59 protein-coding genes (2 of these 59 only partly in view) are annotated in these 56,979 nt (G+C 45.2%); 44 read left to right on the top strand and 15 right to left on the bottom strand.

Annotated elements, in window-relative coordinates; genetic code table 11:
* Positions 1-107 carry the final stretch of an RICIN domain-containing protein gene (locus tag IEY13_RS22775; RefSeq protein ID WP_188956570.1) on the top strand. Its footprint begins 1,834 nt before the window's first position, so the window shows 107 of its 1,941 coding nt (coding positions 1,835-1,941); its start codon lies beyond the left edge, outside the window; the stop codon is at positions 105-107.
* A 76-nt stretch (positions 108-183) separates the two neighbouring features.
* On the opposite strand, the gene IEY13_RS22770 is transcribed toward IEY13_RS22775, so the two are convergent.
* A complete protein-coding gene (locus IEY13_RS22770) occupies positions 184-573 on the bottom strand; it encodes a winged helix-turn-helix transcriptional regulator (RefSeq protein WP_188956568.1) in 390 nt (129 codons plus the stop codon).
* A 94-nt stretch (positions 574-667) separates the two neighbouring features.
* On the opposite strand from IEY13_RS22770, the gene IEY13_RS22765 reads away from it, so the two are divergent.
* From IEY13_RS22765 to IEY13_RS22750, 4 genes are all read left to right on the top strand, one after another.
* Positions 668-1,426, top strand: coding sequence for an MBL fold metallo-hydrolase (locus IEY13_RS22765; RefSeq protein WP_188956566.1), 759 nt, complete (start codon positions 668-670; stop codon positions 1,424-1,426).
* Positions 1,427-1,652: 226 nt separating this feature from the next.
* The gene (locus tag IEY13_RS22760) at positions 1,653-4,901 is read left to right on the top strand and encodes a glycoside hydrolase family 2 TIM barrel-domain containing protein (protein ID WP_188956564.1); all 3,249 of its coding nucleotides are present in this window, start codon (positions 1,653-1,655) and stop codon (positions 4,899-4,901) included.
* Positions 4,902-5,107: 206 nt separating this feature from the next.
* Positions 5,108-5,887: a sialate O-acetylesterase gene (locus IEY13_RS22755; RefSeq protein ID WP_188956562.1), complete on the top strand. Its 780-nt coding sequence runs from the start codon at positions 5,108-5,110 to the stop codon at positions 5,885-5,887.
* A gap of 228 nt (positions 5,888-6,115) precedes the next feature.
* Complete coding sequence (locus tag IEY13_RS22750; protein WP_188956560.1) at positions 6,116-8,953, top strand: glycosyl hydrolase; 2,838 nt, start codon at positions 6,116-6,118, stop codon at positions 8,951-8,953.
* An 85-nt stretch (positions 8,954-9,038) separates the two neighbouring features.
* On the opposite strand, the gene IEY13_RS22745 is transcribed toward IEY13_RS22750, so the two are convergent.
* Entirely contained in the window at positions 9,039-9,797 is a 759-nt protein-coding gene (locus IEY13_RS22745; RefSeq protein WP_188956558.1) for a DUF2314 domain-containing protein, read from the bottom strand.
* Positions 9,798-9,923: 126 nt separating this feature from the next.
* Between IEY13_RS22745 and IEY13_RS22740 the strand changes: the two genes are divergently transcribed.
* Positions 9,924-10,976, top strand: a complete 1,053-nt coding sequence (locus tag IEY13_RS22740; protein ID WP_188956556.1) for an aldo/keto reductase — start codon at positions 9,924-9,926, stop codon at positions 10,974-10,976.
* 2 nt (positions 10,977-10,978) lie between these two features.
* On the opposite strand, the gene IEY13_RS22735 is transcribed toward IEY13_RS22740, so the two are convergent.
* Both IEY13_RS22735 and IEY13_RS22730 read right to left on the bottom strand, forming a co-directional pair.
* The gene (locus IEY13_RS22735) at positions 10,979-11,326 is read right to left on the bottom strand and encodes a VOC family protein (RefSeq protein ID WP_188956554.1); all 348 of its coding nucleotides are present in this window, start codon (positions 11,324-11,326) and stop codon (positions 10,979-10,981) included.
* Positions 11,327-11,451: 125 nt separating this feature from the next.
* Positions 11,452-12,387: a helix-turn-helix domain-containing protein gene (locus tag IEY13_RS22730; RefSeq protein WP_188956552.1), complete on the bottom strand. Its 936-nt coding sequence runs from the start codon at positions 12,385-12,387 to the stop codon at positions 11,452-11,454.
* 386 nt (positions 12,388-12,773) lie between these two features.
* On the opposite strand from IEY13_RS22730, the gene IEY13_RS22725 reads away from it, so the two are divergent.
* On the top strand, positions 12,774-13,394 hold the full coding sequence (locus IEY13_RS22725; RefSeq protein WP_188956550.1) for an HAD family hydrolase: 621 nt from the start codon (positions 12,774-12,776) through the stop codon (positions 13,392-13,394).
* 7 nt (positions 13,395-13,401) lie between these two features.
* Here IEY13_RS22725 and IEY13_RS22720 read toward each other — a convergent pair whose 3' ends face one another.
* Complete coding sequence (locus tag IEY13_RS22720) at positions 13,402-13,647, bottom strand: DUF4834 family protein (protein WP_188956548.1); 246 nt, start codon at positions 13,645-13,647, stop codon at positions 13,402-13,404.
* A gap of 201 nt (positions 13,648-13,848) precedes the next feature.
* Between IEY13_RS22720 and rimP the strand changes: the two genes are divergently transcribed.
* The 10 genes from rimP (at position 13,849) to IEY13_RS22670 (ending at position 25,778) form a co-directional block, all read left to right on the top strand.
* Positions 13,849-14,319 carry a ribosome assembly cofactor RimP gene (gene rimP / locus IEY13_RS22715; RefSeq protein WP_188956545.1) on the top strand — a complete coding sequence of 157 codons (471 nt, stop codon included), beginning with the start codon at positions 13,849-13,851 and terminating at the stop codon, positions 14,317-14,319.
* Between the two features lie 52 nt (positions 14,320-14,371).
* A complete protein-coding gene (gene nusA / locus IEY13_RS22710) occupies positions 14,372-15,619 on the top strand; it encodes a transcription termination factor NusA (protein WP_188956543.1) in 1,248 nt (415 codons plus the stop codon).
* 61 nt (positions 15,620-15,680) lie between these two features.
* A complete protein-coding gene (gene infB, locus IEY13_RS22705) occupies positions 15,681-19,049 on the top strand; it encodes a translation initiation factor IF-2 (protein WP_188956541.1) in 3,369 nt (1,122 codons plus the stop codon).
* A gap of 143 nt (positions 19,050-19,192) precedes the next feature.
* Positions 19,193-20,569, top strand: coding sequence for a peptidylprolyl isomerase (locus tag IEY13_RS22700; protein WP_188956540.1), 1,377 nt, complete (start codon positions 19,193-19,195; stop codon positions 20,567-20,569).
* Positions 20,570-20,748: 179 nt separating this feature from the next.
* Complete coding sequence (locus IEY13_RS22695) at positions 20,749-21,150, top strand: MarR family winged helix-turn-helix transcriptional regulator (RefSeq protein WP_188956538.1); 402 nt, start codon at positions 20,749-20,751, stop codon at positions 21,148-21,150.
* 284 nt (positions 21,151-21,434) lie between these two features.
* On the top strand, positions 21,435-21,962 hold the full coding sequence (locus IEY13_RS22690; RefSeq protein ID WP_188956536.1) for a YceI family protein: 528 nt from the start codon (positions 21,435-21,437) through the stop codon (positions 21,960-21,962).
* Between the two features lie 47 nt (positions 21,963-22,009).
* Positions 22,010-22,678 carry a YceI family protein gene (locus IEY13_RS22685; RefSeq protein WP_188956534.1) on the top strand — a complete coding sequence of 223 codons (669 nt, stop codon included), beginning with the start codon at positions 22,010-22,012 and terminating at the stop codon, positions 22,676-22,678.
* Positions 22,679-22,786: 108 nt separating this feature from the next.
* Complete coding sequence (locus IEY13_RS22680; RefSeq protein WP_188956532.1) at positions 22,787-23,350, top strand: NADPH-dependent FMN reductase; 564 nt, start codon at positions 22,787-22,789, stop codon at positions 23,348-23,350.
* 177 nt (positions 23,351-23,527) lie between these two features.
* The gene (locus IEY13_RS22675; protein ID WP_229687969.1) at positions 23,528-25,255 is read left to right on the top strand and encodes an amidophosphoribosyltransferase; all 1,728 of its coding nucleotides are present in this window, start codon (positions 23,528-23,530) and stop codon (positions 25,253-25,255) included.
* A gap of 28 nt (positions 25,256-25,283) precedes the next feature.
* A complete protein-coding gene (locus tag IEY13_RS22670) occupies positions 25,284-25,778 on the top strand; it encodes a SixA phosphatase family protein (protein WP_188956528.1) in 495 nt (164 codons plus the stop codon).
* On the opposite strand, the gene IEY13_RS22665 is transcribed toward IEY13_RS22670, so the two are convergent.
* Positions 25,773-26,366 (bottom strand): glycosyltransferase, encoded by a 594-nt coding sequence (locus IEY13_RS22665; RefSeq protein WP_188956526.1) that lies wholly within the window; start codon positions 26,364-26,366, stop codon positions 25,773-25,775. The two genes, IEY13_RS22670 and IEY13_RS22665, sit on opposite strands and share 6 nt — an antisense overlap.
* A 731-nt stretch (positions 26,367-27,097) precedes the next feature.
* Between IEY13_RS22665 and IEY13_RS22660 the strand changes: the two genes are divergently transcribed.
* Positions 27,098-27,349, top strand: coding sequence for a hypothetical protein (locus tag IEY13_RS22660; RefSeq protein ID WP_188956524.1), 252 nt, complete (start codon positions 27,098-27,100; stop codon positions 27,347-27,349).
* A gap of 10 nt (positions 27,350-27,359) precedes the next feature.
* On the opposite strand, the gene IEY13_RS22655 is transcribed toward IEY13_RS22660, so the two are convergent.
* Entirely contained in the window at positions 27,360-28,619 is a 1,260-nt protein-coding gene (locus tag IEY13_RS22655) for a pyridoxal phosphate-dependent aminotransferase (RefSeq protein WP_188956522.1), read from the bottom strand.
* Between the two features lie 190 nt (positions 28,620-28,809).
* Here IEY13_RS22655 and IEY13_RS22650 point away from each other — a divergent pair, with 190 nt between their 5' ends.
* The 4 genes from IEY13_RS22650 (at position 28,810) to IEY13_RS22635 (ending at position 31,343) form a co-directional block, all read left to right on the top strand.
* The gene (locus tag IEY13_RS22650; RefSeq protein WP_188956520.1) at positions 28,810-29,271 is read left to right on the top strand and encodes a hypothetical protein; all 462 of its coding nucleotides are present in this window, start codon (positions 28,810-28,812) and stop codon (positions 29,269-29,271) included.
* 13 nt (positions 29,272-29,284) lie between these two features.
* Positions 29,285-29,953, top strand: a complete 669-nt coding sequence (locus IEY13_RS22645) for a hypothetical protein (protein ID WP_188956518.1) — start codon at positions 29,285-29,287, stop codon at positions 29,951-29,953.
* Between the two features lie 71 nt (positions 29,954-30,024).
* Positions 30,025-30,708, top strand: coding sequence for a sensor histidine kinase (locus IEY13_RS22640; RefSeq protein ID WP_188956516.1), 684 nt, complete (start codon positions 30,025-30,027; stop codon positions 30,706-30,708).
* A complete protein-coding gene (locus IEY13_RS22635) occupies positions 30,705-31,343 on the top strand; it encodes a response regulator transcription factor (protein WP_188956514.1) in 639 nt (212 codons plus the stop codon). Before IEY13_RS22640 ends, IEY13_RS22635 begins: the two co-directional genes overlap by 4 nt.
* 1 nt (position 31,344) lies before the next feature.
* Here the strand turns inward: IEY13_RS22635 and IEY13_RS22630 are convergent, their stop codons facing one another.
* A complete protein-coding gene (locus IEY13_RS22630) occupies positions 31,345-31,734 on the bottom strand; it encodes a response regulator (RefSeq protein ID WP_188956512.1) in 390 nt (129 codons plus the stop codon).
* A gap of 210 nt (positions 31,735-31,944) precedes the next feature.
* Between IEY13_RS22630 and IEY13_RS22625 the strand changes: the two genes are divergently transcribed.
* The 13 genes from IEY13_RS22625 to mnmC2 all read left to right on the top strand — a co-directional run bounded on the left by IEY13_RS22625 (position 31,945) and on the right by mnmC2 (position 41,802).
* Positions 31,945-32,679: an outer membrane beta-barrel protein gene (locus IEY13_RS22625; protein ID WP_188956510.1), complete on the top strand. Its 735-nt coding sequence runs from the start codon at positions 31,945-31,947 to the stop codon at positions 32,677-32,679.
* 128 nt (positions 32,680-32,807) lie between these two features.
* A complete protein-coding gene (gene hflX, locus IEY13_RS22620; protein WP_188956508.1) occupies positions 32,808-33,995 on the top strand; it encodes a GTPase HflX in 1,188 nt (395 codons plus the stop codon).
* A 2-nt stretch (positions 33,996-33,997) separates the two neighbouring features.
* Positions 33,998-34,351: a Rieske (2Fe-2S) protein gene (locus tag IEY13_RS22615; protein WP_229687968.1), complete on the top strand. Its 354-nt coding sequence runs from the start codon at positions 33,998-34,000 to the stop codon at positions 34,349-34,351.
* A 117-nt stretch (positions 34,352-34,468) separates the two neighbouring features.
* Entirely contained in the window at positions 34,469-35,092 is a 624-nt protein-coding gene (locus IEY13_RS22610) for a porin family protein (protein WP_188956506.1), read from the top strand.
* Between the two features lie 142 nt (positions 35,093-35,234).
* Positions 35,235-36,188, top strand: coding sequence for a 1,2-phenylacetyl-CoA epoxidase subunit PaaA (gene paaA, locus IEY13_RS22605; RefSeq protein WP_188956504.1), 954 nt, complete (start codon positions 35,235-35,237; stop codon positions 36,186-36,188).
* A 16-nt stretch (positions 36,189-36,204) separates the two neighbouring features.
* Positions 36,205-36,504 (top strand): 1,2-phenylacetyl-CoA epoxidase subunit PaaB, encoded by a 300-nt coding sequence (gene paaB / locus IEY13_RS22600; RefSeq protein WP_188956502.1) that lies wholly within the window; start codon positions 36,205-36,207, stop codon positions 36,502-36,504.
* Entirely contained in the window at positions 36,505-37,311 is an 807-nt protein-coding gene (paaC, locus tag IEY13_RS22595) for a 1,2-phenylacetyl-CoA epoxidase subunit PaaC (RefSeq protein ID WP_229687967.1), read from the top strand. It abuts the gene before it with no gap.
* 13 nt (positions 37,312-37,324) lie between these two features.
* Positions 37,325-37,819, top strand: a complete 495-nt coding sequence (paaD, locus tag IEY13_RS22590; protein ID WP_188956500.1) for a 1,2-phenylacetyl-CoA epoxidase subunit PaaD — start codon at positions 37,325-37,327, stop codon at positions 37,817-37,819.
* Between the two features lie 34 nt (positions 37,820-37,853).
* A complete protein-coding gene (locus tag IEY13_RS22585) occupies positions 37,854-38,630 on the top strand; it encodes an enoyl-CoA hydratase-related protein (protein WP_188956498.1) in 777 nt (258 codons plus the stop codon).
* 1 nt (position 38,631) lies between these two features.
* Complete coding sequence (locus IEY13_RS22580) at positions 38,632-39,234, top strand: acyltransferase (RefSeq protein ID WP_188956496.1); 603 nt, start codon at positions 38,632-38,634, stop codon at positions 39,232-39,234.
* Between the two features lie 19 nt (positions 39,235-39,253).
* Positions 39,254-40,246, top strand: coding sequence for a GTPase ObgE (obgE, locus tag IEY13_RS22575; protein ID WP_188956494.1), 993 nt, complete (start codon positions 39,254-39,256; stop codon positions 40,244-40,246).
* Between the two features lie 282 nt (positions 40,247-40,528).
* Positions 40,529-40,966, top strand: a complete 438-nt coding sequence (locus IEY13_RS22570) for a carbohydrate-binding protein (protein ID WP_188956492.1) — start codon at positions 40,529-40,531, stop codon at positions 40,964-40,966.
* A gap of 92 nt (positions 40,967-41,058) precedes the next feature.
* A complete protein-coding gene (mnmC2, locus tag IEY13_RS22565; RefSeq protein ID WP_188956490.1) occupies positions 41,059-41,802 on the top strand; it encodes a tRNA (5-methylaminomethyl-2-thiouridine)(34)-methyltransferase MnmC2 in 744 nt (247 codons plus the stop codon).
* Here mnmC2 and IEY13_RS22560 read toward each other — a convergent pair.
* The 4 genes from IEY13_RS22560 to IEY13_RS22545 form a co-directional block, all read right to left on the bottom strand.
* Complete coding sequence (locus tag IEY13_RS22560) at positions 41,799-43,139, bottom strand: MATE family efflux transporter (RefSeq protein WP_188956488.1); 1,341 nt, start codon at positions 43,137-43,139, stop codon at positions 41,799-41,801. The two genes, mnmC2 and IEY13_RS22560, sit on opposite strands and share 4 nt — an antisense overlap.
* Before the next feature lie 75 nt (positions 43,140-43,214).
* A complete protein-coding gene (locus IEY13_RS22555) occupies positions 43,215-43,700 on the bottom strand; it encodes a hypothetical protein (RefSeq protein ID WP_188956487.1) in 486 nt (161 codons plus the stop codon).
* Positions 43,701-43,794: 94 nt separating this feature from the next.
* The gene (locus IEY13_RS22550; RefSeq protein WP_188956486.1) at positions 43,795-44,436 is read right to left on the bottom strand and encodes a hypothetical protein; all 642 of its coding nucleotides are present in this window, start codon (positions 44,434-44,436) and stop codon (positions 43,795-43,797) included.
* A gap of 45 nt (positions 44,437-44,481) precedes the next feature.
* Positions 44,482-45,096, bottom strand: a complete 615-nt coding sequence (locus IEY13_RS22545) for a phosphatase PAP2 family protein (RefSeq protein ID WP_188956485.1) — start codon at positions 45,094-45,096, stop codon at positions 44,482-44,484.
* A gap of 295 nt (positions 45,097-45,391) precedes the next feature.
* On the opposite strand from IEY13_RS22545, the gene IEY13_RS22540 reads away from it, so the two are divergent.
* Complete coding sequence (locus tag IEY13_RS22540; RefSeq protein ID WP_188956484.1) at positions 45,392-46,273, top strand: phosphatase PAP2 family protein; 882 nt, start codon at positions 45,392-45,394, stop codon at positions 46,271-46,273.
* A gap of 53 nt (positions 46,274-46,326) precedes the next feature.
* Here the strand turns inward: IEY13_RS22540 and IEY13_RS22535 are convergent, their stop codons facing one another.
* Both IEY13_RS22535 and IEY13_RS22530 read right to left on the bottom strand, forming a co-directional pair.
* Entirely contained in the window at positions 46,327-46,998 is a 672-nt protein-coding gene (locus IEY13_RS22535) for a hypothetical protein (protein ID WP_188956483.1), read from the bottom strand.
* Positions 46,998-47,483: a DUF4240 domain-containing protein gene (locus tag IEY13_RS22530; protein ID WP_188956482.1), complete on the bottom strand. Its 486-nt coding sequence runs from the start codon at positions 47,481-47,483 to the stop codon at positions 46,998-47,000. Before IEY13_RS22530 ends, IEY13_RS22535 begins: the two co-directional genes overlap by 1 nt.
* Before the next feature lie 145 nt (positions 47,484-47,628).
* Here IEY13_RS22530 and IEY13_RS22525 point away from each other — a divergent pair, with 145 nt between their 5' ends.
* From IEY13_RS22525 to IEY13_RS22510, 4 genes are all read left to right on the top strand, one after another.
* Positions 47,629-48,312 carry a class I SAM-dependent methyltransferase gene (locus IEY13_RS22525; protein WP_188956481.1) on the top strand — a complete coding sequence of 228 codons (684 nt, stop codon included), beginning with the start codon at positions 47,629-47,631 and terminating at the stop codon, positions 48,310-48,312.
* Between the two features lie 715 nt (positions 48,313-49,027).
* Positions 49,028-50,107, top strand: coding sequence for an AAA family ATPase (locus IEY13_RS22520; RefSeq protein ID WP_188956479.1), 1,080 nt, complete (start codon positions 49,028-49,030; stop codon positions 50,105-50,107).
* 10 nt (positions 50,108-50,117) lie between these two features.
* A complete protein-coding gene (locus IEY13_RS22515; protein WP_188956477.1) occupies positions 50,118-51,569 on the top strand; it encodes an RtcB family protein in 1,452 nt (483 codons plus the stop codon).
* Between the two features lie 64 nt (positions 51,570-51,633).
* On the top strand, positions 51,634-52,062 hold the full coding sequence (locus IEY13_RS22510; RefSeq protein WP_188956475.1) for a YybH family protein: 429 nt from the start codon (positions 51,634-51,636) through the stop codon (positions 52,060-52,062).
* Here the strand turns inward: IEY13_RS22510 and IEY13_RS22505 are convergent.
* Positions 52,059-52,835, bottom strand: coding sequence for a glycoside hydrolase family 25 protein (locus IEY13_RS22505; protein ID WP_188956473.1), 777 nt, complete (start codon positions 52,833-52,835; stop codon positions 52,059-52,061). The two genes, IEY13_RS22510 and IEY13_RS22505, sit on opposite strands and share 4 nt — an antisense overlap.
* A 17-nt stretch (positions 52,836-52,852) precedes the next feature.
* On the opposite strand from IEY13_RS22505, the gene IEY13_RS22500 reads away from it, so the two are divergent.
* The 4 genes in view from IEY13_RS22500 to IEY13_RS22485 are tightly spaced (at most 49 nt apart) and all read left to right on the top strand, a layout consistent with a single transcriptional unit that may run on beyond the window.
* Positions 52,853-53,884, top strand: a complete 1,032-nt coding sequence (locus IEY13_RS22500) for a radical SAM/SPASM domain-containing protein (RefSeq protein ID WP_188956471.1) — start codon at positions 52,853-52,855, stop codon at positions 53,882-53,884.
* A gap of 49 nt (positions 53,885-53,933) precedes the next feature.
* Complete coding sequence (locus IEY13_RS22495) at positions 53,934-54,395, top strand: MarR family winged helix-turn-helix transcriptional regulator (protein ID WP_188956469.1); 462 nt, start codon at positions 53,934-53,936, stop codon at positions 54,393-54,395.
* A gap of 26 nt (positions 54,396-54,421) precedes the next feature.
* The gene (locus IEY13_RS22490; RefSeq protein ID WP_188956467.1) at positions 54,422-55,981 is read left to right on the top strand and encodes a glycoside hydrolase family 10-like protein; all 1,560 of its coding nucleotides are present in this window, start codon (positions 54,422-54,424) and stop codon (positions 55,979-55,981) included.
* A 45-nt stretch (positions 55,982-56,026) separates the two neighbouring features.
* On the top strand, positions 56,027-56,979 hold the 5' portion of the coding sequence (locus IEY13_RS22485; RefSeq protein WP_188956465.1) for a DegT/DnrJ/EryC1/StrS family aminotransferase. The gene runs 265 nt beyond the window's last position; only the first 953 of its 1,218 coding nucleotides appear in the window; its start codon is at positions 56,027-56,029; its stop codon lies off the right edge, out of view.

Below are 56,979 nucleotides of genomic sequence, written 5' to 3'. Positions count from 1 at the left end.
AAGGAAACAAGCACGTTTTTAATCTGAATAGTATGGCTGCCGGTGTATACTGGATTTGTATACAGAACGGCAAACAGAAAGTAACGAAGGCTTTTGTAAAAGAGTAGCCCATACAGATAAACATCAGGTACCGGAACAAAACGATGGCGTATCGGACTTATGATACGCCATCCTTTTAGCGTGTTAATGTGCTTCTGTTGGTAACGTACCGGCCTGAATTAAAAGTCTTTTCTGCCCTTTCATTTTCTCTACCGCCCCGGTAGCATGCGTATTGGCCCATTGTTCCAACGCTTCCAGTGCCGGCCCCATGGCCCTGCCTTTTTCTGAAATACGGTAACGTACTTCCGGTGGAAACGCGGGTGTTTCTTCCCGTATTATCAGGGCATCATTCTCCAGTTGCTTTAACTGTTCCAGCAGTACCTTCTTGGTTACTTTGGGAATGGAGCGCCACAGCTCGGTAAAACGGATAGCATCGTTACGGAACAGGTGATAGAGGATGATCGGTTTCCACTTGCCGGATAAAACCTCCAGGGCTACATCCAGTCCGCAATATTGAAAAGTATTGGTAGGCATGGTTACAAAAAAGTGAACAGGTTACCTGCCGGTAACCTTCGTACCCCCGGCGTTTGTTTTGTTCAACTTCGTTATCAAAATTAAATGATTTGATATGAAGGTGCAATTACTGCGTAACGCTACCCTAGTAATAACGGTAAACAACAAGGTGCTGCTGGTTGATCCGATGCTGGCCCCCAGATACGCGTACGACCCCATTATGATGACTGCCGGAAATGAACGTAACCCTACTACAGAATTACCTGTTACCGGTGAAGCACTGGATGCGCTGATAAAAAGGGTGGATGCAGTACTGGTAACCCATACACACCCCGACCATTGGGATGTTACCGCAAAAGAATTGCTGCCTAAAGGTATACCCTTGTTTACCCAGCCCGCCAGCCTGGCAGAGATACAGACTGCCGGCTTTACCCAGGCACAGGCAATAGAAACGCATATGCACTGGCAGGGTATAGATATTTACCGTACATGTGGCAGGCATGGCACCGGTGAAATTGAAGAGAAGATGGGCATTGTATCTGGTTTTGTAATAAAGCATGGCCACCATGTGGTATATATAGCGGGAGATACCATCTGGTGCGAAGCAGTGCAGCAGGCGTTGGATACGTATAAACCCACACACATAATAGTAAACGGTGGAGGCGCCCGTTTTGTAGTGGGTGATAGCATTGTAATGAACGTGGGTGATGTAATTACCGTAGTAAAGTATTTGCCACAGGCAAAAGTGTACGTAGTACATATGGAAGCGGTGAACCATTGCCAGGAAAGCAGGGAAGACGTGCGAAAGGCGATACACGAAAACGGTTTCGCAGAACGTTGTTTTGTACCGGAAGATGGGGAAGTGTTTATGTAAGCTTGTGCAGATGCGGGTTGCGGACTGTTCTGGTGTTGTTGATGCGAGTGATTGCAGGAAGTTGCACAGGTAGTGAGCCACATTTTTATGGCGGCGGTTAGTAAATTATAGTTACTTTGGTACCTCTTGAACGAACGCTATACAGGCAGGCGCTGTATCAGTGCTGTTAAATTGATTGCTGCTTCTGCCCTATACATACTCAACCAACTTATAAACACAGGACTGAATGAAACTGAGCGTATTTTGTTCTATGGCAGCGGTGTTATTATCCGTATCCGGCCGGGCGCAGACAGGTGAAGCCCCTGAACGTATTCCGCGCGAAATTGAAAACCCCGAATGTATTGGTATCAACAAGGAGGCCTCGCATGCTACGTTAATGCCCTATGCCAGCTTGCAACAGGCGCTAACGGGGAAAAGAGATCAATCGCCGTATACCCGCAGCCTTAATGGTAAATGGAAGTTTAACTGGGTAAAGCGCCCGGAAGAGCGGCCGCTGGACTTTTACAAACCCAGCTATGATGTAGCTGCGTGGAAAGACATAGACGTGCCTGCTAACTGGCAGATAAAAGGATATGGTACGCCCTTTTACAGAAACATTGGCTATACTTTTAAAAAGGACTTTCCGCATGTAATGAGTGAGCCGCCCACCAATTATACTGCCTACGTTGATCGTAACCCGGTAGGCAGCTACCGCCGGGAGTTTACGGTGCCGGCTGACTGGAATGGTGGCCGCGTTTTTATGAAGTTTGACGGGGTGGATGCCGGTTTTTTTCTGTGGGTGAATGGTAAAAAAGTGGGCTACAGCACCAATAGCCGTAACGTGGCAGAGTTTGATATTACCAGCTTTATACAGCCCGGTAAAAACCTGGTAGCGGTAGAGGTGTATCAGTATGTAAGCGGCAGCTACCTGGAAGATCAGGATATGTGGCGCCTGAGCGGTATTTTTCGTGACGTGAGTATCTGGCGTGCGCCTCTGCTGCATATACGCGACTTTAGCATACAAACCGATCTGGATGCGCAGTATGTAAATGCAACAGAAAAGATAGCAGTGAAGGTGAAAAACTATGGTGCGGCTACCAATGGCAAACAGATACTTACTGCTACTTTATACGATGGTGCCAATGTGGTGGCTACTACCAAACAACTGGTAGGCCCGATAGCAAACGGCGGTGAAGCGGTAATTAACTTTACCCTGCCGGTAAAAGCGCCTGCTAAGTGGACTGCTGAAACACCTAAGCTGTATATCACGGTATTGCAGTTGCAGGAGACGAATCAGCCTGCTGAGTTTGTTTCTGCCAGAACGGGCTTCCGCAAAATAGAGATTAAAGGCCGGGTGTTTACGCTGAACGGTGTACCTGTTAAACTGAAAGGTGTGAACCGCCACGAAAACTCGCCGGACAATGGGCATGCAGTTACAGAGGCGCAGATGATACGGGATATTGAAGTAATAAAACAGGGCAACTGTAACCACGTACGCACCAGCCATTATTCTGATGCGCCCCGCTGGTACGAGCTGTGTGATGAATATGGCTTGTATCTGGTAGCGGAAGCCAATGTGGAGTGTCATGGCCTGCGCGATACTTTTAACGAACGCCATGATATTAAAGCGGCTATTGTGGACAGGAACGTAGCCAATGTGGAATCTTTTAAAAACCACGCAAGCATTATCATCTGGTCGCTCGGTAACGAATGTGGCGATGGTGGTTCTAACTTCCGTTCGGCGCTGAGTACTATTAAAGCTATAGACAGTACCCGCCCCACGCATTATGAAGGCTTTGGAGTAGGCGCGAATAATCCGGCTGATGTGGACAGTAAAATGTACTCGCCCATACTGCCGTATGAAAATGCTACCCCTAAACAAAAGAAGCTGTCAACCGTAGAACTGACAGCTACCGACCCTACGTTAACCAAGCCGTTTTATATGTGCGAGTTTGCGCATGCGATGTTTAACTCCATGGGCTCTTTAAAAGAATATGTAGAGTTGTTTGATAAATATCCCAGCATACTGGGTGGCGCTATATGGGAGTTTCAGGATCAGGGTATCTGGAACCGCAGAGATCCCGCACACCCTATTCTGGCTTTTGGTGGCGGCTTTGGCGAGTTTCCCAACGATCATTACTTTATTCATAAAGGCGTGGTAGCATCTGACCGCAGCCCCAAACCCCATTTCCCTGAAATGAAGAGATTGTTTCAGTGGGTAGGGTTTGACTTTGATGCCACTACGGGTATGTTAACCGTTACCAACAAGTATCAGTTTATTCCGCTGAATGGGTTAGATGCCAGCTACACCATCAGCAAAAATGGTACGGTAGTGAGTACTGGTAAGCTGGATATAAGCGGCATTGCTCCGTTTGGAAAGAAGCAACTGAAGGTGCAGGTGCCTGCATTGGATAAAGGCGGCGTTTATCTGCTGAATGTGTCAGTTAAATTATTAAATGATGCATCCTGGGCGAAGAAAGGATATGAAATTGCTGCTGCGCAGTTTGAGTTAAACCGTCCGGCTGCTATGCTGCCTGTATATACCAAAGACGCTTTTGATCCGCTGATTGAAATGACCAACGGAGGCAATGAGATAACCGTGCAGTGTGGTGAAGTGAGATATATGTTTTCTAAAGCCGCTGGTGGTATGGAGAATATTTATGTAAATGGCAAGCCGTTGATGCAGAAGGGTGGAGGTCCCCGTTTACACCTGTGGCGTGCACCGCACCAGCAGGATGATATGTATGCCTACGCACGCTGGGATACACTGGGTTTGAAAGAACTGAACTGGAACTGCGATAACTTTCTGGTAAGTGGCGTTACTGATACAGGTGTGGTGGTAACTGCTGTGTTAACCGGTACGGGTAAAAACGGATTTACCGTTACGCATAAAGCGGATTATATATTTAACCGCAAGGGCGCTGTAACAGTGCAGAACCAGGTAAGCGCCAGTGACACAACAGTGGTGGTGGCGCGTATGGGCGTACGTATGTTACTGGATACTGCTTTTAATGGATTCAGCTATTTCGGACGTGGCCCCATGGAAAATTACTCTGATCGTAAAACAGGTTCTGATATAGGTTTATACCAAAGTACCGTATGGCAGCAACAGACGCCCTATGAAAAGCCAATGGAATGCGGCAACCATGAGGATGTGTATTGGGCTGAGGTAACAGCAACTGCCCTGGCACGTATACAGGTAAGTGGTGTTACTGCACCTGTGCAGGTAGCTGCCCTGCCTTATAAAGATGAGGAGATGGACAAGGTAGAGTATAAAATAGATTTACCCCAACGTTCGGCTACTGTGTTGAGTGTGGGGTATAAAACACTGGGTGTAGGCACTAACTCCTGCGGGCCTAAGCCGATGCCGGAGTATACTGTAACATTGGCCCCGGCAACTTTTTGTTACCGGTTAGATGTAACGGGTGCTACTGTGGATAAACCTGCTAAGTCAGTTAAGCCAGGCAAAGCCGGAAAATCTGGTAAGAAAAAATAAAGAATACAAGAAGGGGTATCAAGGTTGAACTGCCCCGAAGTTGAACGGTTATAACAGTTGCTTAAGAGGCTTGATTTCGGTATTGTACCGGATTCAAGCCTTTTAGTTTAGCACCTGGTTCCGTTAAACCCTGCCCGCTTTATTACATCTATACATGCCCATGCCTGTTGCGTGGGATATTGTATAAGTAAACCGATGTAAGTTGTATGAAAATCCTTCCTTTAATGGCAGTGTTGCTGTTTTTTGTTGCTACGCATGCCCAGCAACCTAAGCCTGACAGCAATTTTCACGTATATCTTTTAATAGGCCAGTCTAATATGGCGGGACGTGGTCCACTGGATTCGCTTAGTAAACAGGTGCATCCGCAGGTTGTAATGCTGGACTCCTTCAATAAATGGATACCGGCTACAGACCCCGTACATTTTGACAAACCCGCGGCGGTGGGTGTTGGCCCGGCCCGCAGTTTTGCAGAAAGTATGCTGACAGAAACTACGGGCAAGGCAGTTAAGATAGGGCTGGTTCCCTGCGCCTGGGGCGGATCGCCTGTTAAAGTGTGGGAGCCGGGTGCTGTTTATCTGAAGCAGTTTTATCCGTACGATTTTGCGATAGAACGTTTACGTATTGCTATGCAGCATGGCGTTATAAAAGGTATTCTCTGGCATCAGGGCGAATCGGACAACGACTCTGCGCACGCCGCTGTATATCTGAATAAGCTGGCGATACTTATCGGTCGCCTGCGCGCTGAAACACAACAGGCAGATTTACCATTTGTGGCTGGTGAAATTGGTTATTTTAATAAGAAGGAGTTGGTAATTAACAGCGTAATTAATCAACTGCCGCAACAGTTGCGGGGTACAGCAGTAATATCAGCAAAGGGGCTTACTGATAAAGGAGACCGGCTGCACTTTGATGCGGCCAGCGCGCGTGAACTGGGAAAACGTTATGCAGCAGCCATGAAGGCTTTGCAGGCAAAAAGAGGTAGCTGAGCAATATGTCGGGTATAAAATAGGAATATGCAAGACGCCTGCTCCAAAAACGTGACAGAGGTATTCACGGATAATACCGTATAAGTGACCGAAACCAGGTTTTTCGGCAGGATGGGGCAGGATGAAGAAGGAAAACCCTTCCATTAATTTGAACCTGTTTCGTTTACAGAGAGAAACGGATTTGCTTTGCCGGTGCTACACCACAAATTTATTCAACAGGTTTTACACATGAACACATTTAAAGTAGTTACGATTGCTGCCTTCCTGTTTGGAAGCATGCAGGCCTCTGCCCAGTTGGAATGGCCTGCTATTACGCAACAAAACAAACCCTGGACACGCTGGTGGTGGCAGGGGAGTGCGGTGAATAAGAGCGACCTTACCTGGAACATGGAAAGCTACCGTGATGCGGGTTTAGGTGGTTTGGAAATTACGCCTGTTTATGGAGTGAAAGGCGCGGAAAGTCAGTTCATTCCTTTTCTGACCCCGAAGTGGATGGATATGTTGCAGCACACCTTGCAGGAAGGAAAACGCCTGAACCTGGGTATTGATGTTGCCAATGCTACAGGCTGGCCTTTTGGTGGCCCGTGGATAACAGATGCCGATGCCAGTAAAGAAATGTTCTGGAAGAAATACGAACTGAAGGGCGGCGAACAGCTGAAAGAAGCAGTAGTGTTTATACAGGAGCCGATGGTGCGTGCTGAAGGCAAAGCGCCTGCTATAGGTAGTATTAAACAACCATTGAGTAGCAATGCCAATTTGCAACAACTGGCGTTGGATCAGATACGTTTTGAGAAACGTTTACCGCTTACTATACTAATGGCTTATAATAGCCAGGGCCAGGCTTTAAATATTACGGATAAAGTTAAAGCGGATGGCAGGCTGCAATGGACGGCGCCTGCGGGCAGCCAGTGGCGCTTATATGCGCTTTTTCTGGGCGACCATGGTAAGATGGTAGAGCGTGCTGCCCCCGGTGGTGAAGGCCTGGTAATAGATCACTTTTCCAAAACAGCCCTTTCGCATTACCTGGGCAAATTTGATGAGGCTTTTAACGGACGAAGTGTGAATGGTATCCGTGCCTTTTTTAATGATTCTTACGAGGTGGATGATGCACGCGGACAAAGTAATTTTACCCCGCAGTTTTTTACCGCGTTTCAGCAACGCAGGGGGTACGATTTACGCAATTATCTGCCGGCCTTGTTTGGCGAAGGGGATAAAGAAACTGCGAGCCGTGTGCTGACAGATTACCGGGAAACCATAGGCGATTTACTACTGGAGAATTTTACCCGCCCCTGGCATGAATGGGGCAAGGGCAAAGGCGCATTGATCCGCAACCAGAGCCATGGTTCGCCTGCAAATATCTTAGACTTGTATGCGGCGATAGACATACCGGAAACGGAAGGGGATGATATATTGCGTTTTAAGTTTGCCTCCTCTACTGCACACGTAACCGGTAAGCCGCTGACTTCTTCTGAATCTGCCACCTGGTTGAATGATCATTTCCTGTCCTCATTGGGTAATGTAAAGCAGGTGCTGGATAAGTTTTTTCTGGGTGGGGTGAATCATGTGTTTTATCATGGTGTAAACTACTCTCCTAAAGACGCAGCATGGCCGGGATGGATGTTTTATGCGGCGGTTCATTTTCAGCAGACCAACCCGTTCTGGAAACATTTTGCTGCGTTGAATGAATATGTAGCACGCTGCCAGAGCTTTTTACAAAGTGGTAAACCTGCAAATGATGTATTGGTATATTATCCGTTGTTTGACAGTTATGCCGATGCGGGCCGCGCGTTATTAAAGCACTATCATGGCATGAAGCCGGAGTTTACCGGTACCGGTTTTGAGCGTGCCTCGGAAGAGATGTTGAGAAAAGGCTTTACGTTCGACTTTATATCAGACAAACAAATCAGTGCTATACAGGCATCCGGCGCCCGGTTGTTTACCGGCGGCGTTGGTTATAAAACCTTGCTGCTGCCCGATTGCAGACTGGTATCGCTGGCAACTTTTCAGAAGCTGATAAACATGGCCAAAGGTGGTGCTACCATAGCCGTATATAAAAATATGCCTGCTGGTGTGCCGGGCCTGGGGCAGCTGGAAGCGCGTAAAAACGCTTTTGCTGGTTTGATAGGAAGCCTGCATTTTACTACAGGAGCCCGGGGCGTGCAGACTGCACAGGTAGGCAAGGGCAGGTTTGTGCTGGCGGATGACATTGCTGCGTTGTTAGAAACGGCAGGTATCAGCCGTGAGAAAATGACCGATAACGGGTTGCAGTTTATCCGTCGTGCAGAGAAAGATGGATACACTTATTTCGTCAGTAACCTGAGTGATAAAACCGTAAGCGGCCAGATTCCGCTGGCTGTGAAAGCGGCTTCTGTAGTTGTGTATGATGCGATGCGGAAACAAAACGGCTTACTAGCTGTACAGCGCAATCAGGATGGAGCCAGCCAGGTATACCTGCAATTGAACCCTGGTGAAAGCTATATACTAAAAACCTCAGAAAGCGTAGTAAAGGGTGAAGGGTGGAAATGGTATAAGCCTGCCGCTGCACCGGTGGAACTAAAAGGTGAATGGACCATCAGCTTTGCGGAAGGTGGCCCCGCATTGCCTGCTGCTATAAAAACCGACAAACCGGGTTTATGGACAGATCTGGGTGGTGAAGATGCCAAAGCCTTTTCGGGTATAGCTTCTTACACAACCACTTTTGCCAGGCCGGCAGGTTCGTGTGCTATGTGGCAGCTTTGTATAGGTAAAGTGCATGAAAGTGCAGAAGTGTATCTGAATGGCAAATTATCAGGTACGCTGCTGGGGCCTGATTATTCTCTACGTATACCTGCCACTGAATTTAAAGTGGAGAACCGGCTGGAGATTAAAGTGGCCAACCTGATGGCTAACCGGTTAATGGATATGGAGAAGAAAGGAGAGCCTTATAAGATATTTTATAACATCAACTTTCCGGCACATGACAAAGAAAACCGCGGTGCAGACGGATTGTTTACTACGCTGAACTGGAAAACCAAACCATCGGGTATAGCGGGAAAGGTGGAGTTGTTGCCGTTACTGGAATTTTAGAATTCATATACGCTGCCTCAGGGGCAAAAAACAAAAAGGTGCCCTGCTCTTGATACGAAGGCGGGGCACCTTTTTATAGGTTTTGTTATTTCTTTTCAAGAACCGGAATAAGGTGCTCCCAGTTCAGTTGCCGCGCAAAATCCAATGCTGTTTTGCCACCATGGGTTTTAAGGGAGGTGTCAGCCTGATTTTGCAGGAGTATTTCTACGGAGGTTTTATTGCCGGCTATGGTTTCTTTGTGAAGCAGGGTATATCCGTTTTCATCAGCAATCGTAATTTCCTGAGGATATTGTTGCAGAAATTCTGTAAAACTTTTTTGCATGTTAATGCTCATCGGGTGTTCAATCAGATTTTCTGGTTGTGTGTACTGATCACGCACAACTTCTATCTGATTAAAGTCGCCAAAATCAAGGCCCCAGGCTTCGTCATGCTCTTCTCTTTCTTCGTCAGTCATATTGGAGCGGAGTTGATGAATGGTGAATCCCCCATAGGTTTTGTCCATACTGGCGAATAACCAGTCGCTCACCTGATCTAAAGAAACACGTACTGCATCGCCATTGCTGATATTTGTAAGAATGTCAGGATCGTTAATGAGCGTTCCACTTACATAGTCGCCGTCAAAATACACATCATTGATCCACATGTGCTCTACTGCAGGTTCATCAGTTCCGTTCTCCTGTACAAAGGCAATTTTTACGCAGGCCAGGTCCAGTGCTGGTACAATACGGCGGGATTCCCAGTTAAGCTCGCGCCAGAAGTATTTAAATGTGTTTCTGGCTTTTTCAAATGCGGCAATCATTTCGGGTGCATCACCTTTGGCGTAGTAAATTTTTTTGTCTGTCATAGTGCTGAATTAATGTTTCAAATGTAAGGATGTTCCGATTGTTAACAGGCGGGTTCTTGTACTTCTGCTGCTTGTACGGTGTGCTTACTTCGTATCTTTAGGAAGATATAACCTAAATGAATCATTATGGAGTACAGACAATTGGGTAATGGCGGATTACGTGTACCGGTACTGAGCTTTGGTACGGCAACGTTTGGCGGAGGCAATGAGTTTTTTAAAGCATGGGGCAGTACGCAGGTAGAAGAGGCAACGCGGTTGGTGAACCTTTGCCTGGATGCAGGTGTGAATTTGTTTGATACGGCAAATGTGTACTCGGCAGGTATGTCGGAAGAAATACTGGGAAAAGCGATAGCAGGTAACCGTAACAGGTTACTGATTTCAACCAAAGCTACCTTTCCGATGTCGGATGCGATAAACGATTTTGGATCATCGCGCCTGAACCTGATTAAAAGCTGCGAGGAGAGCCTGAAGCGGCTGAATGTAGACCATATTGATATTTATCATATGCACGGCTTTGATGCCAACACGCCGGTGGAAGAAACGCTGAAGGCTTTGGATGGTCTGGTGCAAAGTGGTAAGGTGCGGTATATAGCCTGTTCTAATTTCTCGGGCTGGCATCTGATGAAATCCCTTTCCGTATCTGAGCGGTATGGCTGGAGCCGGTATGTGGCCCATCAGGCTTACTACTCTTTGCTGAACCGTGATTTTGAGTGGGAGCTGATGCCATTGGGTATAGACCAGCAGGTGGGTACTATTGTATGGAGTCCGCTTGCTGCGGGCAAGCTTTCGGGCAAATACAGAAGAAATGCCCCTGCGCCCAAAGATGCGCGCGTGGCACAGGGTGGTAGCCCGGTAATTAATACTGCAGAAGACGAAGCCAGATTGTATAACATTGTAGATGTGTTAGATGTGGTGGCAGCTGAAACCGGCAAGTCTGTGGCGCAGGTATCACTTAACTGGTTGTTGCAACGCCCTACGGTAGCCAATATTATCATTGGTGCGCGTAACGAGCAGCAGTTGAAGGAAAACCTGGAAGCAGTAGGCTGGAACCTGACCGTGGACCAGGTAAAACGTCTGGATGAAGCAAGCGCAGCTGTGCCTGCTTATCCTTACTGGCACCAGCGTCAGTTTCCGATGCTGAATGCGCATCCGGATTTATACCGCGAGCGGATAAGATAAACCTATTTCTGATAAAGTTCCACTTTGCGGCCGTCGGGATCTGCTATAACAGCCATATAGCCGTAGTCGGTTTGTGCAGGCTCGCTGAAGAAGGGCACATGATGCTGTTTTAATGTAGCGATGGTTGTTTCAAAATGATCTAGTCCAAAACCAATACGGAGGTGTTTATCGGCTTGTGTTTGTTCTTTGGCAAGCGGGTAAATTTCCAGAACAGTAGCGCCTGTTGTTGTTGAATAATGAAATGGCGATTGGCCATGCCGGTGGTATTCAAAAGAAAGACCGAGCAGACTGTAAAACGCTGCCAGTTGCTGAGGGTTTGCAGTGCGGATGACCAGTAAGCGTATATCCATTTGCTAATATACTATTCGTTGAGGCAGAAGTGGGAAGGGAACTGTTATTATATAGAACAGCCCCATAGACATGGGGCATCGTATCTATTTCAAAGTACATGAGAAATTTATCTGCCTTCAGTTGTTCAGGCGGTCTTTTTGCTATATTGATTTTCGGCTTGTATGCTTTTGGTATAGCCTGAGGGGGTGAGCCCCGTAATTGATTTGAATTTTTTAGAGAAGTGAGACCGGTCGTAAAATCCGGTAGCACAGGCAATTTCTTCTATACTAAGCTGCCCTTTTAACAATAGCTCTCTTGCGCTGTCGATACGTTGCAGGATTACAAAATTGTGTATACTGGTTCCAAACACAGATTTGAAATCTTTTTTCAACTGGTACTCATTGATGGTAAACAGCAGCGATAGTTGCCGGATAGAAATGCTATCTGTGATATGGTCGAGCAGATATTCTTTAATACGATGCACTTTAAGCCGGTTTGGTACCGGAGTCTGCTGTATTGCCGGTGTATACTGCGTGGTGCTGTGCGAAAGGAGTTGTTGTACCAGAAGTGGCAGCAGCTGAGTGAATGACGTTGGCTGCTGCTTTTGCAAAAGTTGCCGCAACAGTTGTTTTACGACGAGCGGCACGCGTCGGGGAATAGAAGAAATATCTGCAGCAGGTAGTTGGGGCATAGAAACCGTGCAAAACACATGATTGCCTTTGGGAACAAAAATGGGATATGCTGTTCCATGATTCTGTGGCAGCCATTGATAGCTGCCTGTGGCAAGCGTGTGAACTGGTGTTGTGCCGGATTCTGTTTGCAGCATGCCACGCATGATGCACAAGGCGGATGGCAGGCTGATGTGTGGAAATACTAAAAAGCGGCTGCCTGTTTGCAGAAAGAAATGGTGTAATGTAAACTCACAACCGGCTTCTTCTGCGTACTGGGTAAAGATGTGCCCTTCTTTACAGGTTGTTAAAGAAGGCCTGGTACCCGCTACCGCATAGCGCTGATAAGACGGAGGTATCCCGTCTATAGTAATAGGGGTGCCAGGCAAAGGCTCCTGTGGCATAAAATGCATACAAAGGAGATTTCGTTTCTAATGTGCATTATAAATAGTCAAAACATGGCCCGCTGCTTCCGGAGAAGCAGTAAGGTACATTGCGTGTTTGCTCCCCGCCGGGATGAAATTATTTTATTCTACCCTGGGCTCAGACAATTTTATATTGGGTGAACAGATAGCGAACTTTTTTCTCATATGCTTATATTAATGTGCTAAAACAGTTGTATCACAGGCGCGAATCGCAGTTTGCTCAATATCATTAACAATTTAATGTAATCTGTGTAAAATCGGGAGTATATTTTAAGCATGGGCCGCTGCCAGCCTGTGTTCTACCTGAGTGTGTGTAAACAGATCAGTACGTAAAAGACTGTTTTAAAGCGGTTTTACGTCTTATCTTAGCTGCTATGCAACAACCCGTACAGAATATCATATTTGATTTGGGAGGGGTATTCCTGAATATTGACTATGGAGCTACCCGCCAGGCGTTTATTGACCTGGGCGTAACAGATTTTGACGCCCTGTTTACTCAAAGCCATGCCAACCATTTGTTTGAAGATCTGGAAACCGGAAAGGTATCTCCGGAGGAATTTTACCAGCAGTTCAGGCAGCAAACGGGGCTTGCCGTTTCTGATGAACAGATAAGGGGTGCATGGAACGCCATGTTACTGGATTTTCCACCGGAAAGACTGGAGTGGTTGGATAAGGTGAAAGACAAATACCGTATTTACCTGTTTTCCAATACCAATCAGATTCATCATGAGGCGTTTAGTGCAGACTTCAGCAGGCTGAACAATGGCCGGAATTTCGATGATTATTTTATCCGTGCCTATTATTCGCACACGCTGGGGCTGAGAAAGCCTTATCCTGCCTCTTTTCTGGAATTGTGCAGCAGAGAGGGGCTGGCTGTTGCTGAAACATTATTTATTGATGATACCAGCAAAAATATTCAGGGAGCGCAGGAAGCGGGCTTGCAGACGGTTTACCTGCAACACCCGGCAACGGTTTTAGATCTGGGGCTGCTGTAGCAACCTCCTATTTAATTTCTTCAAAATCGAGATAATCGTCTTTGGATGGTTTAGGCGCAGTTGGTTCTGACCGCTGGCGGTCAGCCGTATGGGCCTGTGCCTGCTGTTGTTGCTGAAACTGCTGTTGCTGTGCTTCCTGCATCTGACGCATCTGCGAGCGAACCTGAGAGGTAGCACGTGATACCGGGATGATGAGATCGAACACCAGCTTGTAAAGAATGTAGAGTGCGGCGGCTATAAATACATATCGCATAGTGGTAAAGGTAGTACCTGCGCGTTTTCCATGGGAGCCAAAGCCTGCTTTTTTTGCAATCCGTTAACGCTGCCGGGGGCTAAAAAGCGGATACAGGCAATAAAAGTTTGGAATACACCACCTGATTATCTTACCTTTGCCCCGGAAATATGAAACTATGAAGGGAACGGAGGACGTTCCCTTCTCTTTTTTACAACAGGTATGACAACGGAAGAGCAGATACAGAAAATTGAAGCATTGTTGCTGGAGTTATTGGCTCCGGAACCGGAATATTTTCTGATTCAGGTAAGAATTAAGCCCACCAATAACATAAAAGTGTTTATTGACGGGGACAACGGCGTAACCATTGATAAATGTGTGCGTATTAACAGACAACTGTACAAAAAAATTGAAGAGGCAGGTTTTTACCCTGAGGGTGAATTTTCTCTGGAAGTATCCAGCGCCGGTGTAGGTGAGCCGCTGAAAATGTTAAGGCAGTATACGCGTAATATTGACCGCTTTGTGGAAGTATCTTTTAATGATGGTACTGTAAAAGAGGGCAAACTGATTCAGGTGGCCGACAGTGATATTATTATTGAAGAAACTACCGGTAAGGGTAAAAAAGCAGTTACCCAGCAGGTGGTAATTCCTTTTGAGAATATTAAAACAACAACCGTTCAAATAAAATTCTAAAAAATTATACGGCGCCGCAAGGCCCTGTGTAATAAGTGAAAATTGTAATTATATGGCAAGTATCAACCTCATCGAAGCATTCCAGGACTTCAAAGATGCTGAAAATATAGACCGCCCAACCATGATGAAAGTGGTGGAGGATGTATTTAAAACCTTGCTTCGTAAAAAATACGGTGATGACAATAACTTTGATGTAATTGTTAACGCCGAGAAGGGTGACCTTGAAATTATACGCCGCCGGGTAATTGTGGAAGATGGGGAGGTGATGGACCCACTGGCAGAGATTGGTTATAGCGATGCGGTAAAAATTGAGCCTGACTTTGAGGTAGGCGAAGAATTATATGAAGAAGTGGACATGCTGGATTTTGGCCGTCGTGCCATTCTGGCTGCCAAACAAACCCTGGCCAGCCGTATCAGCGATCTGAAGAAAAACGTGCTGGTGAAAAAGTACAGCGACCGTATTGGTGATATCATCAGTGCGGAAGTTTATCAGGTTTGGAAGAAGGAAGTGCTGTTACTGGATGAAGAAGGAAGTGAGTTGATTTTGCCTAAAAGCGAGCAGATTCCGCAGGATTATTTCAAAAAAGGAGAGAATATCCGTGCTGTTGTAAGACGCGTGGATATGAAAAATAATACGCCTGTAATCATTCTTAGCCGTACTAGTCCGGAATTTCTGGCTAAATTGCTTGAAATTGAGGTTCCGGAGATATTTGACGGCCTGATTACTATCCGCAAAATTGTTCGTGAGCCAGGCGAAAGAGCCAAAGTTGCCGTAGAAAGTTTCGACGACCGCATTGACCCTGTAGGCGCCTGCGTTGGTATGAAAGGTAGCCGTATTCATGGAATTGTACGGGAATTAAAGAATGAGAACATTGATGTTATTAACTATACCAGCAATACTCAGTTACTGATTCAACGTTCGTTAACTCCTGCCAAGATCAGCTACATGGAGTTAGACAATGAAAAGAAACACGCAGAAGTTTATCTGAAAGCCGATCAGGTTTCGCTGGCAATTGGCCGTCGTGGCGTAAACATAAAATTGGCCTGTGAATTGACGGGTTATGAGTTGGATGTTTATCGTGACAATGAAGGTGAAGTGGAAGAGTTTGATATTGATATGGATGAATTCACCGACGAAATTGAACCATGGATTATTGAGGCACTGAAAAAAGTAGGTTGCGATACTGCCCGCAGTGTGTTAAATTTAACAGTGGAAGAGCTGGAGCGCAGAACCGATTTGGAAAAAGAAACGATTACAGATGTGAGAAGGATACTGAAGGAAGAGTTTGAGAAAGAATAAGTAAAGTCAAAAAAATTCTCCGGTACTGCAGCGTTGCAAAGGCCGGGGAAGTGAAATTAATATGTCAGAATTGAAATTACCAAGGTTGTTGGCTGCCGCCAAGGAATTCAACATCGGTCAGGATACACTGGTGGAGTTCCTTGTTGGCAAAGGATTTATGAGGGATGATCTGAAAGCGACTGCTAAGCTGTCAGAGCCCATGTACCATGCTTTGCAGCGCGAGTTTCAGAGTGATAAGGTAGCAAAGAACAAAGCTGACCAGATTGAAATTCCGAAAGGAATGCAGGCGGAGAAGAAGAAGAAAGAAGAAGAGGATGCCGCTGCCGCCGCCGCTTTAGCTGCCGCAAGAAAAGCAGCAGCTCCTAAAGAAGAGCCTAAAGCGGTAACACCACCACCTCCGCCACCGCCCGTGGCAGAGCCGGTAAAAGAAAAAGAACCGGAAAAACCAAAAGAAGAACCTAAGCCACCGGTAGTGGAAGCACCTCCGGTAGCCGAACCTAAAGAAGTAAAACCTGTGGTAGTGGAAACTCCGCCACCGCCAGCTGTAGAAGAGAAACCGCAGGCTCCTGCGCCACCTCCCGCTGCGGAACCGGAAATTACCAAGGTTGCAACAGGTATTGGACCTAAGATTATTGATAAGATTGACTTATCAGCTATTGACTCCTCTACCCGGCCTAAAAAGGTTGTACCTAATACCAATAATACACCGGCAAACAAACCTAAAACGGAAGCACCGGCTGCACAGCCTGCTCCGAAGAAGGAAGATGTTACACAACCTAAACAGGAAGTTGCAGAGCCTGCGAAGGAAGAGCCGAAGGCCCAGCCTCAGCCGCAACAGCCAACTGCGGTTAAAGCGCCGGAGCCTGTAAAAGAAACTGAAAATAAAACAACTCCTGTAGCAGAGCAGCAGACGGCACAAGCAGCCCCTGAAGAAAGGCAGCAGGACGCAGCAGCAACTGACAACGGAGCACCTGTGATAGAAAATATTAAGGCCGATAAAATTGAAGGGCCTAAGATTCTGGGTAAAATTAACTTACCTGTAGATAGCGATACAAGACCCAAAGCTGGTGGTCAGCGGGATGAAAAACGCAAGCGGAAACGTATTCCGCTGGATAAAAACGTTCCGGGTGGCGGTCAGGGCCAGCAAGGTCAGGGCGGCGGACAGGGCCAGCAAGGACAGCGTCCTCCATACCAGGGTGGACAGCAGGGCCAGGGTGGTCAGCGTCCTCCTTATCAGGGCGGTCAGGGCCAGGGTGGCCAGCGCCAGGGTGGTTATCAGGGTCAGGGACAAGGCCAGGGCGGTCAGCGCCAGGGTGGTTACCAGGGCCAGGGTGGTCAGCAAGGCGGCGGCTACAACAGAGGCGGCCAGCAGGGACAAGGCGGTAACCGCGGTCCTCAGCAAGGCGGCCAGGGTGGCCAGAACCGTGGTGGTCAGGGCGGTCCTAACAGAGGTGGCAACCGTAATGACCGTAACAGCAACACTGGTGGTGGCTTCCGCAGAGAAGACAAAGAAATAGATCAGAAAGAAATTCAGGAGAAAATCCGGCAAACGCAGGCCAAACTGGCGGGTGCGGGTGGCCGCGGTAAGAGCCTGAAAGCAAAATATCGTCGTGCCAAGCGCGAAGAAGCTGCAGAATCAATGGGCAGTGGCATAGAGGACAACAAACTGCAGGTAACTGAGTTTGTAACCGTAAGCGAACTGGCCAGTCTGATGGATGTAAACTTTACAGAGGTTATCAGCAAGTGTATGGGACTGGGTATCATGGTATCCATTAACCAGCGCCTGGATGCCGAGGTAATTGAACTGGTTGCCAGCGAATTTGGCTATGAGGTAGAATTTATTGGTATTGATGACGTTGAGGAAGAAGACGAAGACGATATCATTGAAGATGGTGAGAACCAGGTATCACGTGCACCGATTGTGACTATCATGGGTCACGTTGACCACGGTAAAACCTCGTTACTTGACTATATCCGTAGTGCAAACGTAGTGGCAGGTGAAGCAGGTGGTATTACCCAGCACATTGGTGCTTACCAGGTAACTACTGCCGGCGGTAAAAAAATCACCTTCCTGGATACACCTGGTCACGAAGCGTTTACTGCGATGCGTGCCCGTGGTGCCAAAGCGGCTGACGTGGCGGTTATTGTGGTAGCAGCGGACGATGCGGTGATGCCACAGACCAAGGAAGCTATTTCTCACGCACAGGCAGCACAGTTGCCGATGGTATTTGCCATCAACAAAATTGATAAAGACGGAGCGAATCCTAAGAAGATATACGAGCAGTTATCACAACAGAACATTCTGGTAGAAGAATGGGGCGGTAAGTTCCAGAGCCAGGAGTTGAGTGCGAAAAAAGGACTGAACGTAGATCTGTTACTGGAGAAAATATTACTGGAAGCAGAATTACTGGATCTGAAAGCCAATCCTGAAAGGGAAGCCAGCGGTAGTGTAATTGAAGCTTCTCTGGATAAAGGGCGTGGTTATGTAGCAACGATTCTGGTACAAAACGGTACTTTACGTCAGGGTGACCTGGTGGTGTCCGGACAATACTATGGTCGTGTGAAAGCGATGTTCAACGAACGTAACCAGCGCGTGCAGGAAGTGCCACCAAGTTCACCGGTAGTAATACTGGGCCTGAACGGTGCCCCTCAGGCGGGTGAAAAAATCAGAGTATTTACAGACGAAGCAGAAGCGAAAGATGTAGCTACCAAACGTGCGCAGATATTACGTGAACAAGGTTTACGTGCACGTAAGCATATTACGCTGGATGAAATTGGCCGTCGTTTGGCACTGGGTAACTTTAAAGAACTGAATATTATCATCAAAGGTGACGTGGATGGTTCTGTAGAAGCCCTGAGTGACAGCTTGCAGAAACTGAGTACGCAGGAGATTGCGGTACGCGTGGTACATAAAGCGGTAGGTCAGATTTCTGAAAGTGACGTATTGCTGGCAACAGCTTCTGACGCGGTAATCGTAGGCTTTAACGTACGTCCGTCTATGCAGGCGAACAAGCTGGCAGAAAACGAAGGTGTACAGATTAAAACCTACTCTATCATCTACAACGCTATTGAAGAAGTGAAGAGCGCGATGGAAGGGATGCTGGAGCCGAAGATTCAGGAGAAAATTGTGGCCAACGTGGAAGTACGCGAGGTGTACAAATTCGACAAAGCTACGGTGGCAGGTTGTTACGTACTGGATGGCAAAATCAGCCGCAACAACAAAATCCGTATCATCCGCGATGGTATTGTGGAATATCCCAAAGGCGAAGGCGCACACGCCGAGCTGGGCAGCCTGAAACGTTACAAAGACGACGTGAAGGATGTGGCTACCGGTTACGAGTGTGGTTTGACCATCAAAAACTTCAGCGATCTGAAAGTAGGGGATATTGTAGAAGCCTTCGAAGAAGAAGAAGTAAAACGTACGCTGTAAATTCAGTAAAATATATCAGTAAATCCCGGTGTACTGAACATCGGGATTTTTTTGTTAAAACCCTTTCACACTGCGTGATGGATGGGGGGAATAGCTATTTTTGACAGCACTAACAGGTTGTTGAAGCCTGGCACTAAAAGTTTATGAAAAAAGTATTCATTTGCTCACTGCTGGTATTTGGAGCCATGATAATGGCAAAGGCCCAGTCGAAGAAGTTTCTGATTGACAATATTGCCGCTCAGGTGGGTGATAAAATTATTTTGCGATCAGATATTCTTAACGCAATTGCTGACTATAAAAGGCAGGGCGCACCGGTAATTCCGGATCAGTGTGACATACTGGAGTCTGAATTAATCCGGAAAGCACTGGTATTACAGGCACAACGGGACTCACTGGTAGTAACAGATGATGAGATTGAAGCTTTGCTGGACAACCAGGTGCGTGGCTTTATTCAGATGTACGGTACACAGCAGATTCTGGAGGAGATTGCCGGTAAAACGGTATATCAGATTAAAGATGATTTCCGTCCTATTTTCCGTGAAAGAAAGCTGGCAGACCAGATGCGCGGTAAAATTCTGGATGGGGTGCGGGTAACTCCGGTAGAAGTAAAAGCCTTCTACGATAAAATTCCGAAAGACAGTCTTGCTTTCTATGAAAGCGAACTGGAGATAAGCCAGATTATTGTGTATCCCAAGCCCAACCGTGATGTGGAGGAATATGTAACCAACCAGCTGAATGATATGAAAAAGCAGGTGGAGAATGGCACTAAAACCTTTGAATTGCTGGCTAAATTATATTCTCAGGACCCTGGTGTAAAAGAGAATGGCGGGCAGTATAATCTGAACCGTAATGATAAAGGCATGTGGGACCCTACGTTTCTTTCCACTGCTTTCCGTTTAAAGGAAGGGCAGATTTCTAACGTATTCCGCTCCAAATTTGGTTTACACATTTTACAGCTGGTAAGCCGCTCTGGTGATGACGCTGTGGTAAGACATATTCTTCGTATACCTACTGTTACAGAAGATGAGATTAAGGATGCCAAGAACAAGCTGGATAGTATTCGTGGTAAAATTCAAGCTGGCGCTTTTACATTCAATGAAGCCGTAAATAAGCATAGCGATGATGAAAATAGTAAGTTTAATGGTGGTGCCATCAGCAACAAACAGGACGGCAGCAACTATCTGACTATTGACGGTTTAGATAAAGACATGGTAACATTGCTGAAAGGCATGAAGGTGGGTGATATTTCTGCACCACAATCATTTACAGACGAAAGAGGTAGAAATGCAGTGCGTATGATTTTATTAAAGAGCCGCACAGAACCACACCGCGAAAACCTGAAAGATGATTACGACCGTGTGGCCAAGCGCGTAATGGAAGAAAAGAAAGAGCATGTAATGAGAAAATGGTTTGCGGAGCATATTCCCGGCTATTACATAAATATTGATAAAGACTTTGCAGGCTGTAAAAATCTGGAACAATGGAGGCATAGTGTTAACAACGCCACTGCTGCGCAATAACAGCTTTAGGTACTGATAATCAAAGTATAAGCGAATAAGGTGAAGGTAATGTTTAATAGACATTACCTTCTTTTTTGTTAAATAGTGACAGAGTAGTTGTTTAGATAGATGTATGTACATACATTTGTATTGTGAAAATCGAAAAGGCGATACAAACACAAGGTTTTAAAAACCAGCAAATGAAAGCAGCAATCAACATTATGTATACTGCTTATCATGTGAAGTGTTCTGTAAGCGATGCATTGAAAGCATATGGCCTTACGCCGGAGCAATACAATGTGCTGCGAATACTGAAAGGTAAGTATCCCGATCAGATGTGTGTGAGAGATATAGCCGGACGCATGATTGAGCGTAGTTCAAACGTACCAAGAATTATAGACAGGCTTGAGTTAAAGAAACTGGTGAAGAGAAGCACCTCTTCGGAGGACAAGCGGGAAACAGTAATTACGCTTACTCAACCCGGCATTAATATGCTGGCTACGGTAAACGATATTATGGAGGCGACCAACAGTCAGGTGTGCCATTTGAGTGATATTGAGTTAGAACAGCTTAATGATTTATTGGACAAATACAGAGGATAGGCTTTTTTTAACGTTCGATACGTGTATGTACATGTAATGGGCGCGGGACGGGTAATGGATTGGATGAAACAGGAGCACGGAGGGTGTGAGTGAATATGTGCTTAATGTAAAGAGTGAGAACGGGAACGGTGCAGATGGATACCCTTCGTGTTTTTTGTAAATTCTGGAAGAAACCCGGGCCTGATTGAACAATTGGAACGTATTTGGCGTATACGCCCCTGTACTTGAGTCAATTGCATGGGGTTTGCAACAGAATTTAAATAATAACCATAAAAAATTCAACAATGGCAACGTACAAAATTGATGCAGCACACTCAGAAATTACTTTTAAGGTAAAGCACCTGATGATAAGTTCTGTTACTGGCAAGTTTGATAAGTTTGATGCAACAGTAACTGCTGAAAATGAAGACTTTACTGATGCAGCTATTTCTTTTGAAGCAGATGTAAACAGCATTAATACCGGCAATGAGCAACGTGACGGTCACTTGAAAGGAGAAGACTTTTTTGCTGCTGACCAGTTTCCTAAACTCTCTTTTGTTTCCACCAGAATAGATAAAAAAGGGGAAGGAGAGTATGCAGTAACCGGCGATTTTACCGTTCGTGGTGTAACCAGACCTATTACGTTGAATGTTGAACATGCAGGTACGGTGGTAGACCCTTACGGACAGACCAAAGCTGGTTTTGAAGCTACAGGTAAAATTAACCGTAAAGATTTTGGTTTAAACTGGAGTGCCGTTACCGAAGCAGGTGGCATAGTAGTTAGCGATGAAGTAAAACTGATACTGAATGTTCAGTTGATTAAACAAGCGTAGTTCCACAATCAATTTATCATATAACAAACACTCAAAAACAATTACCCATGCTTAAACAAGCACTTTCTCTGGCAGTAATAGGCGCAGTTGTATTTGCGTCATGCCAAAGTTCTCCTAAAACTGATAGCGCTGAAACCGGTGAAAAACAAGAAGCGGCAGCTGCTACCGGTAATACTTTAAACATTGATACTGTAGCTACTACTTTGGAATGGCATACTGCCCACAAAGGTGGTGTTGATCCGCATACCGGTTCACTGGCTATCAGCAGCGGTACCCTGTCTGTAGATAATGGTGCGCTCACCGGTGGTTCTTTTGTAGTAAGCACTGCTTCTATCAAAGACAAAGACATTACCGATACTGCTAAACGCGCTATGCTGGAAGGGCACCTGAAAAGTCCTGACTTCTTTGATGTGGCTAAATATCCTACCGCTAAATTTGAGATTACTAAAGTAGAAGCTTACGACAGCACTAAGCAGGCAAGCTTACTGCCAGGCGCTACACACCTGATCAGCGGTAACCTTACACTGAAAGACAGCACTAAAAACGTAACCTTCCCTGCTAAAGTAACTGTAAGTGCAGAAGCGGTTGAAGCACAGGCCAACTTCAACATTGACCGTACTTTATGGGGTATGAACTATAAAGGACCTAACAATCCTCAGGATTGGATGATCCAGAAAGAAGTGAATCTGAAGTTAGACCTGAAAGCGAAAAAGTAAGGGTTAGTATACTGGTTCTCAGTTGAAATGTGGAGGAACGTACTTACACATTGGTACGTTTCTTCCATTTTCGACAACAGGTATGAGCAATTCTGTATAAGTTGCGGTATGAATATTGAAATTATTGCCGGCAGCCCGCGCCAGGGTAGTGTTACTTACCGGGTAGCGCTGTATCTGCAAAAACTGCTTCAACATACTACCAGCCACAACGTTCAGATTATAGATGTTAGGGAATGGGAGTTCCCGCTGATGCAGCAGGAGGTGTTTTCTTCACCTGAAAAGGCGCCGGAAAGTCTGCAGCCATTGGTAAAAAGGGTTTTTAACGCCAATGCCTTCATTATTATTACCCCCGAGTACAATGGCAGCTACACCCCCGCGGTAAAAGTACTGTTTGACCATTTTCCCAAGCAAAATCATAAAGCATTCGGTATTGTAACTACATCTACAGGCGCTTTGGGCGGTATTCGCGCCAGCCAGCAGTTGCAGTTACTCATCAATGCCTTATTCGGTATAGGGTCGCCCTATATGCTTATTACCCCTTACGTAGACCAGAGGTTTGATGAAACCGGTGCGTTAACCGAGGCCGCTTTTCAAAAGAATGTAGATGTTTTTGTAAAGGAGTTCTTATGGCTGGCGGAAAGCCTGTCGCCTTTATTAGAAATCAGTGAATAATTCACTTTTCTAAAACAAGAACAATCGTACCTTTGCGGCTTCTTTTCAAGATCTACCATGAGCGACGAAATAAAACATGAATGTGGCCTTGCCTACATTCGCCTCAGAAAACCGTTCTCCTACTATTTAGAGAAGTATGGCACAGTGATGTACGGATTAAACAAACTGTACCTGCTCATGGAAAAGCAGCACAACCGCGGCCAGGATGGTGCCGGTATCGCTGCTGTAAAACTGAACGTTGAAAACGGATCACCTTTCCTGCATCGTATGCGGAGTAATGCCCAGCAGCCTATTGCTGATCTGTTCTTTAAAGTAGGACAGGAAGTAGCTGAACTGGAAAGGTATCAGCCCGATATTAAAAAGCATCCTGCGTTAATGAAAGGCCACCTGCCTTTTATGGGTGAGTTGTTACTGGGCCATCTTCGCTATGGCACACAGGGTAAAAACAATGTTGAGTTTTGCCACCCCTTTATCAAGCGTAATGTTACCCCTGCTCAAAACCTGGCGCTGGCGGGTAACTTTAACCTGGTAAATACAGAAGAATTATTTGATCTGGTTAATATAGACCCTGGAGAGTTTCAGAAACAAAGTGATCTGGCGGCTATGATGGAGGTAGTACATCATTTTCTGACTAAAGAAGATGAGAAAGCCCCCAACAATCCGGATGTAGCCGCCGTGCTGAAAAAAGCTACTCCGCTGTTTGACGGTGGTTACACCATCGGTGCTTTGCTGGGTAACGGCCATAGCTTTGTAACCCGTGATGCACACGGCATTCGCCCGGCTTATTATTACTGTAACGACGAGGTGATTGTGGCAGCCAGCGAAAGAGCGGCTATCAGAACCACGTTTAACGTAGGTGAGAATGAGGTGTTGGAATTGATGCCTGGTTCTGCGTTGATTGTAGACAATGAAGGTGGTTACAAAGTAGAACAGGTACAGCCTGCGAAAGAAAGAAGGGCCTGTAGCTTTGAGCGTATTTACTTCAGCCGTGGCAGTGATGAGAAAATTTACCGTGAGCGTATTGCTTTAGGTTATCATTTGAGCCATCGCGTACTGGAAAGTATTGATCACGACCTGAAGCATACTATTTTCTCTTATATACCCAACACCGCAGAAGTTGCTTTCTATGGCCTGGTGAAAGGTATGGAGGATTATCTGAATCAGATTAAGATTCAACGTATCATGAGCTGGGGTAACGACTTTGATGAAGAGAAACTCCAGGAGATGGTAACCCGCAAAATCCGTCAGGAGAAAATAGCCATCAAAGATGTTAAGCTGCGCACTTTTATTACAGAAGATGCCAGCAGAAACGAAATGGTGCAGCACGTTTACGATATTACTTACGGTACAGTGCAGAAAGGATTAGATACACTGGTAGTGATAGATGACTCTATTGTGCGTGGTACTACTTTAAAAGAAAGTATAATCCGTATGCTGGCCCGCTTGCAGCCTAAGAAAGTGATTGTTGTTTCTTCTGCGCCCCAGATACGTTATCCGGATTGCTATGGTATTGATATGAGCAAGCTGGGTGATTTTATTGCTTTCCGTGCAGCTACAGAATTGCTGAAGGAAAGAGGTCAGGAAAACGTGCTTACCGACGTATACAATGAAATTAAAGAGTTACAACGTACCAATCAGTTGCATACGGAAAATGTGGTAAAGAAGATTTACAGTTCTTTTACGCCAGACGAGATTTCTGCAAAGATTGCCCAGTTGATTACGCCTTCTGATCTGGATATTCCTGTAGAAGTAATCTATCAGACCATTGAAGATTTACATGACAGCTGCCCAACCAATACCGGTGACTGGTATTTTACCGGCAACTATCCTACTCCGGGAGGTAACAGGGTGGTGAATAAGGCCTTTATTAACTATGTAGATGGGAAAAATGTACGCGGTTACTAACCCGTAATCTATTAGTATATTTATCCTTATGAGAAAGCTAATATTGGTTCGTCATGCTAAAAGCAGCTGGCAAAATCTGGAGCAGTCGGATTTTGACAGGCCTTTAAATGATCGTGGTAAGAAGAATGCCCCTGTTATGGCTAAGCGATTGCATGACAGGGAGCCTGATATAAATGCTTTTGTATCAAGCCCTGCACGCAGGGCTTTTTCTACAGCTATCTATTTTGCTGATGTATATCAGATAAAACAAGCGGGTATTCACCAGATACCTGAATTGTATCATGCTTCTCCCTCCACTTTTTCTCAGGTGGTTGCAGAGCTGAATAATGACTGGAAAACAGTGGCTTTGTTCTCTCACAACCCCGGTATCACCGATTTTATTAATTCCCTTACTGCTGTGCGGATAGATAACATGCCTACCTGTGGCGTGTTTGCAATTTCTGCCAAAATAGACAGCTGGCAAGAGTTTGCAGATGCGGAGAAACATTTTGACTTTTTTGATTATCCCAAACTGGATTTATAGTGCTTCTATGGCGCCTGTTAGCTGATGAGGCTGAATCTGAGGTAACTGGTAGTTGAATGCTTCTGCCAGCAGCAGATGTGACAACAGATCATCGTGCTGAAAGCAGCTATAACACCAATGCTGGCTGGTGAGGCGTTGTGCCAGATACTCCTGTTCTGTTTGCCCGGGAGTAGGTATGAGTAAAGCTTTCTTTTGCAGGGCCAGCATTTCCATTACCGTGGTATAGCCTGAACGGCTGAGCACAAATTCACATTGTGCTATTAATTGCTGCATTTCGCCGGTGGGTAAATGGTTTATTATTGTACAGTTATCAGGTGCGGCAGGCAGGCTGGTTGCTCCCGGCCTGCCTCTGAGCAATATTACGGCTCCAGAGAGTTGTGATGCTATTGCTAATAGCTTGTTTTCCAGTAATGTACGTTGAGGTTCCGGACCAGATAGCAGAAACAGCCATTTATAGGTAAAGCGTTTTTCCGGAGATAGGAAGGCAGACTGAAAGCGTGAAAGTGGGCCTATATAATGCACCGGAACTTTGGGCAGACGGTGGGGATGGGACAGCGCGCCGGCAATATTAAATTGATTGTCAGCCATATCTGGTATCCAGCACGCTTTATACCGGTTAATATATGCGTAGTTGATGCGTTGTACGCTTTTGGTCAACCACCTGAAAGGTGTTTGAATATTAAGCTGGTGCGTTACAAATACAGAGGTTGTTTTTGTGTTCCAGAGACCAAATCTGTTATCTGAGATAACTAACTGTATATTATGTTGATATACCTGTTTTTTCAGCCACTGATGTTCGCGCACAATGGCTTTTAAAATTTTAGGCAGTTGCTGTATAATTTTAAAGGCCAGCCAACGTTTATGATGCGAGTATTGTATACAGTAACCAGAAAGGTGCAAGCATTCTATTTCCGGAAATTCACGCTTTAGCAAATGCTCCTGAGCGCCTTCACAGGCAACAAGTACTTTGTAACCGCTTTGCTGTAACTGTTGAATAATCGGGATGCAGCGTGTTGTATGCCCGAGCCCCCAATCAAGTGGGGCTACTAATGCAACTGGTATAGTAGAATTTTCGCTCAAAATGTGTTTGCTACCGGAATTGTAGGTAATTTTCCGTAATTTAGAAACAGACAATAATTATGGGGCGTAAGATAAACCAAAGTATTTTTTTGCTGTTAATATTAAGCATGTTAATGGCTTCGTGCGGATTATTTGGGAAGTCATATAAAAGTAAATGTGGCTGTCCACCCCGAAGAGGTATTGTGGGGTAAAGGAGAATGAATTTAATCCAATATTTAGTGTAAACCAGGTTGTGAGATATGTTTAGTCAGAACAGAGATTTGCTGGTACTTACAAGAAAGGACGAGTCCGATCCTGAAGCATTAGAGCAAGAAGTAGAATTGCTTAATGAACTATTATTTCATGTAGAAAATATGGATACATTTTGTGCCGTTAACGAGGTGATTGACGTTAACAGGCACAAAATCATCGTTAAACCCGCTGCTATTCTTAAAGTGCTTCAAGCCAGAAGGGATATAAAGCCCTTTGTGTTTATCAACAACAAAAACTAGCCTTTATTTTTTATTGCAGCGTTGCCAAAGCTGCTTCCAGACCTGCCAGCATTGCGGTAATCTCTTCTTTTTTACAGGTGCCTACGCTGAGGCGATACCAGGGTGATTGTTTGTCTGCTCCAAAAGCATAGAAAGGAACCACTGCCAGCTTGGCTTTATCCAGTATATAGCTGGTAACGGCGCTTTGATCTGCAATTAGCTGATTGCCGGCAGTCTTTTTACCAGCAAGATCCAATTTAATAGTCAGGTAGATAGCTGCCTGTGGTACAATGGCGTCCACCGCATAGCCTTTTTCTTTTAACTGAATAAAGCCATTGTATATGGTATTAAGACGTTCTTCCAGTTCCTTTTTATAGTGTGCCAGGTATTTCTCTATGGCTTCTCTCTGCTTCAGGTAAGAGGCAGCGGCTTTTTGCTCTGCCATCGGGCTCCAGGCACCCAGATGGCTTAACAGCGCTTTCATTTTGCCAATAACATGGGTTGGGCCTAATGCCCAGCCTACTCTTACGCCGGTTGCAGCAAATGCTTTTGACATACCATCCACAAAGATGGTATAAGGCTTCATGGCTGGGTTTACCGAAATAGGGTTGGCATGTTGGGTGTTTACATAAGTAAGTGTCCAGTACATCTGGTCGTACATTACATACAGTTTTTTCTCGTCAGTACCACGCCGTGCATTTTCTTCCAGCACCAACTCACATATCTTTTTCAACTCTGCCTCTGGCAGCGTAGTACCGGTTGGATTTTGAGGTGTACAGAGGCAGATGAGTGCCGCGCCCTTTATATGTGGAGCAATGTCTGAAGCCAGCGGCATAAAGTTATTTTCCGGAGTAGCTTCAATAACACAATGCACGGCATTTGTCAGGTGGGTATAATGGTTGTTGTTCCATGAAGGAACGGCGTAGATTACTTTATCACCTGCGTCTACAATGGTTTTGAAAATTGTATAAATCAGGGGTCTGCCACCGGCAGCAATCAGTACTTCATTAGGTGTATACTCTATACCCTCCCAATCCTTAATGAAATCAGCCACAGCTGAGCGCAGTTCACCTAAACCATCTCCAGGAGGATAATTTGTATACCCCTGCTGATAGCTTTCTATAATCAGCTGTTCCAGCTCTTTAGGAATAGGGAAAATAGCAGGGTCAAAATCTCCTATGGTGTAATTATAGATTTTTTCACCTTGTCTGATGCGGTCATTGATTTCGTTGCCTAAACGAACAATTTCTGAGCCTATCAGTGTTTCGGCAAGCGTGCTAAGTTTACTCATACCGGTAAAGTTAGGGAAGGTGTAATACACATAGGTGAATTTGTGTAAATAAGGGCGTGAAAAATCACGCTCATTGTAGGGAAATGTACCCTTGTTTCTTCCCTGAAGAGACTGATATTTGCCCCGTACTCTGAATAAATAATCCAGATACCCTTGACCCCTTTACCCCTAAAACAAACATTTATTATATATGTCAGAACAAAAGTGGAATGATGCCAAAAATGAGGTAGCTGCTTTCAGAAGTTTTTTGTCTGCTAACCATTTGCCGGCTGACACTCCAAGAGCATTTTTGCTTACGAGGGAAGAGATTGAGCGTATTCTGAATCAGAGAGGTACAGATGGAACTTCATTAGATGGCATCCGTATTTATCTGGGAATGAAAACGGTAAATAATGTACAGGTTCCTAGTGTAGTTATTGTGGGTGCTGAAAAAGACGCACAAGGGGGGTATAACGACTATATCACTCCCACAACATTGAAAGCATTTAGAGCTGGTGCTTCTAATTTGAAGGCTACCTCTGAAATACCCGGAGATGATTCTTCTTCAGGAGATGATGATGGTTCTTCCGGCACTATTGGGGGCGAAGTTGTTATCGGAAATCCTATGCCTTGTCCGGTAAGTTGCGGAAAGAAAAATGAGTTGAATCCATAAGTGAGCTAAACCTATGTATGACTGGCTATTTTATAGCGATACCTATATGCCGTTGCTAGCCCTGGTTACGTACCTGCTATTATGGAATAAGGTCAGTAAAAAAGAACTGATCTTATTCTATTACCTGGCATTGAACGTTGCCTTGTTTTTTATCACCAATGTAATGGCCCGTAGAGGGATACATAATGTATTTTTGTATCATTTTTATAGCCTTACAGAAATGGGGCTTATTTCATTTTACATTCTCAGGGAACTGTTGGGGAAGTCGTTAAAGCCGGTTATTATTTTGGTAACGGGTTATTTTGTTCTATGGTTATTAAATATTCTCTTTCTTGAGCCGCTTACCGAGTTCAACAGTAACAGCCTTACCCTGACTAACTTTTTGCTGTTGCTGCTTGCCATGTATTATATGTTGGAATTATCTAAAAAGGATGAGATTTTGTATTTCCAGCGTTTACCTACTTTCTGGATCGTAAGTGGCTTTTTAGTGGGCTGTGCCATCAGCACATTGTCAATTGTGGTTTACAGATTTTTTTCGCTGGAAGGAAGGAATGTAGAAGCTGAATTGGCATGGGTGATTGTGGCGGTAGCTATTATCATTAAATTTGCGCTCATTACCATTGGTTTGTTATGTTACAAACGCCCGCGCCAATATACCCGACATTCGCATTTATTATTGTAGCAAGTGCTATATTTCTCTTCTTTACCATATTTTTTTACCTGCTGATTGCTCAGTTACACCGTAGACGGATTATGCACCAAACGGACTTACATAACCTGAAAAATCAGTATGAGCATACACTGCTACAATCTCAGCTGGAAATTCAGGAACAAACTTTCCGGAATATCAGCCAGGAAATCCACGATAACATCGGGCAGGTGCTTAGTCTTGCCAAACTAAACCTGAACACCATTAACGAAGCCAACTTCAGAGAAAAGCTGGAGGTGACTGATGAATTGGTAGGAAAAGCCATTGCCGACCTTCGGGATTTAAGCAGAAGCCTGAACGGAGAAAAAATTACGGATTTGGGTTTATATATGGCACTGGAGCATGAACTGGCAATTATAGAGAAAACTGTAGCGGTTAAAACTATTCTGTCCGGTGACGATATAGATGAGTTGCTGAATGAGGAACAGGTAATCATTTTATTCCGGATGATGCAGGAGTTGCTCAATAACATTCTGAAACATGCAAATGCCGGTTGTATTGAAGTGGCCTTACAGGTGGAGGAAAAGTGCGTTAGAATTTCTATAAAAGACGACGGTAAAGGATTTGATCTTTCGCAACTTGACCCTTCTAAAACAGGAATAGGGCTGAAAAATCTGGAGCAACGGGCCCGGCTGATAAATGGTCAGCTGGATATTAAAACTGCTCCCGGGGCAGGTACAGAAGTTACTATTAGTTTACAACCCTTAAAGGATATTTTTGCTGTATGATTAAAATTGCACTGATTGACGATCACGCTTTGCTGCGAAGCGGTCTTGCATCGGTAATTACCGGCTTTGGTGATTATGAAATAGTATTCGAAGCTGATAATGGAAAGCATTTTATACAACAATTAAGTACCTATCCGTGTCCGGATGTGGTATTGCTGGATATTACCATGCCAGAGATGGATGGATTTGAAACGGCCGGCTGGATTAAAGAAAACCGCCCTGATATTAAAATACTGGTCCTTTCCATGCTGGACAATGATGCGGCTATCATCCGCATGTTGCGCAATGGTGCCAGAGGCTATATTTTAAAAGATAGTAAGCCGGAAGTGCTGCGTTCTTCTCTGCACAGTATTGTTCATAAAGGATTTTGCACGAACGAATTGGTATCTGGTAAAATGGTGCACTTCATTAACAAGGGGGGAGATACTAAAGAAGTTCACACATTGAGCGACAAGGAAATTGCTTTTCTCAAACTGTGTTGTTCTGAGAAGTCCTATAAAGAAATGGCGGATGAACTGGGTATTGCACCCCGTACAGTCGAAAGCTTAAGGAGTAGTCTGTTTGATAAGCTGGAAACTACCTCACGGGTAGGGCTGGTATTATACGCCATCAGGAATGGCTTGTTCAAGGTGTAAATCAGGAAACAGCCCTTTGGTGGGTGCGCGGGCTTATCAGAAGTAGCCTTTTTACTCGCAATAAAAGCTCAGGTGCATTAAAGGGTTTAGTAATAAAGTCGTCCGCTCCCAGCCGGAAAGCCTCAATTACGGTTGCTTCTTCATCTATGGCAGAAAGAACAATAATGGGGATATCACTTTTTTCGGAAGAGCGGGTAATGCCTATCAGTTCCAGACCTGAGGTATAAGGCATCATGATATCGGTCAAAATAAGGTCAGGCCGGCTGTTTTCCAACGCATTTAAGGCATCCCTGCCATCCTGAGCAGTAACCACCTCATATCCATTGGATTTTAAACATTCTTCCAGCATCAGTAACGTAACACTTTCGTCTTCTACTATTAATACTTTCATAGTTTAGTTTCAAAAAAGCTTCTGTTTTCTGGATACTGGCGGGCTTCTTTAGCAAAGAATGCTTTGAAATTAACACACTTTTTTTAAAAAGGGAAATTTCAAACTGGAAATGAACGGGTTATTTTTATAAAACTAATATTTGATTTGGCTAATTTTTAACCTATGGTGAACTCAATTCTGTTATTTTTGCCCGGTTAACACATAAACTGCATGATGAAAAGAGTATTTGCAGCTTTCATAGCGTTTGCTGCGTTGGGATCGTTAAAAGCACAGGATTCCACTAAGGCTGGTAAAAAACTGATCGACTTAAGTAATCGTGCAAACGATCATTTAATGATACAGTACGGCGTTGCCGGATGGTCGTCTGTTCCTGATAGTGCCAAACCGGGTGGATTTTCTCGGTTTTTCAATTTTTATTTCATGCTCGACCGGCCGTTTAAAAACAGCCCCAACTTTAGTCTGGGCTTTGGCGCTGGTATTGGCAGTGATAACATCTTTTTTAAAGACAAGTATGTAAACCTGAAAGCAACAGGTCCTACTTTGCCTTTTGCAGATGTTTCTAACTCATCTTCTAACCGTTACAAGAAATTCAAGTTAACAACAATATACCTGGATGTTCCTGTAGAAATCAGGTATGCAGCTAATCCGGAAACCGGAAAAGGGCTGAAAGGGGCGATTGGATTGAAACTGGGACTTTTACTGAAAGCATATACCAAAGGTAAAAATGCTATCAGCAGTTCTGGTGCAATCCTGTACAGCGGTTCTTATATTATGAAAGAGAGCGATAAGCATTTTATCAACAGTACCCGTTTGGCCGTTACCGGTCGTCTGGGGCTGGGGCATGTTTCTCTGGTGGGTTCTTATTCCATCACTTCTTTCCTGAAATCAGGAGCGGGGCCGGAAATTCGCCCTTACAACATAGGTATCGCTATCAGCGGCCTATAGTAGCGTGATTATAGCATCGTATTTAATATAGCTGGCTGACAGGTTAAAATGGAGCTTTTCCTTTTTTGCCTGTCAGCCTGTTTTTATTCCCCGGAACCCATCACGTAAATTTGCAAAAACAGTAGTCATTGATAGAGAAACAACAAATAAAAAGTGAGGAAAAGGCAGTGCTTGTTGGTCTGGTTCAAAAAGAACAAACCAATGAGCAGGTAGAAGAATACCTGGACGAACTGGCATTCCTGGCTGAAACTGCGGGCGCTATTGCCATTAAACAATTTACTCAAAAGCTACCCCATCCTGATAGCCGCACTTTTGTGGGCAAGGGTAAACTGGAGCAGATAAAACTGTTTGTACAGGCTAAAGGAGTAGATCTGGTAATATTCGACGATGAACTGACAGGTTCTCAGATTATTAATATTGAAAAAGAGCTGGGTGTTAAAACCATAGACAGGAGCGACCTTATTCTTGACATATTTGCCCGCCGTGCCCGTACCGCGCAGGCAAAAGTACAGGTAGAGCTGGCACAATACCAGTACCTGCTTCCGCGCCTGAAAGGGATGTGGAAACACCTGGAACGTCAGGGGGGAGGTATTGGAACCAGAGGCCCGGGGGAAACTGAGATTGAAACTGACCGTCGTATCGTTAAGGATAAGATTTCTTTGTTGCGTAAACGACTGAGTGAATTTGACAAGCAGGCTTTTACCCAACGGAAAGAACGTGGGGAATTTATTCGTGTTGCGCTGGTGGGGTATACTAACGTAGGTAAGAGTACGCTGATGAACCTGCTTAGTAAAAGTGAAGTGTTTGCAGAGAACAAATTATTTGCAACGCTGGATACCACCACCCGTAAAGTGGTGTTTGAAAACACGCCTTTTCTGTTAAGCGATACCGTAGGGTTTATACGTAAACTGCCGCACCACCTGGTGGAGAGCTTTAAAAGCACGCTGGATGAAGTACGCGAGGCAGACATTCTGTTGCATGTGGTGGATGTCTCTCACCCGCAGCATGAAGAGCATATTGGCGTAGTGAACAAAACCCTTCAGGAACTGAAAGCTTTTGATAAGCCTATATTAACCATCTTTAATAAGATGGATTTATATGAAGAGAAGAACTTTGATTCCTGGCTGGAGCCCGAAGTAAAGCTGGAAATTTTACGTGAGCTGCGTGAAAAGTGGGAACATGCAACAGACAATAACTGCATATTCGTTTCTGCTAAGGAAAGGCTGAACCTCGATAACCTGCGTGACTTTGTGCTTACCCGCGTAAGGGATATGTATAAAATCAGGTATCCATACAAAACGGCTTTCTTCTATTAATCATGGCAAAAAAAATAAACTGGCATAAGCTGGCCGATGCAGCAACTGAGCTTCCCTGGCAATCTAACAACATGCTGATAACAGAGGTAGCTGGAAAAAAGGTTACGCTGGCGCAGTCTGGTGGCCGGGTTTATGCATTTGCGTATAAGTGTCCGCACGCCAGTGGCATAATGGCCGATGGTTTTATTGATGCAACAGGTAATGTGGTTTGCCCTTTACATCGCTATAAGTTTAATATGCAAAACGGCCGCAATACTACAGGAGAAGGTTATTATTTAAAAACCTATGCAGTAGAAGAGCGCGACGGTGGCATTTTTCTGGGTATGGAAGAATCGGGTTTGTTTGGATGGCTGTAAAAGAGCAAGCTGTTATGTTTGCAGATATAAAAAACGCAATGGTCTATAATAACAAATCTCTGATTAGGCTATCGTTTAGTATTGTGTATATTCATCAACCTTTAAAATAATTGATTCATGAAAAGGGTTTTATTAATGCTTGCCATTGTACTGGTTGCTGCCGGAGCCAATGCGCAACAAAAGGCACAGGCAAAGGAAAAACGTGTTCATTTCGGTTTAAAAGCGGGCATGAATTTCTCGGGACTGGATGGAGAAGGCATTCAATCTTCTATGCAGCAAGGAATTGATGCAGGTGCATTTGCTGAAGTAAGGTTGAGTAAGAAATGGGAATTTGCTCCTGAGCTATATTATTCTATGCATTCTTTAAAGCGTACCAGCGATTTTCAGTCCCGTTATTATGAGTTACAGGCTTTACCAAGCTCTGATGAAAAAATAAAGCTGCATTATATTAGTTTACCATTATTAATGCGCTACCATATCAGCAATGTAATTGCTATTGAAGCAGGCCCGCAATACAACCTCCTGGCTTATGAAGATGATAATTTGCTGAAAGAAAGCAAGCCGGCTTTCAAAAAGTCAGAAATAGCTGTTGCAGCTGGTGCTACTTTAACACTGGAAAAGTTTCGTATTTATGGTCGTTACATGCTGGGTCTTTCTGATATCAATGGCATTGAAAGCACTAAAGGTTATACCTGGAAATCCCGTCAGTTACAAATAGGTATCGGCGTACAGATTTTCTAGTACCATTTTTATATCTGTTGCAGAGGGCGAATGTTTATAAAACATTCGCCCTCTGCTATTTGGGAAGGTGGTGATATATTTTAAACTAACATTCGTTAGTGGTCGTTGGGAAAATCGTATATTTACACAAATGTGATTGCTGATGGCTAACTTAACCAACGAAGAGGTGTTTCAGGACAAGGTTGATCAGGAAATAAGGATTGAGCCGAAAGACTGGATGCCGGAAGCCTACCGACAGACGTTAATAAGGCAGATAAGCCAGCATGCCCATAGTGAAATAATTGGCATGTTACCGGAAGGAAACTGGATAACCCGTGCCCCCTCTCTTAAAAGAAAGGCCATTTTATTAGCCAAAGTACAGGATGAAGCCGGTCATGGTTTATATCTGTATTCCGCTGCAGAAACACTGGGCATTACCCGCGATCAGATGTATGAGCAATTGCATAGCGGTCAGGCTAAATATTCGTCCATATTCAATTATCCTACTCTTACCTGGGCCGATGTAGGGGCTATTGGCTGGTTGGTGGATGGTGCTGCTATTATGAATCAGGTACCCTTATGCCGCAACAGTTATGGTCCTTATGCAAGAGCAATGGTGCGTGTATGTAAGGAAGAGAGTTTTCATCAGCGGCAGGGGTTTGAAATACTACTCACGCTTTCCAGAGGAACTGAAGCGCAGCGAAATATGGCACAGGATGCTATTAACCGCTGGTGGTGGCCGAGTATCATGATGTTTGGCCCCGGCGATGAGGCTTCGCCACATACCGCACAAAGCATGCGATGGAAAATTAAGCGTTTCACCAATGATGAACTGCGGCAAAAGTTTGTGGATATCTGTGCTGAGCAGGTGAAGATTCTTGGTTTTACCCTGCCAGACGAGGAGTTAAAATGGAATGATGCAAGCGGGCATTATGACTTTGGGGCTATTGACTGGACGGAGTTCAACAATGTAATACGCGGGAACGGCCCTTGCAATAAACAAAGGCTGGATGCACGCAGGAAAGCCTGGAACGATGGCGCCTGGGTGCGCGAAGCGGCTATGGCGCATACCGAAAAACGTAAAAACCGGATGGCTGCGGCAGAAGCAGCGGCCTGATATAAGCAGAAACAGGATGAATACACGTGATATAGAACAATCGTGGCCTTTGTGGGAGGTGTTTATCAGAAGCAAACAAGGGCTGGATCATAAGCATGTAGGTAGTTTGCATGCAGCTGATGCGCACATGGCTATTGAAAATGCCCGGGATGTGTATACCCGGCGTATGGAAGGAGTAAGCATTTGGGTGGTCGAAAGCCAACATATTCATGCCAGCAATCCGGATGATGCCGGAAGTCTCTATGATCCTGCTAATGATAAAGTATACCGGCATCCCACGTTTTACAATCTACCGGATGAACTTACACATATGTAAATGATGCAGACCGATAACAATACCCAACATACAAATCCTATACACCGTCCGCTGGTTCAGTACATTTTACATCTTGCAGATACTGCATTGATTCTGGGGCATCGTAACAGCGAGTGGTGCGGGCATGGGCCGGTGCTGGAGCAGGATATTGCTATTTCTAACATTGCTTTAGATATGGTTGGGCAGGCAAGAATGCTATATCAATATGCTGCTGAAATAGTAAATACAACAAACGTTGGTACCGCTGCTACTGAAGATACGCTTGCCTATTTACGTGATGCAACAGCCTTTAAAAACCTGCTGCTGGCTGAACAACAGAACGGAGATTGGGCGGTAACTATTCTGCGCCAGTTCTTTTGCAGCACCTGGCAGTATTATGTGTACACGCAACTTGCAGAATGTAAAGATGCCAGGTTAACTGAAATTGCCGCCAAAGCACTTAAGGAGGTAACTTATCACATAAAGTGGAGTGCCGAGTGGGTAATACGCCTGGGTGATGGAACGGAAGAAAGCCATCAGCGTCTTGTTCAGGCGCTGGAACTACTCTGGCCTTTTACGGGTGAAATGTTTATACCGGTTGCTTATGAAAAAGAAGGTATTGCAGAGGGCTGGGCCGCCCATATACAGTCGTTACAACAGCCATGGCTACAAAAAATAACAGAGATATTTCAGGAGGCATGTATAACTGTTCCGGAACGCCAATGGCAACAGACTGGTGGCAAAACCGGTATTCATACAGAACTCCTGGGCTTTCTGCTGGCAGAAATGCAGTTTTTACAGCGGGCCTACCCCGATAGTGAGTGGTAACAAAATTTTTACAATGACAGTGCTTTCATCACCGGACGTGCAGGCAGTATGGCAATTGCTGGAGAATGTTTATGATCCGGAGGTGCCGGTTTTATCCGTATCTGATTTAGGTATTGTGCGTAAGGTGGAACTGGAAGGAGATATCGTAACTGTTATCATTACGCCTACTTACAGTGGTTGCCCGGCTATGGATGTAATTGCCATGCAAATACGAATGTTGTTATTGCAGAGTGGATATAAGGAGGTGATTGTTGAAAGAGTACTGTCGCCGGCATGGACCACAGACTGGATAACCGAGCGTGGCAAAAGCCGCCTGCGGGCATACGGTATCGCGCCCCCTCAATACAAAGTACAAACTGCACTTTTTGAGGAGGAAGGTGGTGTAAAATGCCCCAATTGCCAGTCTGTTCATACCAGGGGGATCAGTCGCTTTGGTTCCACTGCCTGCAAGGCTTTATACCAATGTTCTGATTGTAACGAACCATTTGACTATTTCAAGTGTCATTAAATAGTATTATTTCATCACCTCTAACTATTGCACTTTGAGCGATCCGGTACTGTTTTCGGTGGATAAAGAAGTGGCGGTTATTACATTAAACCGCCCTGACAAACTCAATGCTTTTAATCGTCAGATGGCAATGGCGTTACAGTCCTGCCTGGACGACTGTGCAGATAAATCTATACGATGCATTTACATTACCGGTGCAGGTAAAGGCTTTTCTGCGGGTCAGGATCTGGCAGAGGTTACAGAACCTGATGGTCCGGGAATGGCCAAAATATTAGCGGAGCATTATAATCCCATTATTACACGTTTGCGCAATTTGCCCAAGCCTGTAGTGGCAGCAGTTAACGGTGTTGCGGCTGGTGCGGGGGCCAATATTGCGCTGGCTTGTGATATTGTTGTGGCTTCCTCCGGTGCCTCATTTATGCAGGCATTTTCTAAAATCGGCCTTATTCCCGATAGTGGAGGCACTTATTTCCTACCCAGGCTGGTAGGTCATCAGAAAGCAATAGCGCTGATGATGCTGGGAGATAAAATCAGTGCTACAGAGGCGGAGCGGTTGGGAATGATTTATAAGGTATTTGACGAGGAGGAGTTTGCTGAAAAATCGCTTCAGCTGGCGCATCAGCTCGGCGCTATGGCTACTTTAGGCCTTGCCTATACCAAACTGGCTTTAAACGCATCTGCTGAAAATACACTTGAGCAACAGCTTCAATTGGAAGATGAGTTACAGCAAAAAGCGGCCGCCTCTAACGATTTTGCGGAAGGCGTTCAGGCTTTTCTTGAAAAACGTGCTGCCATATTTAAAGGAAACTAACATGATTTATTCTTTCAAAGGGTTTATTCCTGTAATTGATAAAACGGCGTTTATTCATCCGCAGGCAGTGGTAACGGGTAATGTTACCATTGGTAAACATGTATATATAGGCCCGGGTGCGGCATTACGTGGCGATTGGGGCGCGGTAGTTATTGAGGATGGATGTAATGTGCAGGAAAACTGTACGTTACATATGTTTCCGGGCGCTACCGTGTTACTGCGGGAGGCGGCGCATATTGGCCATGGAGCCGTGATACACGGAGCAGAAATAGGGAAGAACTGCCTGGTGGGAATGAATAGTGTAGTAATGGATGAGGTTGTGCTGGAAGAGGAATGCATTGTGGGAGCGCTTAGTTTTATTAAAGCGGGAGAGCATCATACCCGTCGCAGCCTCATTGCGGGCAATCCTGCTAAAAAAATAAAAGAAGTAAGTGATGAAATGATTGCCTGGAAAACACGCGGAACAGAACTGTATCAGATGCTTCCGGCAGACATGCTGCAACACTGGAAACCATGCGAACCATTACGCCAGCCCGATGGAAACCGGCCGCCTCAGGAGCGGTTGTATGAAACATGGCAGGAGCTTAGCCGCCAAATCCATTGATTACCCCGATATTTGCGCGATGGAAAGGACGAATTTCATTGATTATATAAGGATTTTTGCCCGTAGTGGTCATGGCGGCGCTGGTAGCAGGCACTTTATGCGCAACAAGCTAACAGCAATGGGAGGCCCCGATGGTGGGGATGGCGGACGCGGCGGACACATTATTCTGCGTGGTAATGCGCAGTTATGGACGCTGCTGCACTTACGCTACTACAAAAACGTACTGGCTGAAAACGGCGAAGGCGGCAGTAAAAACAACTGTACCGGCCGTGATGGTAACGATATTATTATAGAAGTGCCTTTAGGCACTATAGCCCGGGATGAAGAAACCGGCGAGGAAGAAGTAGAGATTCTGGAAGATGGGCAGGAAGTGGTTTGGTTGCGCGGAGGCAGAGGCGGCCTGGGTAACTCCAACTTCGCCACACCTACCAATCAGGCACCCGATCACGCCCAACCCGGTGAAGAAGGTGTGGAAGGCTGGAAAACACTGGAACTGAAAGTGCTGGCAGATGTGGGCCTGGTGGGTTTCCCCAACGCCGGAAAATCCACTTTATTGTCTGTAATTACAGCTGCGCGCCCTAAAATTGCAGATTATGCCTTTACCACCCTTACCCCGCAGTTAGGTATGGTTGAATATCGTGAAGGGCGATCTTTTTGTATTGCCGATTTACCAGGTATTATTGAAGGCGCAGCCGAAGGTAAAGGACTGGGGCATCGCTTTTTACGCCACATTGAACGTAACTCCGCCCTGCTGTTTCTGATACCGGCCGATAGTGCAGATCACCGCAAGGAATTCGAAATATTACTGAGCGAACTGGAACAATACAACGAGGAGTTACTGCAAAAAGACTTTCTGATTGCCATCAGCAAAAGCGATATGCTGGATGATGAACTGAAGCAGGCTATTGCAGCTGAACTACCTCAGGAAATTCCACACCTGTTTATTTCCTCTGTTTCCAACCAGGGGCTGATAACACTTAAAGATGAGTTGTGGAAGATATTGAATAAATAACTATGTCTCTTTTGCCGGCATGTAATACTAAAAACAGATAGTGAACAACCGTTTGTTTATTAAATTAGTGTAACATGCCGGCTATTTGTTTATATTAAGTACTTTTGTGTCGTAAATATTTCGCCGGTCAATTACATAAGCTGGCATTTTCCGGAGTCCTTCCGGCTAACTTATCAAAACATTTGCTTGTTACCATTGCAGTAACGTTCGTTTGCCCCGATTGTCTTTGTTGTTAACAATGGTTGTTTTTGCCGCTATTCTAAAACCAACAATTTTTTCGTTATGAAAAAACAATCTATGAACGGGCTTTTGAAAAAAGCAGTAACAACAGTAACCCTTGCAGCCGCAGTAATGCTGGCCGCACCTTCAGCCATAAAAGCAGCTGAATTCAATACCAAAGATTCTATTGCAGCATCTGCTGCTAAGGCACATGTTCAATACATGGGGGTAGCAGAAGAAGGCTTGTGGTTTACCGTAAAATATGCCAATCCTAAAGGAGAAAAATTTACTCTGCTGGTAAAGAATGGCGGAGGAGATGTGTTATTTCAGGGCAGCTTTACTGATGTTAATTTTTCTAAGAAAATAAAAGTACTCAATGAAGAAGAGGCAGTAAGCCCAATATTCATTATTAAAACAGCCGAAAATAAAAGAATTGTACAGTCGTTTGAGGTAAATACCGCTGCACGTACGGTAGAGGAAGTGATTATTACCCGGTCTTAACCGGTAGTCCGTACTTCTGCAAACAAATCGTCCCGCAATCTGTGTTGCGGGATTTTTTTGCCCGTACCGTATTGCGTTACCTTTGCAGCCTTATGGAGCGGGAGATTCAGATTACGGCAGACGGATCGCATACGGTAGCAATTCCTGGTATGCAGGTTACCTATCACAGTAAGCATGGTGCTATACAGGAAAGTATGCATGTATTTATACAGGCTGGTTTAAGTGTAGTGCCTGCCAGCAGTAAGGTGCATGTGCTTGAAATGGGGTTTGGTACCGGTTTAAATGCCCTGCTGACGCTGGAGTATGCTTTGCAGCATCTACAGCCAGTTAGTTATACTTCTTTTGAATTGTATCCATTGTCTGTACAGGAAGCCGCTTTGCTCAATTATGCGCAACAGCTTCCTGGTAATACATCAGCAATTGCCTGGAACCCGGAGGCGCTGTTTACAAAAATGCACGCAGCAGCATGGGAAGAAACTGTGGATATACATCCGCTTTTTCAGTTACACAAAACCAATCAGTCTTTGCTTAATCTGCCCACGCCGCAATCATTTTCAGGAATACAGGAAGAAGAAGCTACCGCGCAACTGTTGCAATGGAGCAACCGCTTTCATGTAATTTATTACGATGCTTTTGCACCCAATGCGCAGCCGGAATTATGGACAGCTGAACTTTTTGCCAAACTGCTGAACACGCTGCTGCCAGGTGGTATACTTGTTACCTACTGCAGCAAAGGGGATGTAAGGCGTGCAATGCAGGCAGCTGGTTTTACGGTAGCAAAAATTCCCGGCCCGCCAGGCAAGCGTGAAATGCTGCGTGCTACAAAGCCTGTTTAAGCAAGCTTCCTTCTGGTGCGGATCATTTTAAAAAAGCGTTTGTTCAGCAGGAGGGAGGAGAACGTGAGGCCGCTTACAAAGCCAATCCACATACCAGCGGCACCCAGTTTCAGCGTAAAAGCCATCAGGCAGCCAATGGGAATGCCCAGTACCCAGTAGGCCAGCGCTACGTATAAGGTAGGTATCTGTACATCTTTTATACCACGGCACAAACCTACACCAATAGCCTGTGTAGCATCTGAAATCTGAAAAACTGCGGCATATAGCATCAGCGTGCCGGTAAGGGTTACAACCGCTACATCATTATTAAATGCCAGGGGTAAGGTGTTACGCATGGCTACAAAGAAAATAGCGCAGACGATGCCATAGCAAACACCACTGATCAAGGTGCTTCTGCCTATAAGGTCTATTTCTTTCCAGTTATTTCTTCCCCAGGCGTTACTGGTGCGTATAGATCCACCCTGCGCAAGGCCAAGGGATACCATAAAGGTGAAGGCGGCACAGCTTAATGCTACATGATGGGCGGCTTGCTGTACAGCACCTAATGTACCTATAATAATACCTGAAATGGCAAACGCGCCAGATTCCATGCCTGCCTGTAAACTACTGGGCACGCCAATATGCAACAGTTCTTTTACGGTGTACCATTTCAGCAGCCATTGGTTTTTTCTTACTGCTATGTATCTTTTAAACCGTGGGTGAATAAGAATAACCACGGCCAGTGCTATCAGAATAACGATGCGTGTAATTAAAGTGCCTACGCCGGCTCCTACCAGTTCCCACCGCGGAAAGCCCCAGTTGCCATATACCAGTAACCAGTTAATGCCAATGTTTAATGGTAAGGCCAGCAGGGAAAGTACCATGGCAGTGCGGGTTAGTTCCAGGCCATCTGTAAACTGCTTCAGCGCCATAAACATCAGCATGGGTACAGTAGACCATCCCATTACCAGCAAATATGGCACAGCCAATGCGGCCACTGTAGTGTCCTGCCCCAGATGAAAAAGAATATTGCTACCAAAATGAAGGCCGCAGGCTATTAATACAGAAGCTATGGTACATAGCCAGAATCCATTAAATAAGTAGTGCGAAACCTTTTGACCATCACGGCGGCCATGCGCCATAGACACGGTTTGGGATACTGACATGGTAAGGCCAATGCCCAGAACAAAGGGAATATTCATTACGCTGTTTACCAGCGAGGCGGCGGCAAGGTGCTTGTAGCTGATAGCACCCACCATAGCGTTGTCTATAATACCTAAAGCTATCTGGGTAAGCTCACCCAGAATAATAGGGCCCGATAACCTCCAGGTCTTGTAAGCTTCATTTCGTATGGCCATAAGGGCGCAAAAATAAAAAACGCTTCCCTAATATCAGGAAGCGTCTTTTATTAACTTTTTGCGAACACGAATGCTTTACAGCTTAAAGCCATAAGCAAGCCTTAAGGCTACTTGTTTAGTATAGTCGTATTTTGTAAACTCTTCATATTTAACACTGATATCCCAGCCGGTTCCAAAAGCAAGGCCCAGGGCAGGCGACCATACAAAGGAAGTGCCTGTGCCCTCTTTAGTGCCAAAACCAGCACCCGCTTCTACGTTAAAGTAAAAGTTCTTAGCGGGAAATACTTTTAAACCTGCCTTCAATGGTATCATGCCTATAGAAGGAACGCCATCTTTTTTGGAGAAATGGGTGTAACCAGTGGTAAGGATGCCTGATACACTGTTACCAAAGCCCTGCTGTAATCTCAGGTCGCCACCCAGTACAAACGGGTTCGGATCCTGAGTACCCATACCGGCGTTCAGGCCAATACCTAAACGTAAAGCATTGGACTGCGCATTGGCAGCAACAGCAGCAAATAATACAATAACTAATGCGCACAGAGGTTTCAACAATTTTTTCATGGTTCGTTGTTTATGATTCGGCAACACCACAAACATAAAGCATGCCAATACCCGGTCTGGTATTAGTTATCAATTACTTGTGCGACGAAATGTCTTATCTGAGAAAGCCGAAGTCTACCACGCGGCGCAGGTATTTTTTATCCTGTATTACCCAGGTTACCTCATAGCTGCCACCTTCTTCCTGTTTCATCAGGTAAATATAGATGCGCTTTTTATCGGCTGAAAAATAAACACCGCCTGCAATATTGTTTTTTCCTGCGGCATTATAGGTGAAGGATGGGTTGTAGAGGTCGGCAATGGCTGCTGCGGGAATTTGTACCGTGTCAGCACCTATAATGGCTGTTACAGATGCAATAGTTGTTTTGGGTACAGTGCCATAATTGCCGAAGTAACCCTTATTGTCTATCTTAATCAGGTACTTTTCTACAAAATTCATTTTGTGCTTAGAGGCATCAAAAGTACCCGCCTGTATGTTTACGCTGATATTGTCGCCTGCAAAAGACAAATGATCGGCTCCGTAAGAGGTTACCGGTAAAGAAGGTAGTGGGTTTTTGCCAACGCCCAGGTCTACGCCTGCCATCGTAAAAGTAGACAGGTCGGCCTGAATATCCTTTTCCTGCATTTTTTCAAGCATTTCCCTTTTGCTGCGCATATCAGGATAATCCTGCGCTATTGTTTGAGTGGTTATACTTTGCAGGGTAAGCGCCAGCGTAAAAGACAGTACCGTACGTAACATTTTCCAGTGGTTTAGTGACTATAAAATATAAAGATAGCGCCGCGGCTAAAACGCAGGCAATGGCTTTACGGTTTGTTTGGCCGGAAAAAGCTTTTTGTTAAGCCAGTGCGTGGCAAACGCAGTTCCGGTACCTACAATAGCACCGCAAAGCACATCGGAAGGGTAGTGTGCGCCCAGGTACATTCTGGAATACGCTACAGAACCAGCCCATGCAAAAGCAGGAACGGTAATATACCATCTTTTAAATTCGAGGGAAACGCTGGCGGCGGTAGAAAAGGCCAGCGATGTATGGCCGGATGGCCATGATTTAACATCATTACCGGGGCTATACGCTTTAATAAGCTCCGGATGCGTAAAAGCAGGCCGGTTGCGCGAAGCGGCCCTTTTCAGTAATTCTGTAACTACAGAAGATACTATTATGGTTTCAGCCACTTTTAAACCACTGTTGCGCAGGTTAATATCGCCTGTCATTTGTCCGGCCGCTATCAGCCCCAGCGGTATACCCGCGCCCATAAAATAGGCAGAGTTGCTGATGTTGGTCATCACAGGACTGTAATTGCTGCGAACGTTGATGCTCTTTAAAATTTTAACATCCAGGCTCTGAGCACATGTGTGCCCTGCTGTCCATAGTAAAATAGATAGTAAAGTGTATTTCAGCATTTGGGGAAATGTTACAGAACGATAAAACGTTTGATTTGGTATATTCTTTTACAAGTATAATTAGAAAAGCCTTAAAAAACGGTTATTGGTTTGTTAACGCCGGTAAACCGCATGTTTTTACGGCAGAATAACGAAAGCCGGAAGATGTTGTAATAATACCAACCTTTATTGTATAAAACCTGTTTTCCGGCTCACGGGCTTGAAAATCATACCGTTTTTGCAGTAAGTTTGCCTTTGTTGGTAAATGAATGGCAAATAGCCGTATTCCCTCAGTAAACAAGCATATCCAACGCTTATGAAAAGGTTCACTTTCCTTTTAGTTTTTATTTCATCCGTGTATTCTGTATTTGGGCAGGTTGATACTACAGGTATTAAACAGCCGGCTACCTTTTCCATGAAGGCGGAAAAGGCGCCCCGCGAAAAAGTGTATAAAATTAATCCCTGGTGGGAACTGCCTGCTGCCGGTGGGGCAGTGCTTTTATCCAGCGCGGGCTTTCGTAAACTGGAAAAAGTGTCCAGCATGACAACCGATGAGGTGTTGGCTTTAAACCCTAACGATGTAAATGGTTTTGACAGGCCGGTTATTTTTCACGATCCTTCCAAATATGCAAACGCACAGTCTAAGTCAGACCTGTTTTTAAATATCTCCATTTTCACTCCGGCCATATTAGCGCTGGATAAAAAGGTACGGAAAGACTGGATGGAATTACTCTCTCTGTACCTTGCTTCACATGCGGTAGATAATGCCCTGTATTTTGCTGCTGCGTTTTCTACCAGAAGGCCAAGGCCTTTCCTGTACAACAAAGATGTGCCTATTGAAGAAAGAGTAGGTGATAATAAAAGTAACTCCTTCTTTAGCGGACATACAGGTTTTGCAACCACTTCTACCTTTTTTCTCGTAAAAGTATATACTGACTATCACAATATTAAAGGCTGGAAAAGACTGGGTTTATACGGCCTGGCTACAGTGCCCGCGGGGCTGGTGGGTTTTTACAGAATGGAATCCGGCCGCCACTTCAGAACAGATGTATTGTTAGGTTTTGTGGCAGGGGCTGCCTCCGGTATTCTGGTGCCTGAACTGCATAGAATAAAAAAGAAATCAGGAAAGGCTATGGCATTTTCACCCTACTATGCGCCGGGTGGTGCAACCGGACTTACCATGACCATGGGAATTTAACGATCATAAGAAATAGTAAAAGAGCAGCTCCGGTAACGCAGCTGCTCTTTTATTTAGTCTGCCTGCGTAAGGTGTAGAATGCCGTAAGGATTATAGAAGTAGTCTCCGGGTGTATAAAAGGTACATGGCTCTTCCCGTATAGTATACACCGCGCTGTCGGGTGCGGTACTAAAGGTTTGGCCGTCTGTAATGGCCGGATCTTCCAGTATCTGATAAATACAAAATATATCTACCAGTTCAGCAGTATCCATCAGCTCGCCTATTGCGTCTGAAAGGGTATCTCGAAAACCCAGGTTGTGCATACCACAGGAATGGATGCTGTTATCCGCACCTTTTACCAGTAGCACAAAGGCTTCATAAAACCGGTGGTCGTGATCCATATGCACCAGTTCTTCCCATGCCTGTGTGTTAAAAGCCTTGCCGGATGTTTCTACCTTAATACCCAGTCCACCTGCTTTTAGCAATGTCAGGCCCGCCTGCATCATCTTTGCAGCTGCTGCCAGGCTGCCGCCTTTGCCGGAAAGCAACGCAATGGAAGCATGCTTCTCTATCGCACGTAGCTCTTCTGTGGAAAAACGTTGCAGGCCTGCGTGCTTAAAGGCATGTGCCAGCTGGTGGTCGTGCGGGCGCCATTCTATAACAACATCCTGTATTACAGGAAGGTCAGCCTGCAATTGCCAGTTGCCAGGAATGCACAATACAATAGTAATATCCTTGTCTGTCATTACCAGCCTCCGTTTGGGTTAGAGCCTGTTGCTATATTGTGCAAAAGGCCCTGGTGAAACGCTTCTTCAAACTTTTCTTCATACACGGTATAGGCTGCAAAGCCAAATATCTCAGCCTCTGCATCCATAGTAGCTTTAGAGGGCGTGGCGTCAATCATATTGTAATAAGTTTCTCCCATGCCAACAATAAAGCAGCGGCAGTATAAAAAGCCGTCATCAGAACCATCGGTGTATTCATGTATTTCTGCACGGTCTATATGGTGCAGTTTCTGCTCCAGAATTCGTATAAATTGCTCAAGTTCCTCTTTGCCCAGGTTGTTCAGCAGTCCGCAATAATGTTCGGTAACCGTATCTTCCAGCGCCATAGCCAACTCATCAATCTGCTCGCTGTGGTTGTTTATCAGTGTCTCTTTCCTCAGGGCATTGGCTTCAGGAAAAGCGGCCCAGGCCTTCTCTATCAGTTCCCAGAATTTTTGTTCGTTCATAACAGGCATTACTTTAATATCTATTGGTATTTCAACCTTGTAAGTTAGCGGTAATACATGTATGCTATAGCATTTATTTACCGGTAAATTTTGCATAATCAAAAGGTTATGATGTACAAAACCCGCAAGCAGGTAACTTTGCCGCATGAAAGATGTTTTGGGTAATGCCCTGCGCGATCATTATCAGCAACTGCAGACTGGTAAACTGTGGATTCATAATAAGTATGGTGCTAAAGAAGAGATGCCGGTAAATGTGTACTTCAGAAAGGAAGAACAGATGCCCGAGCTGGAGTTAGCTGTGTTAGAGCTGTGCCGCGGGCATGTGCTGGATATTGGTGCCGGTGCGGGCAGTCATGCGCTGTACCTGCAGAAGAAAGGATTAGAGGTAACTGCTATGGATGTATCGCCCGGGGCAGTAGCAGTAATGGAAACGAGAGGCGTAAAACAGGCGTTGCTAAAAGATATTTATGAACTGCAAAGTGGCTCCTACGATACTTTGCTGATGCTGATGAACGGAATAGGGCTGGCTGGTACAGTAGATGGGTTACGTAAATTGCTGCAGCACCTGAAGCTATTGCTGGCGCCGGGCGGGCAGTTGTTATTCGATTCGTCAGATATAGCTTATTTATATGAGGGGAATATTCCTGCTGGAGCTTATTATGGAGAAATTGCTTATCAGTATGAATACCGGAAAGAAAAAACGGATTGGTTTAAGTGGTTGTATATAGACAGGCAGTTGCTGGAAACAGTGGCTACAGAAGAGGGCTGGAAAGTTGAATTGCTTTTTGAAGATGACTACGATCAGTATGTGGCCAGACTTACCCTGTAATAAATTAAAAATATTTTTAACAGATTGCTTTGTGGTGTAAAAAAATAATCACAGCTTTGCATCATCAAAAACGAATAAAAATGTTACGCATTAATCTACATATAACTCAAAAATGGTTCAGTCCTCTGGGAGTGGCTATTTGCGGGGCTTGTAATGCGTTTAGTTAGGTTAGAATTATAACTGATTATACGAGGCCCCGCAATAAAAAGCGGGGCTTTTTGTTTTCCTCCCGCAGTCAGTTACATAATAATTCCATATAACCCAATGGATGTATGGTTTTGGCAGGCCAGTCAAAATTATACAGGTACGCTGTTGTCTGTAATGCAGCAGTAAGGTTGCATTATTATGTAATGAAATACATTATTGTTTGGAGGCTGTTAAGGTGCTACACTCCCTGAATGCGGAGGAGGGGAGTTGTGTGCCGTAACTAAATTGTATACAACCGGTAGTAATGAAATGAATGTAAAAGACCGGGAGTTGCTTTCCTGTATTCCCGATAACTCTGGGGGGAGATAGTAAGGATTGGTCTGCTTAGCTTTCTAAGTGGTAAGGATAGGCAACTCCGGCTTTTATGGTAGCAGAAATGTGTAAGCCGGATGATGAACACTGGTTTTTGTAACCCAAAAATAAACCCTGAAAAACGAGAGATGGGCGAGGCAACTCCCCATCTTTTACTCAAACCTCAAGGTTTACTATTCACAATCAATTGTAAGTAATGAACAACTTATATGAAGGCAAAGTAATAGATGCCAATAAAATATTTGATGACTATTTTCTGGATGTTAATGCATTGTACCTTTTTTGCTTTAACACATTACCCAGTGTAGCCAACTTCAGCGGTATAGATGATGGGAGGGCAATACAGCTATTCAGAGAAAAATTTGCAGCACTTATTAAGCATGAATACAAACAGCGCTGGTATAAGCAGCAGCAGAAAGTTTTTCAGTCCGGAATAACGGTGTTGGTACTTTCTAACAACTGCATTGTGCAGTTTGGTTCCGGGTATTGTGATATACTGCATGCCAGTGACCAGATGGCTTTTCTGGCAGAGATAGAGGCTATGGCTGTAAGGTTTAAAGAACGGCAGAAACGTGAGCCCCTTGAAATAAATCTTATTGTAGGTGGTGGTGGCGATCTGGATTTGAAAGCCATGGAGATAAAGCGCACAAAGCTGAATCTGGATCTTTTTTATGAAGATGATTTTAAAGAAGTGGATGAGCTGATAAGAAGTCGTTTGAATAAAAAGAATGACAAAGGCATAGTACTGCTGCATGGAGTACCAGGCACAGGTAAAACTACTTATCTGCGTTACCTGATAGGCAAGTTGAAAAAGCGGGTGCTGTTTCTGTCACCCAACGTGGTAAGTAATTTAATGGGGCCGGGTTTTATGGATCTGCTGATTGATAACCCCAATACCATTGTTATTATTGAAGACGCAGAGAATGTTATTATGGACAGAAGTTCTAACCAAAGTTCTGCGGTTTCCAATCTGCTGAATATATCCGATGGGCTGATGGCCGATTTTCTGAACGTGCAGCTGATATGCACGTTTAACAGCCCGCTTACTATGGTAGATAGTGCGTTGATGCGAAAGGGAAGATTGATTGCCCGGTATGAGTTTGGAAAGCTCAGTATTGAAAAAGCACAGCGTTTAAGCAATCATCTGGGATTTGACAGAGTAATTAACACACCAATGACGGTTGCTGAAATAAGTAACCAGCATGAACCTGAATTTGAGAAGAAGCAGGTGCAGGTACTCGGCTTCAGAAGCCAGCGTACGCTGCATACTGCATAAGAAAAGTAAAATGGCAAAATTGCAATTAAAAGCAAAAGAAATAAGGGCCCTGGGGTATGATGAAGGGCCGGTGGTAAGCATAGCTATGCAGGTAATGGAAAAGCATTATAAGCATGCTTCCAAAGAGGTGGCGCTGGATATATTAAAATCGGTACTGCAATCTCCTAATGACTTTGCGGCGAATGATGTGTTATGTAAAATAGCCAATGAACTGATAGAAGAGCAACCGGTACCCAGGTTTGAAGAAGTGCTGCGCGAAGCGGGCATTCCCTATAACGTGTTTGGCGTTTCTTTTATAGAAGAACTGGCTATTAAGCAAATGAACGGGGCTATGCAGTTGCCCGTGGCGGTTGCCGGTGCCCTCATGCCCGATGCGCATGCAGGGTACGGGTTACCCATTGGCGGGGTGCTGGCAACGGATAATGCGGTTATTCCTTATGGGGTAGGGGTTGATATTGGTTGCCGTATGTGCCTCAGCATTTTTGATATAGATGTAAAAGAGCTTACACAAAAACAGCAGTTCTTTACCAAAGCCCTTCACGAAAGTACCTTGTTTGGTGCAGGACGTGAGTTTGAGCAGGGCGGTGAGCATGAGGTATTAGATAGCCCGGCGTTTAAAGACATTGCTTTGCTAAGGCAGTTACAGTCTAAAGCAGCCCGGCAGTTAGGCAGTTCCGGCTCGGGTAATCACTTTGTAGAATTTGGTGAGGTGGTAATTGAGGAGGCAGATTCTGTGCTGGCTGTTCCTCCCGGTAAATATCTGGCGTTGTTATCCCACTCCGGCTCACGCGGCATGGGGGCTACTATTGCCACACACTACACACAGCTGGCGCGCGAAAAACGTCTGCTGCCTTCATCAGCACAAAACCTCGCATGGTTTACATTGAATGAAGAGGAAGGCATAGAATATTGGATAGCTATGAACCTGGCGGGCGATTATGCCAAGGCCTGTCACGATGTAATACACGCTAAGCTGGCCAGGCAGCTGGGAAGAAAGCCGTTGCGTACCGTTGAAAACCACCACAATTTTGCCTGGAAGGAAATGCACGAAGGCCGCGAAGTAGTGGTGCACCGCAAGGGGGCCACGCCTGCAGGAAAGGATGTGCTGGGCATTATTCCAGGCTCTGTTACTGCTCCGGGTTTTATTGTAAAAGGGCTGGGGCAGCAGGCTGCCATTTGCTCGGCATCACATGGTGCCGGGCGTAAAATGAGTCGTTCCGTTGCTATGGAATCCATCACGCAGCATGCATTGAATGCAGAGTTACAAAAGCATGGTGTAAAGCTGCTGGGTGGCGGGCTGGACGAAGCGCCGTTTGCCTATAAAAACATCGAAGACGTAATGAATGCGCAAAAGCAACTGGTTACTGCCGTTGGTCGCTTTTATCCGCGCATAGTAAAAATGGATGGGGGCACAGCGCGGCAATGGAAAAAAAGTAACCGGAAAACACCTGGCTTTGAATAGACGCCGTAAGGCAAACACCAATGGGCAGTTAGTATACTCTGCTTTTTTACGTAGGTTTGAAAGTATGAAACTACTAATTGCCCTTTTATTACTGGGTAGCACCACAGCTGCCTTTTCCCAGAAGCAAACGAAAGCCGGAGTGGCTATACGCCAGTTACTGGCACAGCAGTCAGATGCCTGGAATAAAGGCGATCTGGAAGCTTTTATGCAACCATACTGGAACAGCGATAGCCTGTTGTTTATTGGTAAGTCAGGCGTAAAGCACGGCTGGGCAGTTACGCTGGCCAATTACAAAAAAGGCTATCCGGATACGGCTGCCATGGGCAAGCTGCATTTTGATATTCTGGAAACCCGCATCCTCTCTTCCGAATATGTTTTTCTGGTAGGCAAATGGCATCTACAACGTACTATAGGCGATATAGGAGGGCATTTTACCCTGCTCTTCCGCTGCATTAAAGGGCAGTGGAAAATTATAGCAGACCATAGCAGTTAGTTAATCAGCAACCTGCTAAACTCTGTAGAGTCGCCGTTAAACACATTAAAATCTACCCGGGTACGTATACCATTTACCAACCCGGTTTCGTTGTGTTGCCAGAAAAGCCAGTCCCTGTCTATCCGCGGGCGCTGGGGCTGCATATAATGGGCCACCCAAAGTGGGTATTGGTCAAATTCCTTTCCCAGATAGTTGCTGTAAAAGTTTACATAGGTGTAAAGGATGGGGGTAACCCCATAAGCCTGCTCCACCATATCCAGCCATATTTTCACTTCCCGGCGCATGGCTTCGGGGCGTACATTGTATAAATGTTCTATATCCAGTACCGGAGGCAGATCGCCGGCCTGTAGTTTTACGGTGTTAATAAAATGCTGCGCCTGAATTTTGCCGCTTTTGGTGGGCAGAAAAAAATGGTAGGCGCCCCGGGGCATACCTGCCTCCTGCGCGTTTTGCCAGTTGCGTTTAAATTTCCTGTCCACATTACCCAGGCCTTCTGTGGCTTTTATAAAAGCAAATTGTATATGCACATCGCGTACACGCATGCGCTTTACATCCTGCCATTTAATATTGCCCTGGTACTTGCTTACATCAATGCCGTGTACTTCATAACCCCTGGGTATGTCAATACCAAAGTTGGCATAATGTTCGAAGCCCTGCTCTGCGTTCCATAAATCAATAAACCACCAGGCTGCAAAGGATAGGGCTGAGGCAACAAAAAGAACAGTAATTACCCGCCATTTACCTGATTTTGCCTGCTTTTTATTTTTTGCCATACTTTTACAAACATATCATGCCTTACTTTAATTTCAACGATAGCGTTAACCTTCTGTCCAAACTTACTCCAAAGAGAGTTTGGAATGCTGCCCGTGTTTACTCCAGTTATCAGGTTAGTAAGCTGGCGCGTAAGCCTGTTCAGTGGGGGTATCCGGTTTCTGTTTCTTTTGAGCCTACTACTTCCTGTAACCTGCGTTGTCCGGAATGCCCCAGTGGCCTGCGGGAGTTTACCCGCCCTACCGGCATGCTTAAAAAAGACTTTTTCCGCGAAACTATCGATGATATTTATAAGGAGCTGTTATACCTTATTTTCTATTTTCAGGGTGAGCCTTTTCTGAACCCCGATTTTCTGGATATGGTAAAATATGCCCACGATAAGGGTATTTATACCGCTACATCCACCAATGCGCATTATCTTACAGATGAAAAGGCCCGTAAAACCGTGGAAAGCGGGTTAGACAGGCTGATTATTTCCATAGACGGTACTACGCAGGATGTATATCAGCAATACCGGGTAGGTGGCAAGCTGGATAAAGTGCTGGAAGGCGCCCGCAATATTGTAAAATGGAAAAAGGAGCTTAAAAGCAAAAAGCCGTTTGTGTTTTTTCAGTTTCTGGTAGTAAAGCCTAACGAGCACCAGATTGAAGAAATTAAGCAGCTGGCCAAAGAAATAGGGGTAGACCAGGTACGTTTTAAAACGGCGCAGGTGTACGACTATGAAAACGATCCCAATCAACTCATTCCCTCAATAGACAAATTCAGCCGTTACCGTAAAAACAAAGCAGGCAAAATGACCATCAAAAGCGGCCTGAGTAATCATTGCTGGAAGCTGTGGCATGCCAATGTGATTACATGGGATGGGCTGGTGGTTCCCTGTTGTTTTGATAAAGATGCTATGCACCGGTTGGGCAACTTACGCACGCAATCTTTTAAGCAGGTGTGGAATAACGATAACTACAAACAGTTCAGACAGGAGTTAATGGCCAGCAGAAAGAATATAGATATTTGCGCCAATTGCAGCGAAGGGCTTACGGTGTGGGAAGAATAAAAAACTTACATATTTTTATATTGTTCGTTAACCGAAACAAGTACCTTTTATGAACATAGACACTGCTATACAGCAACCCCGCTTTCGTAACGAGTATCAGAAGGTTATGGTAAACATTCTGTACTCTGCCGGATGGATAACTGAAAACCAGAAGCGCTTTCTGGAGCCGGAAGATATTACCCCCCAGCAATACAACATTATGCGTATTCTCAGGGGCAGCACAAAGCCACTGAGTACGCTACAGATACGGGAGCGCATGCTGGATAAAATGAGCGATACCAGCCGTATTGTAGACCGTCTGCTGCTGAAGGGCCTGGTGGATAAAAAAGTTTGTTCTACCGATAAACGCCTGGTAGACATTACCATCAGCGAAAAAGGCCTGGAGCTGCTGGAAAGGCTGGATGCACGTAACGATGAGCTTGACTATATGGTATCTTCCACACTCTCTTCCCGGGAGGCAGAGGAACTTAACACCTTATTAGATAAAATGAGAAGCGCCGTTACGGTTTAGCTAATCAATACGGTTATCTTCGCCGTATGAAGCATAAGAGTATTCTTATATGTGTTTTGCTGGCCATGAATATTGTAACCGGCTTTGCGCAGTATTCCCCTAAGTACGAGTTCAGAGGTGTTTGGATTGCCACTGTAGAAAATATTGACTGGCCCAGCCGCAAAGGCTTGTCCGTAGCGCAGCAGAAAGCAGAATTTATCCGCATACTGGATATGCACCAGCGCAATGGTATGAATGCTATTGTTTTGCAGGTGCGTCCGGCCGCAGATGCTTTTTACCCGTCTGGCTTTGAGCCCTGGAGCGAGTATCTGAGCGGCAGGCAGGGGCAGGCGCCTGCTCCCCTGTACGACCCCCTGGCTTTTATGATTGAAGAAACGCACCAGCGGGGTATGGAGTTTCATGCCTGGCTAAACCCATACCGTGCTGTGTTTCATGTGGGCAAATCTTCTGTAGCGCAGGATCATATCACCCGCCAGCATCCCGATTGGTTTATTACCTACGGTACTATCAAATACTTCGATCCGGGACGTCCGGAAGTAATTGATCACGTAGAGGGTATTGTACGCGATCTGGTTACCCGCTACGAAATAGATGCCGTACATATGGATGATTACTTTTATCCTTATCCTATTGACGGAAAAGAATTTCCTGATAATGCTTCTTTCCGCAAATACAATCCTGCCGGACTTAACAAAGCTGACTGGCGCAGAAGCAACTGTGACAGCATTATTGTACGCCTGCACCAGGCCATCCGGGAAGAAAACCCGGAGGTGAAATTCGGCATCAGCCCGTTTGGCGTATGGCGTAATAAAAGCAAAGACCCGGAAGGCAGTGAAACCAGAGCAGGCCTCAGCAACTACGACGATTTATATGCCGATATACTGTTGTGGCTGAAAAAGGGCTGGATTGATTATGTAACCCCTCAGCTGTACTGGGAAATTGATCACAAACTGTGCGATTATGAAACCTTGCTGGACTGGTGGAGCACACACACCTACGGCAAACATTTGTACATAGGCCATGGTATTTACCGCGCAGGCACCAATGCTGCCTGGCGCAATAAGCACCAGATTCCTGATCAGATTGATCTGCTGCGCCAGTACGATAACGTGCAGGGCAGTATTTACTTCAGCAGCAAAACCTTCGAAAGCAATGCCAATGGCTGGAATGATAGCCTGCGTACCAGATATTATAAATTTCCTGCAATTATTCCTCCCATGAAGTGGATTGACAGCGTGGCACCCGCCAAACCTGCTATTGTAAACGCAGGTGAAAACGAGCCGCAATATGCAGCCAATCCCTTTCTTAAAATAACTGCACAGCTGGCAGATACTACCGCATCCATAAAAAGTATGGTGGTGTATTTTAGTAATACACCCGCGGTATTGGGTAAGCAACCCCGTATGATGGTAAATAACATTAAAGGTGGGGGCATAAGCTTTAACATTTTTGCCAACGATATACCGGCGGACTGGGATAATTGTTATGTAGCCGTTAGCGCACTGGGCTGGAATAATAACGAAAGTGATATCAGCAACGTGGTGCAGTTTATAAAAACACCTAAGGGGTGGGTGATTCCGAAATAATGATAACTTTGCTTTCCCTCAATTAAAATTGTCAATTTATATACTATGCCTGGATACGAATTATTTGGCGCAGAAGAAAGAAAAGAAGTAAATGATGTACTGGAAACCGGTATCATTATGCGTTATGGCTTTGATGGTCCCCGTAAGGGCAACTGGAAAGCCAAAGAGCTGGAAGCAGCCATTTGCGAAACCTTTGGCAGCAAATATGCGCAGCTTACCTCCAGCGGTACCACCGCGTTATCTGCTGCTATGGCAGTGCTGGGTATAGGTTATGGCGATGAAATTATTATGCCTTCTTTTACTTTTGTGGCCAGCTTTGAGGCGGTATTAAGTGTAGGGGCTGTTCCTGTGCTGGTAGATATTGACGAAACACTTACCCTGGATATTGAAGCAGTGCGTAAGGCTATTACCCCCAAAACCAAATGCATTATGCCGGTTCATATGTGTGGCAGCATGGCCAGACTGGATGAGCTGAAGCAGATATGCGATGAACATAAACTGATTTTACTGGAAGATGCCTGCCAGAGCATTGGCGCTACTTACAAGGGCAAATCTGTAGGTACCATTGGCCATGCAGGAACTTTTTCTTTCGACTTTGTAAAAACCATTACCTGCGGCGAGGGCGGTGTGGTAATGACTAATGATGAAGCTTTATATACCAAACTGGATGGCTATACCGATCATGGTCACGACCATTTGGGCGTAGACCGTGGTGCAGATCTTCATCCTTTTATAGGTACCAACTATCGCATCAGCGAATTGCATGCAGCAGTAGGTCTGGCGCAGATAAGAAAAGTACAGGGCTTCCTGGCTACCCAAAAGAAAAACCATACACAGCTGAAAAGCATGCTGGCAGCTATTCCGGAAGTAAGCTTCCGCGTTATTCCTGATGAAAGTGGTGATAGCTGTTCCTTTATCAGCTGGTTTCTGCCAACAGAAGCACTTACCAAAGCAGTAGTTGCTGAAATGAAGGCGCAGGGCATTTTACCCGGCAACTT

The organism is Filimonas zeae (genome assembly GCF_014641615.1).
GTDB classification, from domain to species: Bacteria; Bacteroidota; Bacteroidia; order Chitinophagales; family Chitinophagaceae; genus Filimonas; species Filimonas zeae.
This window is presented reverse-complemented; position numbering and strand designations above follow the sequence as displayed.

Coding starts and splice junctions, on each gene's coding strand:
- IEY13_RS22495 (WP_188956469.1), top strand. CDS start 53,934: ATGAACATAGACACTGCTATACAGCAACCCCGCTTTCGTAACGAGTAT.
- IEY13_RS22570 (WP_188956492.1), top strand. CDS start 40,529: ATGAAAAAACAATCTATGAACGGGCTTTTGAAAAAAGCAGTAACAACA.
- IEY13_RS22640 (WP_188956516.1), top strand. CDS start 30,025: ATGCACCAAACGGACTTACATAACCTGAAAAATCAGTATGAGCATACA.
- IEY13_RS22580 (WP_188956496.1), top strand. CDS start 38,632: ATGATTTATTCTTTCAAAGGGTTTATTCCTGTAATTGATAAAACGGCG.
- IEY13_RS22540 (WP_188956484.1), top strand. CDS start 45,392: ATGAAAAGGTTCACTTTCCTTTTAGTTTTTATTTCATCCGTGTATTCT.
- IEY13_RS22505 (WP_188956473.1), bottom strand. CDS start 52,835: ATGGCAAAAAATAAAAAGCAGGCAAAATCAGGTAAATGGCGGGTAATT.
- IEY13_RS22725 (WP_188956550.1), top strand. CDS start 12,774: ATGCAACAACCCGTACAGAATATCATATTTGATTTGGGAGGGGTATTC.
- IEY13_RS22735 (WP_188956554.1), bottom strand. CDS start 11,326: ATGGATATACGCTTACTGGTCATCCGCACTGCAAACCCTCAGCAACTG.
- IEY13_RS22740 (WP_188956556.1), top strand. CDS start 9,924: ATGGAGTACAGACAATTGGGTAATGGCGGATTACGTGTACCGGTACTG.
- IEY13_RS22560 (WP_188956488.1), bottom strand. CDS start 43,139: ATGGCCATACGAAATGAAGCTTACAAGACCTGGAGGTTATCGGGCCCT.
- IEY13_RS22535 (WP_188956483.1), bottom strand. CDS start 46,998: ATGACAGACAAGGATATTACTATTGTATTGTGCATTCCTGGCAACTGG.
- IEY13_RS22760 (WP_188956564.1), top strand. CDS start 1,653: ATGAAACTGAGCGTATTTTGTTCTATGGCAGCGGTGTTATTATCCGTA.
- IEY13_RS22630 (WP_188956512.1), bottom strand. CDS start 31,734: ATGAAAGTATTAATAGTAGAAGACGAAAGTGTTACGTTACTGATGCTG.
- IEY13_RS22670 (WP_188956528.1), top strand. CDS start 25,284: ATGAGAAAGCTAATATTGGTTCGTCATGCTAAAAGCAGCTGGCAAAAT.
- IEY13_RS22695 (WP_188956538.1), top strand. CDS start 20,749: ATGAAAGCAGCAATCAACATTATGTATACTGCTTATCATGTGAAGTGT.
- IEY13_RS22555 (WP_188956487.1), bottom strand. CDS start 43,700: ATGAAAAAATTGTTGAAACCTCTGTGCGCATTAGTTATTGTATTATTT.
- IEY13_RS22615 (WP_229687968.1), top strand. CDS start 33,998: ATGGCAAAAAAAATAAACTGGCATAAGCTGGCCGATGCAGCAACTGAG.
- IEY13_RS22685 (WP_188956534.1), top strand. CDS start 22,010: ATGCTTAAACAAGCACTTTCTCTGGCAGTAATAGGCGCAGTTGTATTT.
- IEY13_RS22700 (WP_188956540.1), top strand. CDS start 19,193: ATGAAAAAAGTATTCATTTGCTCACTGCTGGTATTTGGAGCCATGATA.
- paaC (WP_229687967.1), top strand. CDS start 36,505: ATGATGCAGACCGATAACAATACCCAACATACAAATCCTATACACCGT.
- IEY13_RS22655 (WP_188956522.1), bottom strand. CDS start 28,619: ATGAGTAAACTTAGCACGCTTGCCGAAACACTGATAGGCTCAGAAATT.
- IEY13_RS22520 (WP_188956479.1), top strand. CDS start 49,028: ATGAACAACTTATATGAAGGCAAAGTAATAGATGCCAATAAAATATTT.
- paaA (WP_188956504.1), top strand. CDS start 35,235: ATGGCTAACTTAACCAACGAAGAGGTGTTTCAGGACAAGGTTGATCAG.
- IEY13_RS22650 (WP_188956520.1), top strand. CDS start 28,810: ATGTCAGAACAAAAGTGGAATGATGCCAAAAATGAGGTAGCTGCTTTC.
- infB (WP_188956541.1), top strand. CDS start 15,681: ATGTCAGAATTGAAATTACCAAGGTTGTTGGCTGCCGCCAAGGAATTC.
- IEY13_RS22510 (WP_188956475.1), top strand. CDS start 51,634: ATGAAACTACTAATTGCCCTTTTATTACTGGGTAGCACCACAGCTGCC.
- IEY13_RS22720 (WP_188956548.1), bottom strand. CDS start 13,647: ATGCGATATGTATTTATAGCCGCCGCACTCTACATTCTTTACAAGCTG.
- IEY13_RS22750 (WP_188956560.1), top strand. CDS start 6,116: ATGAACACATTTAAAGTAGTTACGATTGCTGCCTTCCTGTTTGGAAGC.
- IEY13_RS22635 (WP_188956514.1), top strand. CDS start 30,705: ATGATTAAAATTGCACTGATTGACGATCACGCTTTGCTGCGAAGCGGT.
- IEY13_RS22490 (WP_188956467.1), top strand. CDS start 54,422: ATGAAGCATAAGAGTATTCTTATATGTGTTTTGCTGGCCATGAATATT.
- IEY13_RS22765 (WP_188956566.1), top strand. CDS start 668: ATGAAGGTGCAATTACTGCGTAACGCTACCCTAGTAATAACGGTAAAC.
- IEY13_RS22730 (WP_188956552.1), bottom strand. CDS start 12,387: ATGCATTTTATGCCACAGGAGCCTTTGCCTGGCACCCCTATTACTATA.
- IEY13_RS22530 (WP_188956482.1), bottom strand. CDS start 47,483: ATGAACGAACAAAAATTCTGGGAACTGATAGAGAAGGCCTGGGCCGCT.
- mnmC2 (WP_188956490.1), top strand. CDS start 41,059: ATGGAGCGGGAGATTCAGATTACGGCAGACGGATCGCATACGGTAGCA.
- IEY13_RS22675 (WP_229687969.1), top strand. CDS start 23,528: ATGGAAAAGCAGCACAACCGCGGCCAGGATGGTGCCGGTATCGCTGCT.
- nusA (WP_188956543.1), top strand. CDS start 14,372: ATGGCAAGTATCAACCTCATCGAAGCATTCCAGGACTTCAAAGATGCT.
- IEY13_RS22525 (WP_188956481.1), top strand. CDS start 47,629: ATGAAAGATGTTTTGGGTAATGCCCTGCGCGATCATTATCAGCAACTG.
- IEY13_RS22745 (WP_188956558.1), bottom strand. CDS start 9,797: ATGACAGACAAAAAAATTTACTACGCCAAAGGTGATGCACCCGAAATG.
- IEY13_RS22545 (WP_188956485.1), bottom strand. CDS start 45,096: ATGCTGAAATACACTTTACTATCTATTTTACTATGGACAGCAGGGCAC.
- IEY13_RS22550 (WP_188956486.1), bottom strand. CDS start 44,436: ATGTTACGTACGGTACTGTCTTTTACGCTGGCGCTTACCCTGCAAAGT.
- paaB (WP_188956502.1), top strand. CDS start 36,205: ATGAATACACGTGATATAGAACAATCGTGGCCTTTGTGGGAGGTGTTT.
- paaD (WP_188956500.1), top strand. CDS start 37,325: ATGACAGTGCTTTCATCACCGGACGTGCAGGCAGTATGGCAATTGCTG.
- IEY13_RS22610 (WP_188956506.1), top strand. CDS start 34,469: ATGAAAAGGGTTTTATTAATGCTTGCCATTGTACTGGTTGCTGCCGGA.
- IEY13_RS22515 (WP_188956477.1), top strand. CDS start 50,118: ATGGCAAAATTGCAATTAAAAGCAAAAGAAATAAGGGCCCTGGGGTAT.
- IEY13_RS22755 (WP_188956562.1), top strand. CDS start 5,108: ATGAAAATCCTTCCTTTAATGGCAGTGTTGCTGTTTTTTGTTGCTACG.
- IEY13_RS22625 (WP_188956510.1), top strand. CDS start 31,945: ATGATGAAAAGAGTATTTGCAGCTTTCATAGCGTTTGCTGCGTTGGGA.
- IEY13_RS22665 (WP_188956526.1), bottom strand. CDS start 26,366: ATGGCTGACAATCAATTTAATATTGCCGGCGCGCTGTCCCATCCCCAC.
- IEY13_RS22690 (WP_188956536.1), top strand. CDS start 21,435: ATGGCAACGTACAAAATTGATGCAGCACACTCAGAAATTACTTTTAAG.
- IEY13_RS22680 (WP_188956532.1), top strand. CDS start 22,787: ATGAATATTGAAATTATTGCCGGCAGCCCGCGCCAGGGTAGTGTTACT.
- IEY13_RS22500 (WP_188956471.1), top strand. CDS start 52,853: ATGCCTTACTTTAATTTCAACGATAGCGTTAACCTTCTGTCCAAACTT.
- IEY13_RS22645 (WP_188956518.1), top strand. CDS start 29,285: ATGTATGACTGGCTATTTTATAGCGATACCTATATGCCGTTGCTAGCC.
- IEY13_RS22770 (WP_188956568.1), bottom strand. CDS start 573: ATGCCTACCAATACTTTTCAATATTGCGGACTGGATGTAGCCCTGGAG.
- IEY13_RS22660 (WP_188956524.1), top strand. CDS start 27,098: ATGTTTAGTCAGAACAGAGATTTGCTGGTACTTACAAGAAAGGACGAG.
- rimP (WP_188956545.1), top strand. CDS start 13,849: ATGACAACGGAAGAGCAGATACAGAAAATTGAAGCATTGTTGCTGGAG.
- obgE (WP_188956494.1), top strand. CDS start 39,254: ATGGAAAGGACGAATTTCATTGATTATATAAGGATTTTTGCCCGTAGT.